At 74.5% G+C, this 56,654-nt stretch carries 54 protein-coding genes and 1 tRNA gene (1 of these 55 only partly in view); 15 read left to right on the top strand and 40 right to left on the bottom strand.

All coding sequences use genetic code 11. The annotated features are described in order from the left end of the window. Window positions 1-138 precede the first annotated feature (138 nt). Window positions 139-576 (top strand): pilus assembly protein TadG-related protein, encoded by a 438-nt coding sequence (locus O2W53_RS10100; protein WP_269162915.1) that lies wholly within the window; start codon window positions 139-141, stop codon window positions 574-576. 47 nt (window positions 577-623) lie between these two features. Here O2W53_RS10100 and O2W53_RS10095 read toward each other — a convergent pair. Beyond that, window positions 624-705 (bottom strand) — tRNA-Tyr (locus O2W53_RS10095). An 89-nt stretch (window positions 706-794) separates the two neighbouring features. On the opposite strand from O2W53_RS10095, the gene O2W53_RS10090 reads away from it, so the two are divergent. Continuing rightward, window positions 795-1,286 (top strand): YajQ family cyclic di-GMP-binding protein, encoded by a 492-nt coding sequence (locus O2W53_RS10090; protein WP_036333198.1) that lies wholly within the window; start codon window positions 795-797, stop codon window positions 1,284-1,286. Window positions 1,287-1,325: 39 nt separating this feature from the next. On the opposite strand, the gene htpX is transcribed toward O2W53_RS10090, so the two are convergent. Continuing rightward, on the bottom strand, window positions 1,326-2,189 hold the full coding sequence (gene htpX, locus O2W53_RS10085; RefSeq protein ID WP_036333197.1) for a zinc metalloprotease HtpX: 864 nt from the start codon (window positions 2,187-2,189) through the stop codon (window positions 1,326-1,328). A gap of 226 nt (window positions 2,190-2,415) precedes the next feature. Between htpX and O2W53_RS10080 the strand changes: the two genes are divergently transcribed. Continuing rightward, window positions 2,416-4,386: a 2-oxoacid:acceptor oxidoreductase subunit alpha gene (locus tag O2W53_RS10080; RefSeq protein WP_269162914.1), complete on the top strand. Its 1,971-nt coding sequence runs from the start codon at window positions 2,416-2,418 to the stop codon at window positions 4,384-4,386. Continuing rightward, window positions 4,383-5,507 (top strand): 2-oxoacid:ferredoxin oxidoreductase subunit beta, encoded by a 1,125-nt coding sequence (locus tag O2W53_RS10075; RefSeq protein WP_269162913.1) that lies wholly within the window; start codon window positions 4,383-4,385, stop codon window positions 5,505-5,507. The genes O2W53_RS10080 and O2W53_RS10075 overlap by 4 nt, the downstream gene beginning before the upstream one ends. A 62-nt stretch (window positions 5,508-5,569) precedes the next feature. Here the strand turns inward: O2W53_RS10075 and pdxR are convergent, their stop codons facing one another. Next, complete coding sequence (gene pdxR, locus O2W53_RS10070) at window positions 5,570-6,892, bottom strand: MocR-like pyridoxine biosynthesis transcription factor PdxR (RefSeq protein ID WP_269162912.1); 1,323 nt, start codon at window positions 6,890-6,892, stop codon at window positions 5,570-5,572. 126 nt (window positions 6,893-7,018) lie between these two features. Here pdxR and O2W53_RS10065 point away from each other — a divergent pair, with 126 nt between their 5' ends. Further along, the gene (locus O2W53_RS10065) at window positions 7,019-7,705 is read left to right on the top strand and encodes a pyridoxamine 5'-phosphate oxidase family protein (protein WP_269162911.1); all 687 of its coding nucleotides are present in this window, start codon (window positions 7,019-7,021) and stop codon (window positions 7,703-7,705) included. Here the strand turns inward: O2W53_RS10065 and O2W53_RS10060 are convergent. From O2W53_RS10060 to O2W53_RS09975, 18 genes are all read right to left on the bottom strand, one after another. After that, window positions 7,689-8,867: a PQQ-dependent sugar dehydrogenase gene (locus O2W53_RS10060; protein ID WP_269162910.1), complete on the bottom strand. Its 1,179-nt coding sequence runs from the start codon at window positions 8,865-8,867 to the stop codon at window positions 7,689-7,691. The two genes, O2W53_RS10065 and O2W53_RS10060, sit on opposite strands and share 17 nt — an antisense overlap. Before the next feature lie 34 nt (window positions 8,868-8,901). Then, complete coding sequence (locus tag O2W53_RS10055; RefSeq protein ID WP_269162909.1) at window positions 8,902-9,978, bottom strand: polyprenyl synthetase family protein; 1,077 nt, start codon at window positions 9,976-9,978, stop codon at window positions 8,902-8,904. Window positions 9,979-10,051: 73 nt separating this feature from the next. After that, window positions 10,052-11,596: an NADH-quinone oxidoreductase subunit NuoN gene (gene nuoN / locus O2W53_RS10050; RefSeq protein WP_269162908.1), complete on the bottom strand. Its 1,545-nt coding sequence runs from the start codon at window positions 11,594-11,596 to the stop codon at window positions 10,052-10,054. After that, window positions 11,596-13,305: an NADH-quinone oxidoreductase subunit M gene (locus O2W53_RS10045; RefSeq protein ID WP_269162907.1), complete on the bottom strand. Its 1,710-nt coding sequence runs from the start codon at window positions 13,303-13,305 to the stop codon at window positions 11,596-11,598. Before O2W53_RS10045 ends, nuoN begins: the two co-directional genes overlap by 1 nt. 40 nt (window positions 13,306-13,345) lie before the next feature. After that, window positions 13,346-15,262, bottom strand: coding sequence for an NADH-quinone oxidoreductase subunit L (nuoL, locus tag O2W53_RS10040; protein WP_269162906.1), 1,917 nt, complete (start codon window positions 15,260-15,262; stop codon window positions 13,346-13,348). 19 nt (window positions 15,263-15,281) lie between these two features. Beyond that, window positions 15,282-15,581: an NADH-quinone oxidoreductase subunit NuoK gene (gene nuoK, locus O2W53_RS10035; protein WP_036333187.1), complete on the bottom strand. Its 300-nt coding sequence runs from the start codon at window positions 15,579-15,581 to the stop codon at window positions 15,282-15,284. Next, window positions 15,578-16,468, bottom strand: coding sequence for an NADH-quinone oxidoreductase subunit J (locus O2W53_RS10030; protein WP_269162905.1), 891 nt, complete (start codon window positions 16,466-16,468; stop codon window positions 15,578-15,580). Before O2W53_RS10030 ends, nuoK begins: the two co-directional genes overlap by 4 nt. Next, window positions 16,465-17,133, bottom strand: a complete 669-nt coding sequence (nuoI, locus tag O2W53_RS10025) for an NADH-quinone oxidoreductase subunit NuoI (RefSeq protein WP_269162904.1) — start codon at window positions 17,131-17,133, stop codon at window positions 16,465-16,467. Before nuoI ends, O2W53_RS10030 begins: the two co-directional genes overlap by 4 nt. Beyond that, window positions 17,126-18,565 carry an NADH-quinone oxidoreductase subunit NuoH gene (gene nuoH / locus O2W53_RS10020; protein ID WP_269162903.1) on the bottom strand — a complete coding sequence of 480 codons (1,440 nt, stop codon included), beginning with the start codon at window positions 18,563-18,565 and terminating at the stop codon, window positions 17,126-17,128. Before nuoH ends, nuoI begins: the two co-directional genes overlap by 8 nt. Then, window positions 18,562-21,081 (bottom strand): NADH-quinone oxidoreductase subunit G, encoded by a 2,520-nt coding sequence (locus O2W53_RS10015; protein WP_269162902.1) that lies wholly within the window; start codon window positions 21,079-21,081, stop codon window positions 18,562-18,564. The genes nuoH and O2W53_RS10015 overlap by 4 nt, the downstream gene beginning before the upstream one ends. Further along, window positions 21,081-22,406 (bottom strand): NADH-quinone oxidoreductase subunit NuoF, encoded by a 1,326-nt coding sequence (nuoF, locus tag O2W53_RS10010; RefSeq protein WP_269162901.1) that lies wholly within the window; start codon window positions 22,404-22,406, stop codon window positions 21,081-21,083. Before nuoF ends, O2W53_RS10015 begins: the two co-directional genes overlap by 1 nt. A 1-nt stretch (window position 22,407) precedes the next feature. Then, on the bottom strand, window positions 22,408-23,412 hold the full coding sequence (nuoE, locus tag O2W53_RS10005) for an NADH-quinone oxidoreductase subunit NuoE (RefSeq protein ID WP_269162900.1): 1,005 nt from the start codon (window positions 23,410-23,412) through the stop codon (window positions 22,408-22,410). Between the two features lie 79 nt (window positions 23,413-23,491). Continuing rightward, the gene (locus O2W53_RS10000; RefSeq protein ID WP_269162899.1) at window positions 23,492-24,814 is read right to left on the bottom strand and encodes an NADH-quinone oxidoreductase subunit D; all 1,323 of its coding nucleotides are present in this window, start codon (window positions 24,812-24,814) and stop codon (window positions 23,492-23,494) included. Continuing rightward, window positions 24,811-25,530 (bottom strand): NADH-quinone oxidoreductase subunit C, encoded by a 720-nt coding sequence (locus tag O2W53_RS09995; RefSeq protein ID WP_269162898.1) that lies wholly within the window; start codon window positions 25,528-25,530, stop codon window positions 24,811-24,813. The genes O2W53_RS10000 and O2W53_RS09995 overlap by 4 nt, the downstream gene beginning before the upstream one ends. After that, window positions 25,527-26,195 (bottom strand): NuoB/complex I 20 kDa subunit family protein, encoded by a 669-nt coding sequence (locus O2W53_RS09990; protein WP_036333175.1) that lies wholly within the window; start codon window positions 26,193-26,195, stop codon window positions 25,527-25,529. Before O2W53_RS09990 ends, O2W53_RS09995 begins: the two co-directional genes overlap by 4 nt. 36 nt (window positions 26,196-26,231) lie before the next feature. After that, the gene (locus O2W53_RS09985; protein ID WP_081975124.1) at window positions 26,232-26,594 is read right to left on the bottom strand and encodes an NADH-quinone oxidoreductase subunit A; all 363 of its coding nucleotides are present in this window, start codon (window positions 26,592-26,594) and stop codon (window positions 26,232-26,234) included. Between the two features lie 233 nt (window positions 26,595-26,827). Then, a complete protein-coding gene (locus O2W53_RS09980; RefSeq protein ID WP_269162897.1) occupies window positions 26,828-27,040 on the bottom strand; it encodes a hypothetical protein in 213 nt (70 codons plus the stop codon). Between the two features lie 154 nt (window positions 27,041-27,194). Then, entirely contained in the window at window positions 27,195-27,557 is a 363-nt protein-coding gene (locus O2W53_RS09975) for a hypothetical protein (protein ID WP_269162896.1), read from the bottom strand. 135 nt (window positions 27,558-27,692) lie between these two features. On the opposite strand from O2W53_RS09975, the gene O2W53_RS09970 reads away from it, so the two are divergent. Continuing rightward, on the top strand, window positions 27,693-28,571 hold the full coding sequence (locus tag O2W53_RS09970; RefSeq protein WP_269162895.1) for an aminoglycoside phosphotransferase family protein: 879 nt from the start codon (window positions 27,693-27,695) through the stop codon (window positions 28,569-28,571). On the opposite strand, the gene O2W53_RS09965 is transcribed toward O2W53_RS09970, so the two are convergent. Then, the gene (locus O2W53_RS09965; protein ID WP_269162894.1) at window positions 28,568-29,284 is read right to left on the bottom strand and encodes a demethylmenaquinone methyltransferase; all 717 of its coding nucleotides are present in this window, start codon (window positions 29,282-29,284) and stop codon (window positions 28,568-28,570) included. The genes O2W53_RS09970 and O2W53_RS09965 overlap by 4 nt on opposite strands. 38 nt (window positions 29,285-29,322) lie before the next feature. Here O2W53_RS09965 and O2W53_RS09960 point away from each other — a divergent pair, with 38 nt between their 5' ends. Together O2W53_RS09960 and O2W53_RS09955 are read left to right on the top strand one after the other, a co-directional pair. Further along, complete coding sequence (locus O2W53_RS09960; RefSeq protein WP_269162893.1) at window positions 29,323-30,597, top strand: isochorismate synthase; 1,275 nt, start codon at window positions 29,323-29,325, stop codon at window positions 30,595-30,597. A gap of 114 nt (window positions 30,598-30,711) precedes the next feature. After that, window positions 30,712-33,426, top strand: coding sequence for a putative bifunctional diguanylate cyclase/phosphodiesterase (locus O2W53_RS09955; protein ID WP_269162892.1), 2,715 nt, complete (start codon window positions 30,712-30,714; stop codon window positions 33,424-33,426). A gap of 12 nt (window positions 33,427-33,438) precedes the next feature. On the opposite strand, the gene menD is transcribed toward O2W53_RS09955, so the two are convergent. Then, window positions 33,439-35,184 (bottom strand): 2-succinyl-5-enolpyruvyl-6-hydroxy-3-cyclohexene-1-carboxylic-acid synthase, encoded by a 1,746-nt coding sequence (menD, locus tag O2W53_RS09950; RefSeq protein WP_269162891.1) that lies wholly within the window; start codon window positions 35,182-35,184, stop codon window positions 33,439-33,441. Continuing rightward, entirely contained in the window at window positions 35,181-36,143 is a 963-nt protein-coding gene (locus O2W53_RS09945; RefSeq protein WP_269162890.1) for an o-succinylbenzoate synthase, read from the bottom strand. The genes menD and O2W53_RS09945 overlap by 4 nt, the downstream gene beginning before the upstream one ends. Window positions 36,144-36,269: 126 nt before the next feature. Between O2W53_RS09945 and O2W53_RS09940 the strand changes: the two genes are divergently transcribed. From O2W53_RS09940 to O2W53_RS09925, 4 genes are read left to right on the top strand one after another with little or no spacing between them, the layout of a single operon-like run. After that, complete coding sequence (locus O2W53_RS09940) at window positions 36,270-36,971, top strand: CDP-alcohol phosphatidyltransferase family protein (RefSeq protein WP_269162889.1); 702 nt, start codon at window positions 36,270-36,272, stop codon at window positions 36,969-36,971. Further along, the gene (locus O2W53_RS09935; protein ID WP_269162888.1) at window positions 36,964-37,521 is read left to right on the top strand and encodes a hypothetical protein; all 558 of its coding nucleotides are present in this window, start codon (window positions 36,964-36,966) and stop codon (window positions 37,519-37,521) included. Before O2W53_RS09940 ends, O2W53_RS09935 begins: the two co-directional genes overlap by 8 nt. Before the next feature lie 27 nt (window positions 37,522-37,548). Then, complete coding sequence (gene menE, locus O2W53_RS09930; protein WP_269162887.1) at window positions 37,549-38,709, top strand: o-succinylbenzoate--CoA ligase; 1,161 nt, start codon at window positions 37,549-37,551, stop codon at window positions 38,707-38,709. After that, a complete protein-coding gene (locus tag O2W53_RS09925) occupies window positions 38,709-39,578 on the top strand; it encodes a 1,4-dihydroxy-2-naphthoate polyprenyltransferase (RefSeq protein WP_269162886.1) in 870 nt (289 codons plus the stop codon). Before menE ends, O2W53_RS09925 begins: the two co-directional genes overlap by 1 nt. Window positions 39,579-39,612: 34 nt before the next feature. Here O2W53_RS09925 and O2W53_RS09920 read toward each other — a convergent pair whose 3' ends face one another. Together O2W53_RS09920 and O2W53_RS09915 are read right to left on the bottom strand one after the other, a co-directional pair. Continuing rightward, the gene (locus O2W53_RS09920) at window positions 39,613-39,936 is read right to left on the bottom strand and encodes a DUF4229 domain-containing protein (protein WP_269162885.1); all 324 of its coding nucleotides are present in this window, start codon (window positions 39,934-39,936) and stop codon (window positions 39,613-39,615) included. After that, on the bottom strand, window positions 39,929-40,366 hold the full coding sequence (locus tag O2W53_RS09915) for an Lrp/AsnC family transcriptional regulator (protein ID WP_269179138.1): 438 nt from the start codon (window positions 40,364-40,366) through the stop codon (window positions 39,929-39,931). The genes O2W53_RS09920 and O2W53_RS09915 overlap by 8 nt, the downstream gene beginning before the upstream one ends. Window positions 40,367-40,496: 130 nt before the next feature. Here O2W53_RS09915 and O2W53_RS09910 point away from each other — a divergent pair, with 130 nt between their 5' ends. Beyond that, the gene (locus tag O2W53_RS09910) at window positions 40,497-40,739 is read left to right on the top strand and encodes a hypothetical protein (RefSeq protein ID WP_036333158.1); all 243 of its coding nucleotides are present in this window, start codon (window positions 40,497-40,499) and stop codon (window positions 40,737-40,739) included. Between the two features lie 88 nt (window positions 40,740-40,827). Here O2W53_RS09910 and O2W53_RS09905 read toward each other — a convergent pair whose 3' ends face one another. From O2W53_RS09905 to O2W53_RS09840, 14 genes are all read right to left on the bottom strand, one after another. Continuing rightward, window positions 40,828-41,220, bottom strand: a complete 393-nt coding sequence (locus O2W53_RS09905; RefSeq protein WP_269162883.1) for a hypothetical protein — start codon at window positions 41,218-41,220, stop codon at window positions 40,828-40,830. A 133-nt stretch (window positions 41,221-41,353) separates the two neighbouring features. After that, window positions 41,354-42,337, bottom strand: coding sequence for a c-type cytochrome biogenesis protein CcsB (gene ccsB, locus O2W53_RS09900; RefSeq protein ID WP_269162882.1), 984 nt, complete (start codon window positions 42,335-42,337; stop codon window positions 41,354-41,356). Beyond that, entirely contained in the window at window positions 42,334-43,986 is a 1,653-nt protein-coding gene (gene resB / locus O2W53_RS09895; RefSeq protein ID WP_269162881.1) for a cytochrome c biogenesis protein ResB, read from the bottom strand. The genes ccsB and resB overlap by 4 nt, the downstream gene beginning before the upstream one ends. Beyond that, on the bottom strand, window positions 43,983-44,849 hold the full coding sequence (locus O2W53_RS09890; RefSeq protein ID WP_269162880.1) for a cytochrome c biogenesis protein CcdA: 867 nt from the start codon (window positions 44,847-44,849) through the stop codon (window positions 43,983-43,985). Before O2W53_RS09890 ends, resB begins: the two co-directional genes overlap by 4 nt. Window positions 44,850-44,855: 6 nt before the next feature. Next, complete coding sequence (locus O2W53_RS09885; protein WP_269162879.1) at window positions 44,856-45,431, bottom strand: TlpA family protein disulfide reductase; 576 nt, start codon at window positions 45,429-45,431, stop codon at window positions 44,856-44,858. Beyond that, entirely contained in the window at window positions 45,424-46,059 is a 636-nt protein-coding gene (locus tag O2W53_RS09880) for a histidine phosphatase family protein (RefSeq protein WP_036333148.1), read from the bottom strand. Before O2W53_RS09880 ends, O2W53_RS09885 begins: the two co-directional genes overlap by 8 nt. Then, entirely contained in the window at window positions 46,056-47,420 is a 1,365-nt protein-coding gene (gene hemL, locus O2W53_RS09875) for a glutamate-1-semialdehyde 2,1-aminomutase (protein WP_269162878.1), read from the bottom strand. Before hemL ends, O2W53_RS09880 begins: the two co-directional genes overlap by 4 nt. A gap of 83 nt (window positions 47,421-47,503) precedes the next feature. Beyond that, on the bottom strand, window positions 47,504-48,502 hold the full coding sequence (gene hemB, locus O2W53_RS09870) for a porphobilinogen synthase (RefSeq protein WP_269162877.1): 999 nt from the start codon (window positions 48,500-48,502) through the stop codon (window positions 47,504-47,506). Next, window positions 48,499-50,058, bottom strand: a complete 1,560-nt coding sequence (locus tag O2W53_RS09865) for a uroporphyrinogen-III synthase (RefSeq protein ID WP_269162876.1) — start codon at window positions 50,056-50,058, stop codon at window positions 48,499-48,501. The genes hemB and O2W53_RS09865 overlap by 4 nt, the downstream gene beginning before the upstream one ends. A gap of 88 nt (window positions 50,059-50,146) precedes the next feature. Beyond that, entirely contained in the window at window positions 50,147-51,076 is a 930-nt protein-coding gene (gene hemC / locus O2W53_RS09860) for a hydroxymethylbilane synthase (RefSeq protein ID WP_269162875.1), read from the bottom strand. Window positions 51,077-51,081: 5 nt separating this feature from the next. Next, window positions 51,082-52,500 carry a glutamyl-tRNA reductase gene (locus O2W53_RS09855; protein ID WP_269162874.1) on the bottom strand — a complete coding sequence of 473 codons (1,419 nt, stop codon included), beginning with the start codon at window positions 52,498-52,500 and terminating at the stop codon, window positions 51,082-51,084. Beyond that, entirely contained in the window at window positions 52,497-53,186 is a 690-nt protein-coding gene (locus O2W53_RS09850) for a redox-sensing transcriptional repressor Rex (protein WP_269162873.1), read from the bottom strand. Before O2W53_RS09850 ends, O2W53_RS09855 begins: the two co-directional genes overlap by 4 nt. Window positions 53,187-53,443: 257 nt before the next feature. Beyond that, entirely contained in the window at window positions 53,444-53,704 is a 261-nt protein-coding gene (locus O2W53_RS09845) for a glutaredoxin family protein (protein WP_269162872.1), read from the bottom strand. Further along, window positions 53,697-55,352: a class I adenylate-forming enzyme family protein gene (locus O2W53_RS09840; protein ID WP_269162871.1), complete on the bottom strand. Its 1,656-nt coding sequence runs from the start codon at window positions 55,350-55,352 to the stop codon at window positions 53,697-53,699. Before O2W53_RS09840 ends, O2W53_RS09845 begins: the two co-directional genes overlap by 8 nt. A 156-nt stretch (window positions 55,353-55,508) precedes the next feature. Between O2W53_RS09840 and O2W53_RS09835 the strand changes: the two genes are divergently transcribed. Beyond that, complete coding sequence (locus tag O2W53_RS09835; protein WP_269162870.1) at window positions 55,509-56,177, top strand: sigma-70 family RNA polymerase sigma factor; 669 nt, start codon at window positions 55,509-55,511, stop codon at window positions 56,175-56,177. Window positions 56,178-56,255: 78 nt separating this feature from the next. Then, on the top strand, window positions 56,256-56,654 hold the 5' end (the start) of the coding sequence (locus O2W53_RS09830) for an HAD family hydrolase (protein ID WP_269162869.1). Its footprint extends 513 nt past the window's final position; the window shows 399 of its 912 coding nt (coding positions 1-399); its start codon is at window positions 56,256-56,258; its stop codon lies off the right edge, out of view.

Genomic DNA, 56,654 nt, shown 5'->3' with positions numbered 1-56,654 from the left:
GTCGGCTCGGCCGTCGTCCACAGGGCCGGTGGCGTCGCAGGCCGGTTGACGCGCCGTCGTCCACACCGTCCACAGGCTCCGTCCACAACCGGTGGACGACGGCGGAGGACCGTTGCGGGCGACCTCTAGGCTGCGCGCGTGCGCACCGGACCGCCCGACGTCGGCGACCCCGAGGCCGGGTCGACCCTGCCGTTCGTGCTGGTCTGCTGGCTGGTGGGGGCGCTGATGGTGTTCGGCGCGATCGCTGCCTCCGACGCCTTTCTGGAGCAGCAGGAGGTCCAGTCGGTCTGCGACGGTGCCGCGCTGGCGGCGGCGAACCAGGTCGACGAGGGCGCCGTCTACACCCGCGGGGTGGGCACCGAGCTGCCGTTGACCCGCGCGGCGGCCGAGGCGGCCGTGGCCGACCAGCTCGGGGACGCCGGCGTCGTCCTGGACTCGTGGTCGGCGGCGACCGACGGGGCCGAGGTGACCGTGCGGTGCAGCCGGTCGGTCCCGATCGCCTTCGGGTGGCTCTTCCTGGCCGGCGAGCCGCTGGAGCGCACCGCCGTGGCCAGTGCCCGGGCCCCGACCGCATGAACGAGGACGGCCCCCGACCGCGAGGTCGGGGGCCGTCGTACCAGGTGTGGCGGGTGAAGGATTCGAACCTTCGTAGGCTAAGCCGACGGATTTACAGTCCGCTCCCATTGGCCACTCGGGCAACCCGCCGTGGTGGTACTGGGAGAGCTTACAAGACGGGGGACGACGTCCTCGCCGGGTCCCCGGCGGCACGTCGTCCCCACTGAGGAGGAACCGACATGGCCGATGCGTCCTTCGACGTGGTGAGCAAGGTCGACCGGCAGGAGGTCGACAACGCCCTGAACCAGGCGGGCAAGGAGCTGTCGCAGCGGTTCGACTTCCGTGGTGTGAACGCCACCATCGCCTGGGCCGGCGAGGAGGCCGTGAGCCTGCAGGCTGACACCGAGGAGCGGGTGGCCGCAGCGCTGGAGGTGTTCAAGGAGAAGCTGGTCAAGCGGGGCATCTCGATGAAGGCGCTGGACGCCGACGAGCCACAGTCCTCGGGGAAGGTCTACAAGATCTCCGCCCGGATCCAGCAGGGCATCGCCTCGGACAAGGCCAAGGAGATCGCCAAGGCCATCCGCGACGAGGGCCCCAAGGGCGTGCAGGCGCAGATCCAGGGCGACCAGCTCCGGGTCAGCGGCAAGAAGCGCGACGACCTGCAGGCGGTCCAGCAGCTGCTGAAGAGCAAGGACTTCGAGATCGCGCTGCAGTTCGACAACTACCGCTGAGCTGAGGGAGACGGCCCCCGCGCTGCGGCGCAGGGGCCGTCAGCCCAGCTCCCGGGCCATCTGCTGCAGCCGCGCGATGCGCTCGGCCATCGGCGGGTGCGTGGCGAACATCGACGCCATCCCCTGCCCGCGGAACGGGTTGGCGATCATCAGGTGGCTCTGGGTCACCAGCCGGTCGTCCTGCGGCAGCGGTCGGGCCGCCACGCCGCGTTCGAGCTTGGACAGCGCACTGGCCAGCGCCAGCGGGTCGGAGCTGAGCCGCGCACCGGAGGCGTCGGCCTGGTACTCCCGGCTGCGGCTGACCGCCATCTGGACCAGGCCCGCGGCGACCGGGCCGAGGAAGACCAGCAGCAGGCCACCCAGCCCGCCGCCCTGGCGGTCCTCGGACCGGCCACCGAACAGCGAGGCGAACATCGCCATGTGCGCCAGGTAGGTGATCACGGTGGCCATGGCGCCGGCGACCGAGCTGATCAGGATGTCGCGGTTGTAGACGTGCGACAGCTCGTGGGCCAGCACGCCGCGCAGCTCCCGGCGGTCCAGCAGCTCCAAGATGCCCTGGGTGCAGCAGACCGCCGCGTTCCGTGGGTTGCGGCCGGTGGCGAAGGCGTTCGGCTGGTTCGTGGGGCTCACGTAGAGCCGGGGCATGGGCTGCCGGGCCTCGGTCGCCAGCTCGCGCACGATCGCGTACAGCTGCGGGGCCTGGGTCTCGGTGACCGGGAAGGCGCGCATCGCCCGCAGCGCCAGCTTGTCGGAGTTGAAGTACGCCCAGCCGTTCACGCCGAGCGCCAGCACCAGCGCGATGAGCAGCCCGCCGCGGCCGAAGAAGCTGCCGACCAGCAGGATGACCCCGGCCATCAGGCCCAGCAGCACGGCCGTCTTCAGTCCGTTGTTCCAGCGTTGCACGAGCGGTAGAACGCCGCCGGCCCGATCGCCGTTCCCCCGGCAGCTGGGGCCCGGCTGTGAGGTGAGCCCACCCTGTGTGGCTTCCCTCACGTCGGCGGCCGAGCCGGTCCCCCGGCGCGCCGCGCACGTAGCCTGGTGGGTCGGAGGTACCTCACACATGACTGGCACCAATCACGGGATCAGCGCCCCCGGAATCAGCTCTGCCGCCAACGGTGTTGCCCCTGGCATGCACCCCGCCGTGGACCCCGACATCGACGCCGCCTCCAGCTCCGCCCCCGGCGGACTGGTGAAGAGCGTCGTCGCGCTCGACCGCGTCGTCATCCGGCTCGCCGGGGACTCCGGCGACGGGATGCAGCTCACGGGTGGGCGCTTCACCAGCGAGACGGCCTCGTTCGGCAACGACCTCTCGACGCTGCCGAACTTCCCCGCCGAGATCCGGGCGCCGACGGGCACCCTCCCCGGGGTCAGCAGCTTCCAGCTGCACTTCGCCGACCACGACATCATGACCCCGGGCGACGCCCCGGACGTGCTGGTCGTGATGAACCCGGCGGCGCTGAAGGCGAACCTCGTGGACCTCCCCGGCGGTGGCCTGCTGATCGCCGACTCCGACGAGTTCACCCCGCGGAACCTGGCCAAGGTGGGCTACGCCAGCAACCCGCTCGAGGACGGCTCGCTGGAGAAGTGGCAGCTGGTGAGCGTGCCGCTGACCTCGATGACCACCGATGCGCTCGCGGACTCCGGCCTGGGCAAGAAGGAGGCCGAGCGCAGCAAGAACATGTTCACCCTCGGCCTGCTGTCCTGGATGTACCACCGGCCCACCGAGGGCACGATCCGGTTCCTGGAGCGGCAGTTCCGCCGCAAGCCGCAGATCGCCGCGGCCAACATCGCCGCCTTCCGCGCCGGGTTCAACTACGGCGAGACGACGGAGGCCTTCGCGGTCTCCTACGAGGTCAAGCCGGCTCCGATGGACCCGGGCAAGTACCGGCACATCTCCGGCAACCAGGCGCTCTCCTACGGCCTGGTCGCCGCGGGGCAGCGCTCGGGCCTGCCGGTGTTCCTCGGGGCCTACCCGATCACCCCGGCCAGCGACATCCTGCACGAGCTGTCGAAGCACAAGGCCTACGGCGTGCGCACCTTCCAGGCCGAGGACGAGATCGCCGGCATCGGCGCGGCCCTGGGCGCCTCCTTCGGTGGGGCGCTCGGTGTGACGACGACGTCCGGTCCGGGTGTGGCGCTCAAGGCCGAGACCATCGGCCTGGCCGTGATGACCGAGCTGCCGCTGCTCATCGTCGACGTGCAGCGCGGCGGGCCCTCGACCGGCCTGCCCACCAAGACCGAGCAGTCGGACCTGCTGCAGGCCCTCTACGGCCGCAACGGCGAGGCCCCGGTGCCGGTCATCGCGCCCCGCTCCCCCGGCGACTGCTTCGACGCCACGCTGGAGGCCGCGCGGATCGCGCTGACCTACCGGACGCCGGTGATCCTGCTGTCCGACGGCTACCTGGCCAACGGCGCCGAGCCGTGGTCGATCCCGGCCGCCGACGAGCTCCCCGACCTGCGCACCGAGTTCGCCACCGAGCCCAACGGCGAGGACGGCGAGTTCCTCCCCTACCTGCGTGACCCGGAGACCCTGGCCCGACCGTGGGCGGTCCCCGGGACCGCGGGGCTGCAGCACCGGATCGGTGGGCTGGAGAAGGCCGACAAGACCGGCAACATCTCCTACGACGCAGACAACCACGACTTCATGGTCCGCACCCGGCAGGCCAAGATCGACGGCATCGCTGCCTCGATCCCGGCGACCGAGGTCGACGACCCCGACGGGAATGCCCAGGTCGCGGTCATCGGTTGGGGCTCCACGTACGGGCCGATCGGCGCGGCCTGCCGTCGGATCCGCGCCTCCGGCCGTTCGATCGCCCAGGTGCACCTGCGCCACCTCAACCCGCTGCCGGCGGACCTGGGCGAGATCCTCGCCCGGTACGACCGGGTGGTCTGCCCCGAGATGAACCTCGGTCAGCTGGCCATGGTCCTGCGGGCCAAGTACCTGGTCGACGTGCACAGCCACACCCAGGTGCGCGGGCTGCCGTTCCGCGCCGCCGAACTGGCTGCCGTGTTCCAGGACGTCATCGACGGGACCACCGGGACGGTCGCCACCCTCGACACCGGCTCCGACACCCCTGCACAGACGGGAGCGGCACTGTGACCGCCATCGAGTCCACCAACGCCCACGTGCACGACCTCGGCATGCCCGCCGCAGGTCCGGACGTCACCACGATCTCCGGCGCCATCGACGCCTCGGTCGCGGCGAACGGCCCGAAGCAGACGACGCTGAAGGCCAAGGACCTCAAGACCGACCAGGAGGTGCGCTGGTGCCCGGGGTGCGGTGACTACGTCATCCTCAACGCGGTCCAGAGCTTCCTGCCCAGTCTCGGCATCGCCCGCGAGGACATGGTCATCGTGTCCGGCATCGGGTGCTCCTCCCGGTTCCCGTACTACATGAACACCTACGGGATGCACTCGATCCACGGCCGGGCCCCGGCCATCGCGACCGGTCTGGCTGCCTCCCGCCCCGACCTGTCGGTCTGGGTCGTCACCGGGGACGGCGATGCGCTGTCCATCGGTGGCAACCACCTGATCCACACCCTGCGCCGCAACGTGAACCTGACGATCCTGCTGTTCAACAACCGGATCTACGGGCTCACCAAGGGCCAGTACTCGCCGACGTCGGAGGTCGGGAAGGTCACCAAGTCCACCCCGATGGGCTCGATCGACGCCCCGTTCAACCCGGTGTCGCTCGCGCTGGGCGCGGACGCCACCTTCGTCGGCCGGGCGATGGACTCCGACCGCAAGGGCCTCACCGACGTGCTGCGCCAGGCCGCGGAGCACCAGGGCACGTCGCTGGTGGAGATCTACCAGAACTGCAACATCTTCAACGACGGTGCGTTCGAGCTGCTCAAGGACCCGGCCACCGGCCCGATGTGGACCATCCCGCTGGTGCACGGCGAGCCGCTGGTCTTCGGCCCGGGGGGCGCCTCCTGCGTCGTCCGCGACGACTTCGGCGGCCTGCGGATCGCCGAGACCAACCAGGTCGACGCGAGCCAGATCGTGGTCCACGACGCGCACCGCGAGGACCCGTCGTACGCCTTCGCGCTGTCCCGGCTGTCCAGCCAGGACCTGCGCTACAGCCCGATGGGCGTCTTCCGGTCGGTGGCCAAGCCCACGTACGACCGGATGATGGCCGACCAGCTCGAGGACGCCGCGGCGCAGGAGCCCGCCGACCTCGACGCCCTGCTGGCCGGCGGCGACAGCTGGACCGTCAGCTGACCCGAGTCGAACGCTGAACGCCGGTGGCCTGAGGACCTCTCCGATCCTCAGGCCACCGGCGTTCATGCCTCGCCGAGCAGCTCGGTGAGCACCGCCAGGGCCCCGGCGAGCTCGGCCCTGGTGGGGTGGGCGAACCCGAGCACCAGTCCGGCCCGGTCCCCGTCGGCGCCGGTCAGGTGGTGCCGACCCAGCCCGTCCAGGGCCACCCCGCGGGCCGCGGCCGCCGCGATGACCGCCGCCTCCACCACGGGGTCGGGCAGCGGCACCAGCACGTGTGCTCCGGCGGGGTCTCCGTCCGCCAGGCAGCCGGCCGCGGTCACCGCCGCGAGCACCTCCGCCCGGCGGCCGGCGAGCTCGCGGCGCAGCCGACGCAGGTGCCGGGCGAGGTCGCCGGAGTCGGCCAGCGCGGCGAGGACCCGCTGACCGGCCCGAGCCGGGCGGGTGCCCGTCCTGGTGCGCCGGGCGAGCAGCTCGGCGCGCAGGCCCGGTGGCGCCACCACCCAGCCGGCACCCAGGGTCGGGCTCACGATCTTGCTGGTGGTGCCGAGGTGGACGACGACGTCCGGCCCCAGGGCACCGAGCAGCGGCAGCGGCGCGACGTCGTAGCGCAGCTCGCCGTCGTAGTCGTCCTCCAGCACCCACCAGCCCTCGGTGCGGGCGCGGGCGACGAGGTCCAGCCGGCGGGCTGCCGACATCCGCAGGCCGAGCGGGTACTGGTGGGCCGGGGTGCAGTAGACGGCGGCCAACCCGGCCGGCACCGCGGAGACGACCAGTCCGTCGCGGTCGACGGGGACGGGCACCGGCTGGACACCGGCGTCGACCAGCGCACCGACGACCCGCTGGTACCCCGGGTCCTCCACCCCGACCCGGCTGCCCGGGGGCAGGACGCGGGCGACCTCGGCCACGGCGGCCGAGGTGCCGGACGTGGCCAGCACGTCGGCCGCGGTGGCCGACAACCCCCGGTGGCGCAGCAGGTGCTCGGCGACGGCGGCGCGGAAGGCCGGGTCCCCGGCCGACTCGGTGGTGGCATCGGGCGCGCTGTCCCCAGCGGCGCGCCAGGCACGCCGCCAGGCCGCCTGGTCGAGCACCTCGAGACAGGGTGACCCGGCCCGCAGGTCGACGAGCGCGGGACCCGCCGGCGGCGCGACCCGGCCGGCGCGGGCCGGTGCCGGTGGGGCCAGCACCGAGCCGACCACGAACGTGCCCACCCCGCGGCGCCCGGCAGCCCACCCCTCGGCGAGCAGCTGGTCGTAGGCGGCAGCGGTGACCGTCCGGCTGACCCGCAACGCCGTGGCCAGCTCGCGGGTGGACGGCAGTCGGTCACCGGGGCGCAGCGCACCGGCCACGGCGGCCTCCCGCAGCCCGTCGGCCAGCTGCGCCGACAACGGCCTCGCGACCGACCGGTCGAGGACGACGGGCGGGACGTCGATCAGCGGACACCTCCGGTGGCCTGGCAGGAAAGCGGCGGAATGGCCCTTGGAGGATGCCACTGCGTGCTGCACGTTGGGGCCATGGACGTCGCAGCCCCGCTCTCCCCCACCCCCCGCAGCACCATCCGCCGGGGGGCACGCCGAGCCCGCACCGACCGCGCGGAGCTGTACGCCGTGCTGGACGCCGGGCTCGTCGGGCACCTGGGCGTCGTGCTCGACGGCGCGCCGGTGGTGCTGCCCACCGGGTACGGCCGGGTCGACGACACCCTCTACCTGCACGGCTCCACCGGGGCGGCCACGCTGCGCGCCGCCGCGGACGGCCAGCCGGTGGCCTTCACCGTCACCCACCTCGACGGCGTCGTCTACGCGCGCTCCTCCTTCCACCACTCGATGAACTACCGCTGCGCCGTCGTGCACGGCACCGCGCAGCTGGTCACCGACCCCGCCGAGCGGCTGCGCGCGCTGGCGGCGCTGACCGACCAGCTGGCCCCAGGCTCCTGGACGGCGACCCGGCAGCCGGACCGCCGGGAACTGGCCGCCACCGCCGTCCTGTCGCTGGACCTCACCGAGGCGAGCCTGAAGGTGCGCTCCGGCCCACCCGGGGACGACGAGCGCGATCTCGCGGGCGATGCCGGCCCGTCCCCGGTGTGGGCTGGGGTGCTGCCTCTGCGCACCGTGCTCGGCGAGCCGGTGCCCGACCCGCTGCTCCGGGCCGGCGTCCCGGTGCCGGCGCGGGTGCGGGACCGGTCGCTCAGCTCGCCGGGGTGACCCGGAGCACCTGGTCCTCGCCGCCGCCGTTGTCCGTGGTCACGTACAGCGCGCCGTCCTGCCCCTGCTCGGGCGTGCGGATGCGGCCGTGGGCGTCCTCGAGCTCGGGCAGCCGGAAGGACTCGACGAGCTCGCCGTCGTCGGTCAGCCGGAGCGCGAGGACGCCGGTGTCCTTCTGCACGCCGATGAGCAGCAGCCCGTCGTAGTCGCCCCAGGCCTCGCCGTCGAGGAACGTCGCCCCGGACGGCGCGATGGTCGGCTCGCCGGAGGACCAGACCGCGGGCACGGCGCCGGGGGCGGTCATCGGCACGCTCTCGTCGTAGACGCCCGCCCCGACCGGGTCCCAGCCGAAGTCGGCGCCCGGCTGGAGCAGGTTCACCTCGTCGTCCCGGTCGGGCCCGTGCTCCACCGAGTACACCTGGCCGGAGTCGGGGTGCACGGCCAGGCCCTGCACGTTGCGGTGCCCGTACGTCCAGATCCGGTCAGCGGCGTCGGCGTCGTCGGTGAACGGGTTGTCCGGCAGAGCCTCACCGGTCTGCGGGTCGATCCGGAGGACCTTGCCGGCGAGTGAACCGAGGTCCTGCGGGTTGGTCCCGAGGGCGTTGTCACCCGTCCCGACGAAGAGCGCGCCGTCGGGGCCGAACTCGACCCGGCACCCGCCGTGCCGGCCGCTGTCGGCGTTGACCGGGATGCCGCCCAGCAGTGGGTCGGCGACCCGGGTGGCGGCGGTCCACCCCTCGTCCACGGTCCAGGCGAGCACCTGGATCTCGGGTCCGTCGGCGGCCCGCACGCCCTGGCAGGTGTAAAAGCGCCGGTTGTCGGCGAAGGCGGGGTCGAGGGCGAGGCCCATCAGGCCGGTCTCCCCTTCGGCGAACAGGTCGCCGAAGTCCGCGTCCAGCGGGCGCGCCTCGCCGTCGGGCAGCACCGCGGTCAGGCCACCGGCGCGCTCGTCGACCAGCAGGGTGCCGTCCGGCGCCTGGGCGACGTCCCAGGGGTGGTCGAGCCCGTCGAGCACCACCTCGACGTCCAGCGCGGGGGCACCGGTGGGTGCGGACACCGGTGCAGGGGCGGCGGCACCGGTGTCGGCAGCGCCGGAGTCGGTGGCACCGCAGGCGACGAGCAGCAGGAGCGGTGGCAGGGCCACCCAGGGACGGCGGGTCATCCTCCCCAGGATGCCCCGGATCAGGCCGTGCGGCTCAGCTGGTGCGGGTCACCACGTACGTGCACAGCCCGGACAGGGCCTCCCGCACCGGGCCGTCGGGCACCGCCGTCAACCGGTTGCGGGCCCGGTCGGCGTACTCGCCGAGCACCGCGGTGGCCCGGGCGAGCGAGGCCGAGCTGCGCAGCAGGGCGAGCGCCTCGGCGTGCTCGGTGTCGTCGACGACCGGGCCGGCCACCAGCTCGCGGAGCCGGGCCTCGGCCGGGTCGTCACCGGCCAGGGCGAACAGCACCGGCAGGGTGGCGATCCCCTCGCGCAGGTCGGTTCCGGGCCGCTTCCCGGACACCCCGGCCTCGCTGACGATGTCGATCAGGTCGTCGGAGAGCTGGAAGGCCACCCCGACCTCCTCGCCGAACGCGGTCAGCGCGGTGACCAGCTCCGGGGCGGCGCCGGCGAACGAGGCACCGAAGCGGGCGGAGGTGGCGACCAGGGACCCGGTCTTGTCGGCCAGCACCCCGAGGTGGTGGCCGACGGCGTCCTCGCCCGGCTGGGCGCCGACGGTCTCCCGCAACTGGCCGGTGACCAGCCGCTCGAACGTCCGGGCCTGCACCCGGACGGCCTCCGGGCCGAGGTCGGCCAGCAGGTCCGACGCCCGGGCGAAGAGGAAGTCGCCGGTCAGGATGGCGACGCTGTTGGTCCAGCGGCTGTTCGCGCTCGGGGCGCCCCGGCGGACGGAGGCCTCGTCCATCACGTCGTCGTGGTACAGCGTGGCCAGGTGGGTCAGCTCGCAGACGACGGCCGCGTCGACCACCTCGGGGGCCTCCGCGTCGCCGAGCTGGGCGGCGAGCAGGGCCAGCAGCGGCCGGAACCGCTTGCCGCCGGCGGCCATCAGGTGACCGGCGGCCTCGTTCACGAACGCGTGCTCGCTGGCGACCGAGGAGGCCAGCCGGGCCTCCACCCGCGCCAGCCCGTCGGACAGGGCCTCACCGAGCTCACCATCGGGCAGCCAGGGGCCGATCGTCGAGGCCGGGCTGGCGGGCCGGTGCCACGACTGGCCCTCCCGCTGGGGGTCGAGTCCGCCGCCCTGGGGGCTGGTGGTGCCGGCTCCGGTCATCAACCGACGAAGATAGCCGTCGCGCACGGCCACCGGCGCACCGGCCTGCCGCCACCCGCGGCGTCGGAGCCGGTCAGCCGACGAACACCGCGGCCGACTCGGCCAGCTCGAGCACCGCGCCGGGCAGGACGCCGAGCACCAGCGTCGCGGCCGCGGTGACCGCGAGCACGATCGTCGTCGGCAGGCCGGGGACCCCGACGGTGGGGCCGTCGGGCGCGGGGTCGGAGAAGTACATGAGCACGACGACCCGCAGGTAGAAGAACGCCGCGATCGCACTGGCGACCAGCGCGGTGACGACCAGCGGCCAGGCCCCGACCTCGATCGCGGCCCGGAAGACGGCGAACTTGCCGGTGAACCCGCTGGTGAGCGGGATCCCGGCGAGGGCCAGCAGGAAGAAGGTCATCAGGGCGGCCACCAGCGGGGAGCGCTGAGCCAGACCGGCCCACTGGGAGAGGTGGGTGGCCTCGCCGTCGCCGTCCCGGACCAGGGTGAGCAGCCCGAACGCGCCGAGCGTGGTGAGGCCGTAGGTGACCAGGTAGAACATGGTCGCGGCCAACCCGTAGCCGGTGCCGTCCGGGCCGAGGCCGATGACCCCGGTGAGCAGGAAACCGGCGTGGGCGATCGAGGAGTAGGCCAGCATCCGCTTGACGTCGGTCTGGGTGAGCCCGAGCACCGCGCCGACCACCATGGAGGCGATCGCGAGGGCGTAGACCAGCGGGCGCCAGGTCCAGTCGGCGGTGCCGAAGGCCACGTAGAGCAGCCGCAGCACCGCCCCGAAGGCGGCGACCTTGGTGGCCGCGGCCATGAAGGCGGTCACCGCGGTGGGGGCGCCCTGGTAGACGTCGGGGGTCCAGCTGTGGAAGGGCGCGACGCTGGCCTTGAACATCAGCCCGACCACGAGCAGGCCCAGCCCGATCACCATGAGGGCGCTGCCGCCCTCGGTCACCACGGCCACCCGCACGTCGGACAGCCGCACGCTGCCGGTCGCGCCGTAGACGAGGGCGAGCCCGTACAGGAAGAACGCCGAGGCGAACGCGCCGAGCAGGAAGTACTTGACGGCCGCCTCCTGGGACAGCAACCGCCGGCGGCGGGCGAGCCCGGACAGCAGGTACAGCGGCAGGCTGAGCACCTCGAGCGCCACGAACATGAGCAGCAGGTCGTTGGCGGCGGTGAACAGCATCATGCCGCCGATGGCGAAGGTCGCCAGCGGGTAGACCTCGGTCTGCACCCGCTCGGAGGTGGCCAGCTCACGGTCCCGGACGCTGCCGGCCGGGACCGCGGCGGCGGCGACGAACGCCGAGCGGGCCGGGTCCAGGGCGCGCTCGCTGAACAGCAGGACCGACAGCGCGCCCAGGAGGGCGATCGTCCCCTGCAGGAACAGGGCCGGCCCGTCGACGGCCAGCGCCCCGGCGGCGGTGACCTCCTCGGTGCCGGCCAGCAGCAGCGTGGCGACGAAGGCCCCGACGGTGCCGATCAGGGCGATCGTCACCTGCACGGAATGGCGCACGGACCGGGGCACGAACGCCTCGACCAGGACGCCGACGCACGCGGCACCGAAGACGAACAGCAGCGGTGCGAGCGCTGCGTAGGACAGGTCCGGTGCCTCGATGGCGCCCATCAGTCGGTCCCCCCGGTCCCGGTGCTGCCCGGTGCAGCCGGCGTGCTGCCCCCGGGGTCGACGCCGATGTCGCTCATGGTCGCCTCGACCGCCGGGCTGACCAGGTCGATCAGCGGCTGCGGGTACACCCCGAGCACCAGGATCAGGGCGACCAGCGGCGTGACGACGGCGATCTCCCGCCCGGACAGGTCACGGACCGCGAGCACCCGGGACCGCGCCGGCGCCTCCAGCACCGCGGTCGCCCCGCCGGCGCCGCGCTCGGGGACCGCGGTGGCGCCGTCCCCAGCGCCGTGACCAGCAGCACCGTGATCGGCGACGTCGTCATCGGCAGCGCCGTCCTCGTCGACCAGGAGCACGCCGCGCGGCGGCCCGTGCATGACCCGCTGGTACATCAGCAGCACGTAGAGGGCGGCCAGCACGATCCCCACGGTGGCGATGATCGTGAACACCGGACGGGTCGGGAACGCCCCGATCAGCACCAGGAACTCGCTGACGAAGCTGTTGGTGCCCGGCAGCGCGAGGGAGGCCAGCCCGGCGAGCAGGAAGACCCCGGCCAGCAGCGGCGCCTTGGCCGCCAGACCGCCGTAGTCGCGGATCTGCCGGGAGCCGCCGCGGGCGATGACCATGCCGACGACGATGAACAGCAGGCCGGTGGCGATGCCGTGGTTGACCATGTAGAGCACCGCGCCGGTGGCCGCCTCGGTGGTGAAGGCGAAGATGCCCAACGCGATGAAGCCGAAGTGGGCGATCGAGGTGTAGGACACCAGCCGCTTCATGTCGCTCTGCCCGACGGCCAGCAGCGCGGCGTAGATGATCCCGGCCACGGCGAGCACCAGCACCCAGGGGGCCAGGTCGCGGGAGGCGTCGGGGAACAGCGGCAGGCAGTAGCGCAGGAAGCCGAAGGTGCCGACCTTGTCCAGCACGCCGACCAGCAGCACGGCGCCGCCGATGGGCGCCTCGGCGCCGGAGTCGGGCAGCCAGGTGTGGAAGGGCACCAGCGGCGCCTTGATGGCGAAGGCGAGGAAGAACCCGGCGAACAGCAGCTTCTGCACGTTCGGGTCGATCTCCAGCTGGCGCAGCGCGTCGAAGGCGAAGGTGCCCTCCCCGAGCTGGGAGTTGCTGACCACGTACAGCCCGATCACCGAGGCGAGCATGACCAGCCCGCCGAGCAGGCTGTACAGGAAGAACTTGACCGCGGCGTACTGCCGGTTCGGGCCGCCGAAGCTGCCGATCAGGAAGTACATCGGCACGAGCATCGCCTCGAAGAAGACGTAGAACAGGAAGACGTCGGTGGCGGCGAAGACCCCGACCATCAGCGACTCGAGCAGCAGCAGCCACGCCCAGAAGGCGGTCATCGACCGCGCCGGGCGGCCCGGCCGGGCCACCGGGGTGTCCCGCCACGAGGCGCCCACGACGACCGGCACCAGCACGCCGATCAGCAGCAGCATCGACAGTGCGATGCCGTCGACGCCGAGGGCGAAGTCGACCCCGAAGTCGGGGATCCAGGCCACCGAGGTGGTCAGCTGGAACCGCTCACCGCCGGGGTCGAAGGCGACGGTGGTCAGCACGGCGAGCAGCAGCACCAGCAGGCTCACCGCCAGGGCGAGCTGGCGGGCCAGGGCCTCCCGGGCGGCCGGCAGCGCCGCGACGACCGCCGCACCGACCGCCGGGACGACGATCATCAGGACCAGCCAGGGGACGTCGGTCACGGCCGGGCCGCCTCTCCGCGGGTGGGGGTGTTCGGGGTGGTCATGCCGTCACCGCGACCAGCGCGCCGGCGACCAGCACCGCGCCGCCGAGGATGCCGAGGGCGTAGCTGCGGACGAACCCGGTCTGCGCCCGGCCCAGCCGGGCCGAGCCGCCGCCCAGGGCGGCGGCCGCGCCGTTGACCGCGCCGTCCACCCCGCGGGCGTCCAGCCAGACCAGCGCGCGGGTGAGCCACACCCCGGGGCGCATGACGAGCGACTCGTTGACCGTGTCGGCGTACAGCCCACGGCGCGCGGCGGTGACCACCGGCGAGACGCGGGCCGGCGCCGTCGTCGGCACCTCGCGGCGGCCGACGAACAGCCAGGCCGTGAGCGCCCCGAGGGCGACGACCACGGTGACGACGATGCTGACCACCAGCGGCGACACCAGGTGCGCGGCCTCCTCCGGCTCGCCGAACACCGGCTCCAGCCAGCCACTGAGCGGGAAGGCGGCCACCAGCAGGAAGCCCGCCGCGACCGACCCGAAGGCCAGCAGCACCATCGGCGCCGTCATCGACGCCGGGGCCTCGTGCGGGTGCACGCCCTCCTCCCAGCGCGGGCGGCCGAAGAAGGTCATCAGCATCAGCCGGGTCATGTAGAAGGCGGTGAGCCCGGCACCGAGGACGGCGACCCCGCCGAGCACCCAGCCCGACCAGCCGCCGCGGTCCAGCGCCACCTCGATGATCGCGTCCTTGGTCCACCAGCCGGACAGGAACGGGAAGCCGATCAGCGCCAGGTAGCCCAGCCCGAAGGTGACGAAGGTGACCGGCAGCTTCCTGGCCAGGCCGCCGAAGCGGCGCATGTCGACGGAGTCGTCCATCGCGTGCATCACCGAGCCGGCGCCGAGGAACAGCCCGGCCTTGAAGAAGCCGTGCGCCAGCAGGTGGGCGATGGCGGCCGCGTAGCCGACCGGCCCGAGCCCCACGGCCAGGAACATGTAGCCGATCTGGCTGACCGTGGAGTAGGCCAGCACCTTCTTGATGTCGTCGTGGGCGCAGCCGGCGATGGCCCCGATCAGCAGGGTGACCGCGCCGACGGCCAGGACGACGGTGCGGGCGGTGGGCGTGGCGTCGTAGAGCGGGGCGCTGCGGGCGATCAGGTAGACCCCGGCGGTCACCATCGTGGCCGCGTGGATGAGCGCCGAGACCGGCGTCGGGCCCTCCATCGCGTCGGGCAGCCAGGCCTGCAGCGGGAACTGGCCGGACTTGCCGCAGGCGCCGAGCAGCAGGAGCAGCCCGATCGCGGTGACGGTGCCGCCGGCGAGCAGCCCGACCGAGCCGAAGACGCCGGCGTAGGACGTCGTCCCGAGCTGGGCGAACATCAGGAAGATCGCCAGCGCCAGGCCGACGTCCCCGACCCGGTTCATCAGGAAGGCCTTCTTGGCCGCCGTGGCGGCCGCCGGGCGGGTGTGCCAGAAGGCGATGAGCAGGTAGGACGCCAGGCCGACGCCCTCCCAGCCGACGTAGAGGGCCACGTAGCTGTTGCCCAGGACCAGCAGCAGCATCGCCGCGACGAACAGGTTGAGGTAGGCGAAGAACCGGCGGCGGCCGGGGTCGTGCGCCATGTAGCCGATCGAGTAGACGTGGATCAGCGCACCGACCCCGGTGATCAGCAGGGCGAAGACCGCCGAGAGCGGGTCGAACAGCAGCCCGGCGGTGACGTCGAGGTTGCCGGTGTCGATGAAGGTGAACAGGTCCAGGCTCACCGTGCGGCCGGCGCGTTCGGTCAGCGCGAGGGTGCAGGCCAGCGCGACGGCGAACGCCGCGACCACGGTGCCGGTCGCCAGCAGGTGCCCCCAGCGGTCGGTACGCCGCCCACCCAGCAGCAACAGCGCAGCACCGGCCAGCGGCAGCACGATCACCAGCCACGCGACGGACAACAGCCCGTCGACCGGGACCGACGCAGGCACGACCTCGTTCACCCCTGGGCTCCCGTTCCGCTCAGTACTTCAGCAGGTTGACGTCGTCGACCGAGGCCGAGCGGCGGGTGCGGTAGATCGACATGATGATGGCCAGGCCGATGACCACCTCCGCGGCGGCGACGACCATCACGAACAGGGCGATGACCTGCCCCTCGACCGTCCCGGTGCTCCGGGCGAAGGTGATCAGCGTGAGGTTCACCGAGTTGAGCATCAGCTCGATGCACATGAACACGACGATCGCGTTGCGCCGGACCAGGACGCCGACCGCGCCGATGGTGAACAGGATCGCGGCCAGCACCAGGTAGTTCGTGATGGTCATCGGGGCGCGCTCTCTCCGCTGCCGGGGACCGGGCCGGTGGTGCCGCCGCCGATCGTGCCGAGCGCCGCGTCGGTGCCCCCGGCGTGCGGCAGCCCCTCCCGCTCGATCCCGACGCTGCCGGTGCGCGGCATCTCGGCGACCCGCACGGGCTCGACCCCGGTCGCGAAGCTGCTCGGCGCGAGACCGCCGTCGGGCAGCCGGCCGGGCGCGGCGATGGAGTTGGCCCGCGCGTAGACGCCGGGCCCGGGCAGCGTCTGCGGCCGGTCGGTGAGGAACCGGGCGCGGGAGCGCTCCTTCTGGCTGCGCAGGACGCCGGGCTCCCGTTCGGCGTGGGTGAGCATCAGCGCACCCACCGCGGCCACGATGAGCAGCGCACCGGTGACCTCGAAGGCCAGCACGAAGCGCCCGTAGAGCACGGCGGCGATCGCCTCGACGTTGCCGGCAGCCGGCCCGCCCTCGGTGCCCTGCACCGCCGTCAGACCGATCACCGGCAGGTCCTCGGCGCCCCGCGCGACACCGGCACCCACCAGCCCGGCGAAGCCGATGCCCAGGACGATCGCCGCCACCCGCTGCCCACGCAGCGTCTCGACCACCGAGTCCGACGTCTCCCGGCCGACCAGCATGAGCACGAACAGGAACAGGATCATGATCGCGCCGGTGTAGACGATGATCTGCGCCGCACCGAGGAACGGCGCCTCCTGGACGACGTAGAACACGCCCAGGCTGAGCATGGTGGCGACCAGCCACAGCGCGGAGTGGACGGCGTTGCGGGACAGGACCATCCCCAGCGCACCGGCCAGGGCGACCGGGGCCAGCACCCAGAAGACGATGGTCTCCCCGGTGCCGATGACCACCCCGGTGTCCGCAGCGGCGGCCAGCACGCTCATGCCCGCTCCCCGACCACCGGCTCGGCGGCCGACCCGGGCTGCGGCGCCCGCACGTAGTAGTCCTGCTCGCTCTCGCCCAGCCGCATCGGGTGCGGCGGCTGCTCCATCCCGGGCAGCAGCGGGGCCATCAGCTGCTCCTTGGTGTAGATCAGCGCCTGGCGGTCGTCGTCGGCGAGCTCGAAGTCGTTGCTCATCGTCAGCGACCGGGTGGGGCAGGCCTCGATGCACAGCCCGCAGAAGATGCAGCGCAGGTAGTTGATCTGGTAGACGGCGCCGTAGCGCTCACCCGGGGAGAAGCGGGCGTCCTCGGTGTTGTCCCCGCCCTCGACGTAGATGGCGTCGGCCGGGCAGGCCCAGGCGCAGAGCTCGCAGCCCACGCACTTCTCCAGGCCGTCGGGGTGCCGGTTGAGCACGTGCCGGCCGTGGTAGCGCGGCTTGGTCTGCTTCGGGACCTCCGGGTACTCCTCGGTGGTCACCTTCTTGAACATCGTGGCGAAGGTGACCCCGAACCCCTGGGCGGGCCCGGGCAGCCAGCTGGACCGCTTGCCGGGGGCCGTGCTGGACGGCGCCGCGGAGGACTGGCGGGCGATGGCCGTGCCCTCCCGCCGGGCCGGGCTGGCGCCGGACGTCGGCTCGGTGGGGGGCGGCGGGGTGGGCTCAGACATCGTCGGTCTCCTCAGGCGTGGTCGAGCTGCTGCGCCGGCCGGTGCCGACCACGGTCCCGGCGCTGACGGACTCCCGGCTGCGCAGCCGCGGGGAGGGTGGGACGACCAGGTCCATCGGGGGCACCGGGAACCCGCCGGCAGCCCGGTCCCGGCCCCGGGCGTCCAGCACCTGCGGCTCGGCCGGTGCCGGCCCGCCGGCGGCGGCCTCGCGGGCGGCGACCCGGGTGTCCCGGTTGCGCATCCGGGAGGCCAGCAGCAGCCCACCCAGCAGCACCAGCGCGATCGGCACCCCGACGAAGACCGCCATCTCGCCGGCGTCCACGTCGGTCTCCCGGGCGACGGCGCGCAGCGTCGCGACGACGAGGATCCAGACCAGGCCGACCGGGACGAGCACCTTCCAGCCGAAGCTCATGAACTGGTCGTAGCGGAGCCGGGGCAGCGTGCCGCGCAACCAGACGAAGACGAACAGCGCGACGACGACCTTGGCGAAGAACCACAGCAGCGGCCACCAGCCGGTGTTGGCGCCGTCCCAGATCGAGATCGGCCAGGGCGCCCGCCAGCCGCCGAGGAAGAGCGTGGCGGCCAGCGCGGAGACGGTGACGATGTTGATGTACTCGGCCAGGAAGAACAGGGCGAACTTCAGCGACGAGTACTCGGTGTGGAAGCCGCCGACCAGCTCGCTCTCGGCCTCGGGGAGGTCGAAGGGCGCCCGGTTGGTCTCGCCCACCACGGCGATGGCGTAGATGACGAAGGACACCGGCAGCAGGACGGCGAACCAGCTGGGTCCGGTGAACTCGAGGCCGAAGAGGGACAGCTCGGTGCCGTCGGCCTGGGCGGCGACGATCTCCGAGGTCGACATCGAGCCGGCGTAGAGGAACACCGCGACGATCGACAGGCCCATCGCGATCTCGTAGCTGATCATCTGGGCCGCGCTGCGCAGCGAGCCGAGCAGCGGGTAGGTCGACCCGGAGGCCCAGCCGCCGAGCACGATGCCGTAGACGCCCATCGCCGAGCAGGCGAGCACGATGAGCACCCCGATCGGGGAGTCGACGAGCTGCAACGGCGTGCGCTCGCCGAAGATGCTGACCGTCGGGCCGAGCGGGATGACCGAGAACGCCAGGAAGGCCGGGATGGTGGCGATGACCGGCGCCAGGAAGTACACCGGCTTGTCGGCCAGCGCCGGCATGATGTCCTCCTTGAACGCCAGCTTCAAGCCGTCGGCGAGGCTCTGCAGGTAGCCGCGTGGCCCGACCCGGTTGGGGCCGATCCGCTGCTGCATCCGGGCGACGACCTTGCGCTCGAAGACGATGGCGAACAGCGTCATCAGCACCAGCACCCCGAAGATGCCGACGATCTTGATGAGCACGATCCACCAGACGTCGTTCCCGAAGTCCACCAGCGTCGGCTGGTCGGCGGCGGCGAAGACGGTCACTCCTGGGCTCCCCGCAGGCTCGAGACGGACGTCGCGCCGGCCGGGGTGGGCGGCGGACCCGCCAGCCGGACGACGGAGCCGGGGCCGGCGCCGAGCTGGGTGCGGACCTCGCTGCCCGGCGAGCGCATCGGCAGCCAGACCACCCCGTCGGGCATCTCGACCAGCTGCACCGGCAGCGTGACCGCCCCGGCCGGGCCGGTGACGGTGAGCGGGTCGCCGTCGGCCAGGCCGAGACGGCGGGCGGCGTCCTTGCCCAGCCGGGCGACCGGGGGCCGGGCGGTGCCGGCCAGCGCCGGCTCCTCCCGCTGCAGCGTCCCGACGTCGACCAGCTGCCGCCAGGAGGCGAGCACCGCCTCGTCGTCGGCCAGCTCCGGCAACGGTGCCGGGGCGACGTCGGCTCCGGTGCCGGCGGGTGCCTGCGCGGCGCCGCCGAGGGCGGTCAGCTGGGCGCGGACCTCGGTCACCGAGCCCACCCGCAGGTCGACGCCCAGGTGCTCGGCCAGGCCCTGCAGCACGCGGCCGTCGGTGAGCTGACCGGTGCCGTGCAGGGTCGCGTCGAAGGGACGGACCCGTCCCTCCCAGTCCAGGTAGCTGCCGGCCTTCTCCGGGGCGGCGGCGACCGGCAGGACGACGTCGGCATGCGCGGTGACCGCGGTCGGGAACAGCTCCAGGCTGACCACGAACCGGGCCGCCTGCAGCGCCCGCTCGGCCAGCACCGGGTCGGGCAGGTCGGCGGGGTCGACGCCCCCGACGAGCAGCCCGGACAGGGCGCCGTCCCGGGCGGCGGTGAGGATGCCGGTGAGGTCGCGTCCCGGCGTCGCCGGGACGTCGGCTCCCCAGCGCTGGGCGACGGCGGCCCGGTCGGCGGCGCTGGCCACGGTGCGGCCGCCGGGGAGCAGGGTCGGCAGCGCGCCCACCTCGACCGCGCCCCGCTCCCCCGCCCGGCGCGGCACCCAGCCGATCCGGGCGCCGGTCTCGGCGGCGAGGGCGCTGACCGCGGAGAAGCCGCCGGGCAGCTCGGCCAGCCGCTCCCCGGCCAGGATGACCGCGCCCGGGCGGAACAGCGCGACGGCCGCGTCGGCCAGCACGCCGTCCACCGGGTTGGCGGCCAGGTCGCGGAGCAGCTGGGCCTCCTGGCCCGGGACCGTCGGCAACACGGTGGCCTGCAGCTTCTCTGCGGCCCGGGTGCCGAAGGGGGCCACGTCGAACACCTGCAGGCCCGCCGTCCGGACCGTCCGGCGCAGCCGCAGGAAGACGATCGGCGACTCCTCCTCCGGCTCGAAGCCGACCAGCAGCACGGTCGGTGCGGTGCTCAGGTCGTCGTAGCTGACCGCGCCGGCCCCGGGGGCGGTGCCCGCGACGTGCGTGGCCAGGAAGTCCAGCTCCTCGGCGGAGTGCGCGCGGGCCCGGGCGTCGACGTCGTTGGTGCCCAGCGCCACCCGGGCGAAGGCGGCGTAGGCGTAGGCGTCCTCGACGGTCAGCCGGCCACCGGGCAGCACCCCGACCCCGCCGGCCGCGCGCGCCGCCCGCAGCCCCTCGGCCGCGGCGGCCCAGGCCTCCGGCCACGAGGCCGGCTGCAGCTCACCGTCCCGGCGGACCAGCGGCGTCATCAGCCGCTCGTTGCTGCTGGCGTAGCGGAAGGCGTACCGGCCCTTGTCGCAGTTCCACTCCTGGTTGACCGCCGGGTCCTCCCCGGCCAGCCGCCGGGTCACCGTGCCGCGCCGGTAGTCGGTGCGCTGGGCGCAGCCGCTGGCGCAGTGCTCGCAGACGCTCGGCTCGCTGCGCAGGTCGAACGGGCGGGCGCGGAACCGGTAGGTGGCGCTGGTCAGCGCGCCGACCGGGCAGATCTGCGTGGTGTTGCCGGAGAAGTAGGACTCGAACGGCTCGTCCTCGTAGATCGCCACCTGCTCCAGCGCGCCGCGCTCGAACAGCTCGATGAACGGGTCGCCGGCCACCTGCTGGCTGAACCGGGTGCAGCGGGCGCAGAGCACGCAGCGCTCGCGGTCCAGCAGCACCTGCGAGCTGATCGGCAGCGGCTTGGGGAAGGTGCGCTTGGTCTCGACGAACCGGGACTCGGCGCGCCCGTTGCTCATCGCCTGGTTCTGCAGCGGGCACTCCCCGCCCTTGTCGCAGACCGGGCAGTCCAGCGGGTGGTTGACCAGCAGCAGCTCCATCGTGCCCTGCTGGGCCTTGTCCGCGACCGGGCTGGTGAGCTGGGTCTGCACCACCATGTCCGGGGCCACCGGGGTGGTGCAGGAGGCGACCGGCTTGCGCTGCCCCTCGACCTCCACCAGGCACTGCCGGCAGGCGCCGATCGGGTCCAGCAGCGGGTGGTCGCAGAACCGCGGGATCTGCACGCCGATCTGCTCGGCGGCCCGGATGATCAGCGTGCCCTTCGGCACGGCGACCGGGAAGCCGTCGATGGTGCAGTGCACGGCGTCCGGTGGGGTGTGCGGGCCGGGCGCGCCAGGCGGCACCGCCGGTGCGGGCTCGGGGGTGGTCGGGGTGAGGGTCATCAGGCTGCTCCAACCGGCTCGAGCCGCAGCGAACGACCGAGGCGGGCCTGCTCCTCGGCCGGCAGCAGCGCGACGTAGTCGTCCTTGAAGTACTTCAGCGAGCTGGCGATGCAGCTGGTCGCACCGTCGCCGAGGGCGCAGAACGAGCGGCCCAGGATGTTGTCGCAGGTGTCGGTGAGCAGGTCGAGGTCGGCGGCCCGGCCCTGCCCGTGCACCAGCCGCTCCAGGATCTGGACCAGCCAGTAGGTGCCCTCCCGGCAAGGAGTGCACTTGCCGCAGCTCTCGTGCGCGTAGAACTCGGTGAACCGCAGGGTCGCCTCGACGATCGAGTCGGTCTCGTCGAACACCATCAGCGCGGTGGTGCCCAGCATCGAGCCGGCCGCGGCGACCGAGTCGAAGTCCAGCGGCACGTCGAGGTGCTCGGCGGTGAAGTAGGGCGTCGAGGAGCCCCCCGGCGTCCAGAACTTCAGCTCGTGACCGGGCCGGACGCCGCCGGCCATGGCCAGCAGCTCGCGCATCGTCGTCCCCATCGGGGCCTCGTACTGGCCCGGGTGCACCACCCGGCCGGACAGCGAGTAGATCTTCGGGCCGGGCGACTTCTCCGGGCCCATGCTCTTGAACCACTCGGCGCCGCCGCGGACCACGTACGGCACGCTGGCCAGCGTCTCCACGTTGTTGATCACCGTCGGCGAGCCGTAGAGGCCGGCGACGGCGGGGAACGGCGGCTTGAGCCGGGGCTGCCCGCGGTAGCCCTCCAGGGAGTCCAGCAGCGCGGTCTCCTCGCCGCAGATGTAGGCCCCGGCGCCGGCGTGCACCACCAACTCGAGGTCGTAGCCCGTGCCCAGCACGTCGCTGCCGAGGTAGCCGGCGGCGTAGGCCTCCTGCACGGCGGCCATCAGCCGGCGATGGGCGTGCACCGCCTCGCCACGGACGTAGATGACGGCGAAGTGCGAGCGGATCGCGTACGCGGTGATGATCACGCCCTCCACCAGGGAGTGCGGGTCGGCCATCATCAGCGGGAGGTCCTTGCAGGTGCCCGGCTCGCCCTCGTCGGCGTTGACCACCAGGTACTTGGGCGCCGCGGCCGGGCCGGTGGGCTCCTCCCCCGGCTTGGGCTGGGGGATGAAGGACCACTTCATCCCGGTGGGGAAACCGGCGCCGCCGCGACCGCGCAGGCCGGAGTCCTTGACCAGCGCGACGACGTCGTCCGGCGCCATCTCCAGGGCCGAGCGGAGCGCGCGGTAGCCGTCGAGGCGTTCGTAGGTGTCCAGCGTCCAGGAGCGGGGCGCGTCGAAGCGGGCGGTGAGGACGGGGGTCAGCGGCATCTCAGGTCTCCCGCTCGATCGAGCTGTTCTGCCCGGCGCCCGAGCTGGTGGGCGGGGTGTCGGTGCCCTCGCGGCCGCGCTCGGCCGGCTGGCGGCCGGCGGGCTCGGGGGTGTCCGGGTGGTGCTGCGCCGCCCCGGCCCGCTCGGCCGGGGTGTCAGCGGAGGCGACGGCGGTGTCGGCGGCCTGCTCGGACGCCGTCTCGCCCGGCCCGCCCGCGGGCTCGACGTCCGGCTCGGGCGCCTGCTCGGGCTGGGCGTCGCCCATCGGCGGCGCGGACTCGCCGCGCTCGGCGGCCAGCCGCACCCCGATCAGCGTCGGCCCACCGGCCGACGGGGCATCGATCGCCGCCCGCTCGGCCTCGAGGTCGGCGTGCTGGGAGAAGCCGGCCAGCTGGCGGGAGACGCCGCGGAAGTCGGTCAGCGGCGCCCCGCGGGTGGGTGGCGGCTTCTCCCCCATCCGCAGCGCGGTGACCAGCGCGCGGGCCGACTCGACGTCCTGCTGGTCGTAGAACTCGTAGTCGACGGTGACCACCGGCGCGTAGTCGCAGGCGGCCAGGCACTCCGCGTGCTCCAGGGTGACCGAGCCGTCGGCGGCGGTCTGGTCGTGGCCCACGCCGAGGTCGGCGGAGATCGCGTCGTAGATCCGCTGCCCGCCGAGGACGGCGCAGAGCGTGTTGGTGCAGACGCTGACCAGGTGCTCACCGGTCGGGTGCCGCTTGTACATCGTGTAGAACGTCGCGACCGCGCCCACCTCGGCCTTGGTCAGCCCGAGCAGCCGGGCGCAGAACCCCACGCCCTCGGGCGAGACGTAGCCCTGGACCGACTGGACGAGATGCAGCATCGGCAGCAGAGCCGACCGCTCCTGCGGGTAGCGGGCCATCAGCTCGCGGGCCTCGGCCTCGGTCTGCTCGGTCAGCGGCGGCAGATCCGGGGCGGCCGGCTCGACCGGGCTGGAGTCCAGCCCGGTGACCGCCGTCCCCTCGTAGGAGCCGGGCAGTGCGCTCACGTCAACTCCTCGCTGACGCTCGTCGCCGCCGCTCGCGCGGTGCGGCTCTGCTCATGGGATGAACTCGCAAGCTCGTTCATCAGCGGTCGACGCCTCCCATCACGGGGTCGATCGAGGCGATCGCGGCGATGACGTCGGCGATCATGCCGCCCTCGCTCATCGCCGCGGTGGCCTGCAGGTTGACGAAGCTGGGGTCCCGGACGTGCACCCGGAACGGGCGGGTGCCGCCGTCGCTGACCACGTGGTAGCCGAGCTCGCCTCGGGGCGACTCGATGGCCGTGTAGACCTGGCCGGCCGGCACCCGGAAGCCCTCGGTGACCAGCTTGAAGTGGTGGATCAGGGCCTCCATCGACTGGCCCATGATGTGCCGGACGTGGTCCAGGGAGTTGCCCATCCCGTCGGCGCCCAGGGACAGCTGCGCCGGCCAGGCGATCTTCTTGTCCTCGACCATCACCGGCCCGGGCTCCAGCCGGTCCAGCGCCTGGCCGATGATCTTGATCGACTCGGTGATCTCGCCCATCCGCACCAGGTAGCGGCCCCACGCGTCGCAGGTGTCCGCCGTCGGCACCTCGAAGTCGTAAGTCTCGTAGCCCAGGTACGGCTCGACCTTGCGCATGTCCCAGGGCAGCCCGGCCGCACGGAGGACCGGTCCGGTGACGCCGAGGGCCACGCAGCCGGTGAGGTCGAGGTAGCCGGTGTCCTTGAGCCGGCGCTGCCAGATCGGCTGGCCGGTGAGCAGCCGGTGGGTGCCGGCGACCCGCTCGGGGAGGACGGCGAGCAACTCCCGCACGGACTCGACGGCGCCCTCCGGGAGGTCCTGCGCCAGCCCGCCGGGGCGGACGTAGGCGTGGTTCATCCGCAGCCCGGTGATCTCCTCGAGCACGTCCAGCACCAGCTCCCGCTCCCGGAAGCCGTTCGTCATCCCGGTGAGCGCGCCCATCTCCATGCCGAAGGTGGCCAGTGCGACCAGGTGCGAGGCGATCCGGTTGAGCTCCATGACCAGCACCCGGATGGTCTGCGCCCGCGGCGGCGCCTCGATGCCGAGCAGCTTCTCCACGGCCAGGCAGTAGCCGGTCTCGTTGAACAGCGGGGCCAGGTAGTCCATCCGCGTGACCAGGGTCGTGCCCTGGGTCCAGGTGCGGTACTCCGTCGTCTTCTCGATGCCGGTGTGCAGGTAGCCGATGACGACGCGGGCCTGGGTGACCGTCTCGCCCTCGAGGTCGAGGACCAGGCGGAGCACCCCGTGGGTCGAGGGGTGCTGCGGGCCCATGTTGACCACGAGCCGCTCGTCGCCCTGGGTGTCGGCGCCGAAGGTCTGGTCCCAGTCGCCGCCGGTGACCGTGTAGACCCGGCCCTCGGTGGTCTGCCGGGAGCCGGCGTAGGGGTCCTGGGTGGTGGTCATCGGTAGCTCCGGCGCTCGTCGGGGGGCGGGATCTGCGCGCCCTTGTACTCGACCGGGACGCCGCCGAGCGGGTAGTCCTTGCGCTGGGGGTGGCCCTCCCAGTCGTCGGGCATGAGGATCCGGGTCAGCGCCGGGTGGCCGTCGAAGACGACGCCGAACATGTCCCAGGCCTCGCGCTCGTGCCAGTCCGCGGTCGGGTAGACGGAGGTGACCGAGGGGACGTGCGGGTCCTCGGCGGTGACCGCCACCTCCAGCCGGATCCGCCGGCGGTAGGTCATCGAGGTCAGGTGGTAGACGACGTGCAGCCGCGGCCGCTCCGGCGTCGCAGCCGGGCCGCCGCTGTCGGCGTAGTCGACGCCGGAGACGCTGCTGCACAGCTCGAAGCGCAGCGCCTCGTCGTCCCGCAGCGCCCGGACCAGGGTGAGCAGGTGCTCGCGGGCGACGAAGTACGTGATCTCGCCCCGGTCGACCAGGACCCGGTGGACGGCGGCGGCGTAGGTGGCCTCACCGACCGCGTCGATCAGCGCGTCGGTGACCTCGTCGAACCAGCCGCCGTAGGGCCGGTCGGTGGAGTGCAGCGCGACGGCCCCGCCGGGCTCGACCCGGACCAGGCCACCGAAGCCGGAGGTGTCGCCGCTGCCGGTGACGCCGAAGGCGCCCTTGCGGAACCCCCCGCCGGGCTCGGTCGCCGCGTCGAAGCCGGCCTCGTCGCTCATCGGTCCGCTCCGGGCAGGACGACGGCGTTGCCTCCGCGCTGCTCGATGGCGAACTGACCGGTGCGGCCCTCGGCGGCGGCCTGCTCGTAGGCGCGCCGCGCCGCCGGGTCGGCCCGGACACTGGAGGGCATCGCGAGGTGCAGCTCCGGCGCCGTCCCGTTGGCCCGGGCCTCGGCCTGCTCCCGGGCACGCTTGGCGCCCAGCGGCTGGTGCTGGATCTTGTGGTGCAGCTTGAGGATGGCGTCGGTGAGCATCTCCGGCCGCGGCGGGCAGCCGGGCAGGTACATGTCCACCGGGACGATGTGGTCGACGCCCTGCACGATCGCGTAGTTGTTGAACATGCCGCCGGAGCTGGCGCAGACGCCCATGGCGAGCACGTAGCGCGGCTCGGGCATCTGGTCGTAGATCTGCCGGAGGACCGGGGCCATCTTCTGGCTGACCCGCCCCGCGACGATCATCAGGTCGGCTTGGCGGGGGGAGGCGCGGAAGACCTCCATGCCGAAGCGGGCCAGGTCGTAGCGGCCGGCGCCGGAGGCCATCATCTCGATCGCACAGCAGGCCAGGCCGAAGGTGGCCGGCCACAGCGAGGACTTGCGGGTCCAGTTGACCAGCTTCTCCACGCTGGTCAGCAGGACGCCACTGGGGAGCTTCTCCTCCAGGCCCATGTCAGCGACCTCCGTCCGTGCTCGGTCCGGTGCGGGTCAGTCCCATTCCAGCCCCCCGCGGCGCCACTCGTAGACGAAGGCGATGAAGACGGTGCCGATGAAGACGGCCATCGCGGTGAGGCCCCACAGGCCCAGCGCGTCGTTGGCGACCGCCCATGGGTAGAGGAAGACGATCTCGATGTCGAAGACGATGAACAACATCGCGGTCAGGAAGTACTTGACCGGGATCCGCCCGCCGGTGAGCGGCTGGTCGACCGGCTCGATGCCGCACTCGTAGGCCTGCACCTTCGCGCTGTTGTAGCGGCGCGGGCCGATGAACGGGGCCGCGGTGACCGAGAAGAGCGCGAAGCCCGCGGCGAGCACGAAGAGCCCGACCAGGGGCACGTAGTTCGACAGCATCAGCCACCCCCGACCGGGGGCGTGCACGTCTTCGGGCGGGACACTGCGACGACCTCCCCGTGCTCGCGGACAGCGGACCGACGACCGTGAACTGGTTCACCGCCTGCTTGTGAACAAGTTCACAAGGTCGAGTGGTCAGAGCCTATGCCGAGGGGTGTCGGAACACCAGGACCCCCGGTGATCGAGTTCACACCGGGGGTCCTGACAGGCCGCGCAGAGCGCGGATCGTGGGGTCACAGCGGCCCGGGGGCCGACGTGCGCGGCGGCGCGGTGGGGTCGGTGGGGCCCGGTCCCGGGACCGGCGCCGGGGCCGGCGGGGAGATCGGGTCGGTCGGGGAGATCGGGTCGGTCGGGTCCGGTCCCGGGACGGGATCCGGGGCCGGCGGGGAGATCGGGTCGGTCAACGACGGGGACGGCAGGGGCGCGGGGGTGGGCGGGATAGTCATGCCCGGAGCCTGCTCCTCCCGGGGCGGCCGGGGAACACCGTCCGCTCCGGGCGCAACGCCTCGCCGTCCGGCCCGGGCGACGCTCGCCGAGTGACGATCTGTGCACGTCTGGTCCGGGCACCACACGTCGACATCTCGACACTCGGCGTCCGGGTCAGCGTGTCGTGGAGGCGTCCGGCCGTCTGTCGACCCACGAGATCATGGCGGCGACCAGCAGCAGGAGCGCGGGCACCAGGAGGTACAGCCCACCACTCAGCAACGTGACCAGCCCCCACGCGACGGACACCAGCCCGAGCGCAGCGACGACCGCAGGGGCCAGCACCGTCCCGCGGACGCGCTCGACCCGCAGGGCGAGAGCCGCGCAGGCCGCAGGTGGGCCGAAGACGACGAAGAAGACGCCCGACCCGCTGATCTCCCACACCAGGGGGCCCTGCCAGGCCGCGAGGCCGAGGACGACCACGAGCGCAACGACGACCAGTGCCCGGGCTCCCGGGGACGGGGCGGCTCGGCGGACCACCTAATCACCTCCTCGATCGCGGTTGCGGCTCGACCGTCGCCCGCTGCACGTCATCCAACCCGCCCCGCACCGCCACCACGCCGCGTCCAGACCGCCGGAGGTGAGCCGATGACCCCAGCAGGGCAGGGTGCTCCCGTGACCACCCCGCGCATCGACGTCCCGCTCGTGCGCCGGCTGGTCGCGACCCAGTTCCCGGAGTGGGCCGGCCTGCCGGTCGTGCCGGTGGAGCCGGGCGGCTGGGACAACCGCACGTTCCGGCTCGGTGCGGAGCTGCTCGTCCGGCTGCCCAGCGCGGCGGCCTACGCCGTCCAGGTGGCCAAGGAGCAGGAGTGGCTCCCCCGCCTGGCGCCGCAGCTGCCGCTGCCGGTCCCCGTGCCGCTCGGCCAGGGCTCCCCCGGCGCGGGCTACCCGTGGCCGTGGTCGGTGTACCGCTGGCTGGACGGCACCGATGCGTCCGGGACGCCGGTCGACGACCTCAGCACGTTCGCCACCGACCTGGCCGGGTTCCTGACCGCCCTCCAGCAGGTGGACACGGCCGGCGGGCCACCGGCCGGACCGCACAGCTGGTTCCGCGGCGCCCCGCTCACCCACTACGCCGGCGAGACCCACGCAGCGATCGAGGCACTGGGCGGGTCGATCGACGGCGCCGCGGCCACCGCCGTCTGGGCGGCTGCCGCATCGACCTCCTGGGACCGGCCGCCGCGGTGGTTCCACGGCGACGTCGCGGCCGGCAACCTGCTGGTGCGGGACGGCCGGCTGGCCGCCGTCCTGGACTTCGGCACCTGCGGGGTGGGGGACCCGGCGTGCGACCTCGTCATCGCCTGGACGCTCTTCACGGACCGGAGCCGGGCGGCCTTCCGGTCCGGCCTCGACCTGGACGACGGCTCGTGGGCCCGGGCCCGCGGCTGGGCGCTGTGGAAGGCGCTCGTCGTGCGGGCCGGTCTCGCCGGGACGAACGCGGCCGAACAGCACCGCGCCGACGCCGTCCTGGCGGCCGTGCTGGCCGACGACTAGACCCGGGTGCCCCGGTGCAGCGCGACGACGCCGCCGGTCAGGTCGCGCCACGCGACGTCGGCCCAGCCGGCGCCCTGCAGCCACCGCGCCAGCTCCGGCTGCGGCGGCCACGCCCGGATGGACTCGGCCAGGTAGACGTAAGCCTCCGGGTTGCTGCTGACCGCCCGCGCGATCACCGGCAGCGCCCGCATCAGGTACTCGGTGTAGACGGTCCGGAACGGCGCGAGCGTGGGGCTGGAGAACTCGCAGACCACCAGCGTGCCGCCGGGCCTGGTCACCCGGGAGAACTCGCGGAGCGCCGCCTGTGGGTCGGCCACGTTGCGCAGCCCGAAGGAGATGACGACGCCGTCGACGCTCTCGTCGGCCAGCGGCAGCGCCATCGCGTCCCCGGCCACCTTCGGCACCGGCCGGGACGCCCCGGCGCGCAGCATGCCCTGGGAGAAGTCGCAGGCGATCGCGTGCACTCCCCCGGCGGCGAGCTCGACGGTGGAGACCGCCGTCCCGGCCGCGACGTCGAGCACGGTCGCACCCGGCCGCGCACCCAGCGCCTCGCGGGTGGCCCGGCGCCAGCCGGCGTCCAGCCCGGCGGAGAGCACCGTGTTGGTCACGTCGTACCGGCCGGCGACCCGGTCGAACATCGCCGCGACCTCCGCCGGCCGCTTGTCCAGCCCGGCTCGCGTCCCCGCCGTCCCCGCCCGTTCCCCGGTCGCCACGACGGCGACGCTACCTGCGCCTCTCCTACCCTGGAGCGGTGACCACGGCAGCCGCACGCACCGCGACCAGCGCGGCAGCGGTCACCACCACCCCACTGGGCGCCCGGCGCACGCCGCTGCTGACCCTGCTCCCCCGCGACGGCGCGCTGGCCTGGGTGCGCCGCGGCGAGGGCCTGATCGGGTGGGGCGAGGCGGCCCGGCTGGAGGTGTCCGGCCCCGGTGCGCTCACCGAGGCCGCCGACTGGTGGGCCCAGCGCTGCGCCGGCACCGAGGTCCACGACCCGGTCGGCGTCCCCGGTTCCGGGCCGGTCCTCTTCGCCTCCGTGGCCTTCGACCCGGCGGTGGGGACGTCGGTCTTCGTCGTCCCCGAGGTGGTCGTGGGCCGCCGCGACGGGTGCACCTGGGTGACCGTCACCGGCGACGCGGACGACGAGGACCTCGCCGTCGTCGAGACCTCACCGCAGCACGCGGCCACCTCGATCGGCCGGCTCGCCTACGCCGACGGCGCCCTGGACCCGATGGCCTGGTGCGGTGCCGTCACCGCCGCGGTCGCCCGGATCGACGCCGGCGAGCTGGACAAGGTGGTGCTGGCCCGCGACCTGCTGGTCAGCGCCGACCGGCCGCTGGACCCCCGCCGGCTGCTGCTCCGCCTGGCCGAGCGGTTCCCGGACACCTGGACGTTCGCCGTCGACGGCCTGCTCGGGGCCACCCCCGAGTTGCTGCTGCGCCGGACCGGCCGCGAGCTGGACGCCCGGGTGCTGGCCGGTACCGCCCCGCGGGGCGCCGGCGCGGAGGACGACCGGCTGGCGGCGGGCCTGCAGACCTCGGTCAAGGACCACGCCGAGCACGCCTACGCCGTCGACTCCCTCGCCGACGCGCTCCGGCCGTTCGTCGACGAGCTCGTCGTCCCCGAGCAGCCCAGCGTGCTGACCCTGCCCAACGTCCGGCACCTGGCCAGCGACGTCCGCGGCCGCCAGCGGGACGACGACGCGACCGGGCTGCTGGAGCTGGTGGGCGCCGTGCACCCCACCGCCGCGGTCGGCGGCAGCCCGACCGCCACCGCTGCCCGCGTGATCGCCGAGCTCGAGGGGATGGACCGCGGCCGCTACGCCGGGCCCGTCGGCTGGCTGGACGCCCGCGGCGACGGGGAGTTCGGGCTGGCGCTGCGCTGCGCGCAGCTGACCGGGGCCGACGGCGGGCGGCAGGCCCGGTTGTTCGCCGGTTGTGGCATCGTCGCCGGCTCCGACCCGATCGCCGAGCTGGCCGAGACCCAGGCGAAGCTGGCCGCCTTCCAGGCCGCGCTCGAGGACTGAGCCCCTCCCCCCGAGGAGGGACCCCGCCGCGCGAGTGCCCTCCCTCAGGTCAAGACGGCACGCCCACGTTCCGAGACTGTTCGGTACAGGACACCGACAGGGGGACGACGGGACATGGACGGCAGGACGGCGAACGGCCGCGACCGCAGGGTCGCTGTCGCCTGGCTGTCGCTGGCCGCTGCCCTCGTCGTCCTGGTCGGGTCCACCGGCGGCGAGACCGTGTCCTCGGTCGTCTCCCTGGTCGTCAGCATCACCGCCGCGGTCGCCGCATGGCTGGGCGTCCAGCGGTGCCGCCCGGGGCCGGCGGCCCGGTGGGTCGCGGTCGCCGTCTCGTTCAACGCCCTCGGCGACCTGCTCTGGCAGCTGCAGGCGTGGCTGGCCGACTCCCCGCCGGACGTCTCGGTGGCCGACGCCGCCTACCTGGCCTCCTACTGCGCCCTCGGGGCCGCCCTGCTGGTCTACGCCGGGGACGGCGACCCTCACCCACGGGCGCGGTTCCACGCCCTGCTCGACGGCGCGGCCGTGCTGGTGGTCGCCCTGCTGGTGGTCTGGCAGAGCTCCGTGCACTCGACGCTGACCGACGCCGACCTGCCGCTGGGCACCCGGGTCATCTGGGCGGCCTACCCGCTGCTGGACGCGGTGGTCATCGGCCTGGTCGTACGCGGCATGGTCGTGCAGTCGCGGGTCAGGCTGCCGACGCTGCTGCTCGGCCTCGGCTCCACCGCCTGGCTCGCCTCCGACCTGGCCTGGCTGTTGCTGGCCGCCCCGGACACGGTCAGCGGCTGGCTGGACGCCGGCTGGCTGATCGGTGCGGCCGCGTTCGCCGCGCTGCCCTGGACGGACCGCTCGGGCCTCCCGACCGGCCCGACGGTGACGCCCGCCACGGCTGGGACCGGACGCTGGCGGATGACCCTGGCCTTCCTGCCGCTGCTGGTTCCTGGCGCCTTCGAGCTCCGGGCCTGGCTGGCCGGTGAGGACATCGACCCCTTGCCCGGCCTGCTGGCCACCTCCACGCTGACCGTGCTGATGATCGTGCGCGCCCAGCGGCTGCTCGCCGACCAGAGCCGCGCCCGGGCCGAGGTCCACTCCCTGGCCCGGCGGTACGAGGCGCTGGCGATGACCTCCTCCGACGCGGTGGCCGTCGTCGACCGCGACGGGCGGCTGACCTCGGACTCCCGGTCACTGGCCGAGCTGCTCGGGCGCCCCGGGGGCGCCGGGCGGTCGCTGCCGCAGTTGCTCAGCGGCATCGGCATCGACCCCGCCGACGTGCTGACGGCCCTGGACCGCGCCCGGCTGGTGCCCGGTGAGCCGGTGGAGCTGGACCTGCGCGGGGACCACCCGACCGGGGGCACGGTGTGGCTGGGCGGTCGCGCCGTCGACCTGCGGCACGACCCCGACGTCGGCGGCATCGCCGTCAGCGTCTACGACATCACCCCCCGCAAGCTCGCCGAGCAGGAACTGGCCCACCAGGCCTTCCACGACGGGCTCACCGGGCTGGCCAACCGGTCGCTCTTCCTGGACCACGCCGAGCAGGCGCTGCGCCGGGCCGGCCGCACCGGCAGCCCGCCGATCGTGCTCTGCCTGGACCTGGACGGCTTCAAGGACGTCAACGACAGCCTCGGCCACCTGGCCGGGGACGACCTGCTCCGCACGGTCGCCGAGCGGCTGCAGGGCGTCGTCCGGGCGGCGGACACGGTGGCCCGGCTGGGCGGCGACGAGTTCGCCGTCCTCATCGACGACACCCGGGGCGGCCTGCCGGCCGCCGCCTCGCTGGCCGAGCGGCTGCTGCAGGTCCTCGACGAGCCGGTGCTGCTGCACGGCCACCGGGTGACCGTGGCCGCCAGCATCGGGATCGTCGCCGCCGAGCCCGACGCGACCCCGCTGTCGCTGTTCCGCGACGCCGACATCGCGATGTACCAGGCCAAGGCCGCCGGCCGTGCCCAGTGGGTGGTGTTCGACCCGGGCATGCGCACCGCGGCGCTGGAGCGGATCGAGCTGGAGCGGGAGCTGGGCGGGGCACTGGCCGCCGGCCAGCTGCGGCTGGTCTACCAGCCGGTCGTCGACCTGCAGACCGAGCGGGTGGTCGGCTTCGAGGCGCTGCTCCGCTGGCAGCACCCCACCCTCGGCGCGATCAGTCCGGACCGGTTCGTCCCGATCGCGGAGGACTCCGGGCACATCCTGCCGATCGGCCGCTGGGTGCTGGCCGAGGCCACCGCCACCGCCGCCCGCTGGCAGCGCGCCCACCCCCGGAGCACGCCGCTGTCCATGGCGGTCAACGTCTCCGCGCGGCAGCTGGCCGGCGGCACCCTGGTCGACCACGTCGCCGAGGCGCTGACCTCCAGCGGGATCACGCCGTCCTCGCTGGTCCTGGAGGTCACCGAGACGGCGCTGGTCACCGACCCGGACGCGGTGGCCGAACGGCTCCTGGAGCTGCGCGCGCTGGGCACCCGGCTGGCCCTGGACGACTTCGGCACCGGCTACTCCTCGCTAAGCTACCTGCGCCAGTTCGACGTCGACGTGCTCAAGATCGACCGCTCGTTCGTGAACCTGCTCGACGGCTCGGCCGACGACGCGGCGATCGTGCACGGGCTGGTCCAGTTGGGCCGCACGCTGCGGCTGGAGGTCGTCGCCGAGGGCGTGGAGACCGAGGTCCAGCGCGACCGGCTGCGCGCGGAGCGCTGCGACCTGGCCCAGGGCTGGCTGTTCGCCAAGCCACTGGAGGTCGACGAGGCCGAGCTGCTGCTGCTCGCCGAGGCGTCCACGGCACCGGCGCTGCCCCGGCCGCGGCCGGCGACCAGCCCCGGCGACCTGCCCGTCGCCCAGGCCTGAGCCGGCGACAGCTCAGCCGAGGGCGGTGACGGCGGCCGCGCGCAGCCGCGTGGCCAGAGCCGCCTCGGCAGCCGCGTCGGTGCGGACGACGACCACCCGCGGCCCGCCCGCCCCCAGCGCGGCGACCAGCTGGGTGGGGTCGCTGACCGCGGTCGCCGCCCAGCCGAGCGAGCGGGCCACCGCCACCAGGTCCCGGCCGTGCGGGGTGCCGAACACCCGCCGGTAGCTGGCCGCGTACTGCGGCTGCCCCGGCTCCAGCTGGGCGAAGATGCCGCCCCCGTCGTTGTCCGGGACGACGACGGTCAGGTCCGGCCGCGGCTCACCGGCCCCGGGCAGCAGCCCGGTCAGGTCGTGCAGGAACGTGAGGTCGCCCATCAGCGCGAACGCCGGCCCGCCCCCGGCCCCCTGGTGCGCCAGCGCAGCCCCGACCGCCGTGGAGATCGTGCCGTCGATGCCGGCCACCCCCCGGTTGGCCAGCACGGTCACCCCGGGCCGCGGCACGGCCAGCCGGTCGACGTCGCGCACCGGCGTCGAGGAGCCCAGCACCAGCAGCGCGCCGGCCGGCAGCAGGGCCACCAGGTCCCGGGCCAGTCGGGCCGCGGTCAGCCCACGCCCGGGGACGTCGTCCAGCTCTGCGTCGACCGCCGCCCCGACCAGCCGGGCGGCCTCGGCCCACTGACCTGCCCACTCCCCGCCGCCCCGCGGCCCGGGGTCGCGCAGCGCCAGGCCCGGGTCGAGCTGGGCGCTACCGACGACGCTGCTGCCCCGGCCCGGGTCGGCCCAGCGCGGCGTCGGCCCGTAGGTCTCCACGGTCACCGCCGGGTCGCCCAGCAGGGCGTTGACCGGCCGGGAGAGCGTGGGCCGGCCGACGACGACCACCCGGTCGGGCCGGTGTGCGGCCAGCCAGTCGGCGGCCCCCAGCAGCAGGGCCGGCCCGCGCACCGCCCCGCTCGCCCCCCAGGCCCCGCTGCTGGGCTCGGCCAGCACCGGCCAGCCGCGCTGGTCGGCGACGACGGCAGCGGCCCGACCGACCGCGGAGGGCGCGTCCCCGGCGACGAGCAGGGTGCGACCTCCGCCGGCCGGCTCGCCGCCGGTCAGCGGCGCGCTCCGCGTCCCGTCACCGGCCGAGGTGGTCCACGCAGCGCCGTCGGGGCGCCCGGCGAGGTCACCCGAGAGCGGCGCCGGTCGCTCCCCGCCGTCGTCGGGCATGAGCGGCTCACGGAGGGACAGGTTCAGGTGCACCGGGCCGGGGTCGCCGGACAGCGCACCCCGGGCGACGAGCAGCGCCTTGGCGACGACCGACCGCCAGTACCTGTTCTGTGCTGCCTCGCGACCCGGTTCGGGCACCCCGACGTCCAGTGCCCAGCGCACCGCACCGCCGTAGAGGCCGACCTGGTCGATCGTCTGGTTGGCGCCGGTGGCGCGCAGCTCCGGCGGGCGGTCCGCGGTCAGCGCCAGCACGGGCACCCCGCTCTCGTGCGCCTCCAGCACCGCCGCGTGCAGGTGGGCGGTCGCCGTCCCGGAGGTGGTGAGCACCGGCACCGGCCGCCCGGCGGCCTTCGCCAGCCCGAGCGCGAGGAACGCCGCCGTCCGCTCGTCGATCCGCACGTGCAGCCGCAGCCGGCCCGCCATCTCCGCGTCGGCCAGCGCCAGGGCGACCGGCGCGGAGCGGGAGCCGGGGGCGACCACCGCGTCGGTGACGCCGCCGCGGACCAGTTCGTCGACGAGCACCCGGGCGAAGGCGGTGGCCGGGTTCACCGGGCCGTCACCGCGGCCAGCCGGGCGCGCCAGCGCTGCTCGACCGCCGGGTCGGCCGCGGTCTCGGCGAGCCGGTCGGGCTCCGGGCGGCGCACCGGCAGCGCACCGTCGACCGGCAGCAGCGGGTCACCGGTGACGTCGTCGGTGAACAGCGCGACGGTGGCCAAGCCGCAGGCGAACGGCAGCTCCGGCAGCGCGGCGGCCAGCGCGACGCCGGCGGCGATCCCGACCGAGCTCTCCAGCGCCGAGGAGACCACGCACGGCAGCCCGTGCGCCTCGGCGACCGCCAGCGCCGCCCGCACCCCGCCCAGCGGCTGCACCTTCAGCACCACCACGTCGGCCGCCTCGCGCAGGTCGACCTCGCGGGGGTCGGCGGCGCGGCGGACCACCTCGTCGGCGGCCACCCGGACCTCGACCCGCCGGCGCACCGCCGCCAGCTCACCGATCGTGGCGCAGGGCTGCTCGGCGTACTCCAGGCCCACCCGGTCCAGCTCGCGCAACCGCGCGACCGCGGTGTCGACGTCCCAGGCGGCGTTGGCGTCCACCCGGATCGCCCCGGCCGGGCCGAGCGCGTCGCGCACCGCCTCGACCCGGGCCAGGTCGTCGGCGGCGGACTGGCCGGGCTCGGCGACCTTCACCTTCGCGGTGCGGCACCCCGACGCCGTCACGATGGCGTGTGCCCGGTCCGGCTCCACGGCCGGCACCGTGACGTTGACCGGCACGCTGTCCCGCAGCGGGTCGGGCCAGCCGAGGACGGCGGCCTCGTGCGCCGCGGCCCACCAGCGGCGGCTCTCGGTGACGTCGTAGTCCCAGAACGGGGAGAACTCGCCCCAGCCGGCCGGGCCGTGCACCAGCACCCCGTCGCGGACGTCGATGCCGCGGAACCGGGTGCGCATCGGCACCGACCAGACGTGCACCGCCAGGGCCGCCGCTGCGGCGTCGGGAGGGGCGGTGACCACGGCCGACAGCGTAGGCGGGCGGCCGGGACACCCGGCCGTGGTCCTGGTGCACAGACCAACCGACCCCTAGCGTGCACTCCGCAGCGCCGCCGTGATCACGGCGCGCCCGAGACCCGGAGGTCCCCCGTGGCCCACTCGACGGCTCCAGGGACCGTCACCGCCGACCGCACCCCGCGCCGTCCCGGGCTGCCGGTGCGGTGCGGCGTGCGCGGCTGCGCCTGCGAGGACCCCCGCCAGCTGCGCAACGCCGCGAACCTGGTCACCGTCATCCGCACGCTGGCGTCGCTGGCGCTGGTGACCACCGCCGCCGTCCAGCACTCGTGGCCGTGGCTGCTCGCCGCCTACCTGACCTACTGGATCGGCGACTCCGCCGACGGCAACGTCGCCCGGTGGCGGGACCAGGAGACCCGCTTCGGTGCGGTGTTCGACGTGGTCTGCGACCGGATCAACTGCATCAGCTGCGCCCTGGTGCTGCTGATGTTCATCGACGCACCGTGGCCGGTGGCGGTCTTCCTCTTCCAGTTCGTCGTGGTCGACCTGCCGCTGACCCTGCTGCCGATGCGCTGGCCGGTGCTCTCGCCCAACTACTTCTTCCTCGTCGACCGGCTGGCCTGGACGTTGAACTGGCATGTGGTCGCCAAGGTCACCAACACCACCCTGCTGGTGCTGCTGCTGGTGTTCGTGCCCGACCAGCGGGTGGCCCTGGTCGCCGCCTCGGTGGTGCTGGTGATCAAGGTCTGGTCGCTGGGCCGGGTGCTGCGGCTGCCCCGGCCGACCGACCCGGTGCACGTCCGGCAGCCGACCCCGGGCGCCGCCGCCCGTGCCTGACGCCGGCGCGATCGGGCTGATCGCCCTCGGCCTGGTGGTCGGCGCGGTCTCCGCGGTCACCCCGTTCCTGCCGGTGGAGGCCTACGTGATCGGCCTGGCGGTGACCCACTCCCCCACCGTGGCCGTCGCCGGCGCCGTCGCCGCGGCGATCGGCCAGACCGCGGGCAAGGTACTGCTGTTCTCCGCGGCCCGGGGCGCGACCAGCTCACGCTGGCTGGAGCGGCTGCGGGAGCGCGGGGCGGCGGAGGCGGCCGCCATCGCCGCCGCCGAGGCGGCTGGGGAGCCACCCCCGGGCGGGCCGGTGAAGCGGGCGCTCCGGCCGGTGGGCCGCTGGCTGGGCCGGGTCAACGCCCGCGGCGTCGCGCTGCTGTCCGGCCGCTGGGGTCCGGGGGTGGTGCTGCTCAGCGGCTCGGTGGGCATCCCGCCGCTGCTGGCGATCGCCTTCTACGCCGGGACGTCGAAGATGAGCCTGCGGGCGTTCGTGGTGACCTGCCTGATCGGCCGCGCCATCCGGTTCGTCGTCCTGGCGCTGGTGCCCGACCTGTTCTGAGTGCGGGCCGCCGTAGCCTGACTCCTCGTGCACCGGCAGCTGACCCTCGTGGCCGCGCCGCCGCCGGAGGCGGCCGCGGCGGTGCTGTCCACCGTCTGGCCGGCGCTCCTCCGCAGCCTGGACGGCGACGGGCCGCTGGCCGTGCTGCCCGCCGGCACCGGGCCCGCCGACGCCGCGCGTGCGGTGCTCCGGCCCGACGAGCCGCTGGAGCCGGGCACCGACCTGGTCGTGGTGACCTCCGGGTCGACCGGCGTCGGCAAGGGCGTGCTGCTCTCCGCGGCGGCGCTCCGGGCCTCGGCGGCCGCCACCGCCGACCGGCTGGGCGGCCCCGGCAGCTGGCTGCTCGCCCTGCCGACCTCGGCGATCGGCGGGCTGCAGGTGCTGGTCCGCACCGCGCTGGCCGGCCGGGAGCCCGTCGTCCTGAGCCGGGGCGAGTCGCTGGCCACCGCCGCGGCCCGGCTGCCGGCCGGCGACCGCCGCCACGTCGCACTGGTGCCCACCCAGCTGCGCCGGTACCTGGCCGACGAGCCGGCCGCGCTGGCCTCCTTCGACGGCGTGCTGATCGGCGGCGCCGCCACCGACCCCGCCCTGCTCGCCGCCGCCCGCCGCGCCGGGGTGCAGGTGCGCACCGCCTACGGCATGAGCGAGACCGCCAGCGGCTGCGTCTACGACGGCGTGCCGCTGGCGGGGGTCTCCGTGCGGGTGGCCGACGGGATCGAGCTGGCCGGCCCGGTGCTGGCGCACGGCTACCGGCTCGACCCGGCCGGGACGGCGGCCGCCTTCCGCGACGGCTGGTTCCGCACCCGGGACGCCGGCTCACTGGACGACGCCGGCCGGCTCACCGTGCACGGCCGGCTGGACGACGTGGTGATCAGCGGCGGGGTCAACGTCTCCCCGCAGGCGGTCGAGGCGGTGCTGCGCGAGCACCCGTCGGTCACCGACGCCGTCGTCACCGGGCTCCCCGACCCCGAGTGGGGGCGGCGGGTCGTCGCCGCCGTCGTCGCCGCCCCCGGCACCACCCCGGACCTGGCTGAGCTGCGCCCCTGGGTCACCACCCGGCTCGGCGCGGCCTCCGCCCCCCGCGAGCTGACGGTCGTCGACGCCGTGCCCACCCTGCACACCGGCAAGCCCGACCGCCGGGCCGTCGCACGCACGCTGTTCACACGCACGCCGAGAGGAACCGACTGATGGCCACCCCCGCCCAGTGGCTGGCAGGCGCCCGACCCCGCACGCTACCCGCCGCGCTCGCCCCGGTGCTCGTCGGCTCCGGCGCCGCGGCCGCGCTCGACGGCTTCCGGCTGGTGCCCGCGCTGCTCGCCCTGGCCGTCGCGCTCGCGCTGCAGGTGGCGGTCAACTACGCCAACGACTACTCCGACGGGAAGCGCGGCACCGACGCCGACCGGGTCGGCCCGATGCGGCTGGTCGGCTCCGGCGCGGCCACCCCGCACCAGGTGCTGGTCGCCGCGCTGGCGTCCTTCGCGGTGGCGGCGGTGGCCGGCCTGGCGCTCGCAGCGGTGTCCAGCTGGTGGCTGGTCGCCGTCGGCGCGGTGAGCATCCTGGCGGCCTGGACCTACACCGGCGGCCCGATCCCCTACGGCTACCGGGCGCTGGGCGAGGTCTTCGTCTTCGTCTTCTTCGGCCTGGTCGCCGTGGTCGGGACGACGTTCGCCCAGACCGAGACGCTGGACGGGCTGGCGTTCGCCGCCGCGGTGCCGATCGGGCTGCTCTCGACGGCGCTCCTGGTCGTCAACAACCTCCGCGACGTGCACGGGGACGCCGCCGTCGGCAAGCGGACGCTGGCGGTGCTGCTCGGCGAGGCCCGCACCCGGCTCTTCTACACCGGGCTGCTGGTCGTCGCCTTCGCCGTGATCGCCGGGATCGGCGTGGTCCGGCCCTGGGCGCTGCTCGGTCTGCTCGCCGCCCCGCTGGCGGTGCCGCCGGTGCGCACGGTGCTGGGCGGCGGCCGCGGGCCGGCGCTGATCGGCGCGCTCAAGGCCACCGGTCAGCTCACCCTGGTCACCGGCGTCCTCTTCGGCCTCGGCCTCGCCCTCAGCTGACGCCCCACCTCGAGCGGCCCCCGCAGCGGGGCCGTCAGGCGTCGTCGGCGGCGGTGCCGCGGAGCTCGGCGCGCAGCCGCTCCTTGCGCTCGTTGCGTGCCACCAGGGCACCGGTCAGCTGCTCGCGCACCCGGCCCAGCGCCAGGTAGGACACCGGCATCGCCAGCAGCACCCCGAACAGGAAGCCGGGGGTGCCGGGCAGCCCGAGCACCCACAGCAGCCCGATCAGCGCGGCGGCGATCGCCAGCCGCCCGAGGGTGTAGATCGCCAGCCACTTCGCGACACCACCCTGGCTCGGCGCCCCGCCGTCGGTGCCCCCGGGCACGGAGGCCCCGGCTGCCCTCATCTGCTCAGCCACGACGGCCCTCCCACTTGGTCGACAGCACCACGGTCGTCCGGGTGCGTGCGACGCCCCGGACCCTGTTCAACGCACTGATGGTGTCCTCCAGTGCCCGGATGTCGGGAACCCGCACCTTGAGCACGTACCCCTCGCTGCCGGCGACCCGCCAGCAGTCCTCCACCGACGACAGCTCCGCCAGTGCCTCTTCCAGGCCGGTGTCGTCGACCTGGTCGCTCTCGATCACCCCGACCAGGGCGGTGACACCGAGCCCGACCGAGGCCGGGTCGACCAGCGCCTGGTAGCCGGTGATCACACCGGCGGCCTCCAGCTTGCCGACCCGCTCGTGCACCGAGGGGGCCGAGAGCCCGACCTGCCGGGCGAGCTCGGCGTAACTGGCCCGGCCGTTGGCCCGCAACAGGCTGATCAACTGCTCGTCGACCGCGTCGATGTCGCCCTCCGGCTCCTCGGGTGCGCGCCCGGCGGACCGCCGGCGCAGGGCCCGCCCCGGTCGGGCAGGAGATCACCGGGTCCGAGTATCGCCGCGGTCGTACATTGGTGGCGATGAGGGGGGTGGCCTGATGGTCTTCCTGGTGATGTTGGTGATCGCGGTGGCCGTGGTCGTGCTCGTGATGCGCGCCGCGTCGGCGCAGGACGGTGGCCGAGGAGGGTCGGGCGGCATCGGTCGCCCGGAGCGTCCGCCGCGTGGGCCCCGCCCACCGCGAGCGCAGCGGCCGACCCGGCCGGTGGCCCCGGACGACGACCCGGAGTTCCTGCGTGAGCTGGAGCGGCGGGCCCGTCGGGACGACGGCAGCCTGAACTGAGACCCGCGGGCCCACTGGCCCGCTCCCGGACGCACCACGAGCCGTCAGCCCTGCGGGGCTGGCGGCTCGCTGCGCCTGGACGTCCTTCTCAGGCGGCGTTGCTGCCGGACGGCGCGGGAGAGGCGGCCGGGCTGACGCCGAGCCACCGGCGCCAGCCGAACCGCCGCCCGGCAGGTCGTCCGTCCCCGGCCGCCGGGGCCACGGGAGTCGCGGGAGTCGCGGCCTCCGTGGTGGCGGACTCCGTCGTGTCGGCCGCGGGGTGCGTGGCGTCGTCGCGGTCCGGCCAGCCGAGGCCGGAGCCCTCGCCAGGCTCGCCGGGCCAGCCGAGGCCGCCGTCCGACTGGCTGTCGACCTGCTGACGGTCGGGGAGGCCGGGCGCGTGCCGGGGCGGGCCCGGCTCCACCGACGTCGTCCGCAGCCGCAGCGCGTCCGCGACGATCGGGTCGACGCGGGCACCGTTCCCCGCCGAGTGCCTACCCACGGTGGACCCGGCCGCGCTCAGTCATGCGGTCAGGATGCACGGTCCAGCCCCCGGAGCGCACCTCTCCGGGTACCACGCGGTCCCTGTCCACCCGATCGTGACGGTGGGTGGCCGCCTCGGAGCGCCCGAGGCGTCAGACGCCGCCGTAGCTGTGCAGGCCGGTCGACACCAGGTTGACGAACAGCAGGTTGAAGATCATCACCACGAGGCCGACGATGTTGATCCACGCCGAGGGGCGGCCCCGCCAACCGGCCGTGGTGCGGGCGTGCAGGTAGGCCGCGTAGACGATCCAGGCGATGAACGCCCAGGTCTCTTTCGGGTCCCAGCCCCAGAACCGGCCCCAGGCGCTCTCCGCCCAGATCGCGCCGGCGATGACCGCGAAGGTCCAGATGGGGAAGCCGAAGACGGCGGTGCGGTGGGCCGTGCGGTCCAGCGCCGCCGCCGTGGGCAGCCGGTCCAGCAGGGAGGGGGCAGCAGGAGCGCCCGTGGAGGCACCGGCGGTCACCGTCGCGTCCCGCCGGGTGCGCACCAGGTAGAGCGCGCTGGCGATGCCGCTGACGAAGAAGATGCCAAACCCGATGGTGGCGGTGCTCACGTGGATCGCCAGCCAGCTGGACCGCAGGGCGGCCACCAGCGGGCCGGCCTCGGCGTACAGGAACAGCCCGATCAGCACCATCGACAGCACCACGGGCGCCAGCAGGAAGACGCCGATGTGCCGCAGCGACGGCGCCCGCACGGCGAGCACCAGGTAGGCCACGACGGCGACCAGGACCACCGCGGTGGCGAACTCGTACATGTTGCCCCAGGGCAACCGGTCGGTGGCCATGCCCCGGGTCACCAGCACCCCGGCGTGGGTCACCGCGCCGAGCCCGGTCAGCACCATCGCGACCAGGCCCAGCCGGCGGGCCCGAGCCGGCTCGACCGGCTCGCCGGCGGCCCGGACGTCGACCGGCGGCTGGGCGGGGACGCCACCGGCGGCGACCAGCTGCTCGCTGCGCCCGCGGACGGAGCGGCCGAAGGCCAGCTCGGCGCAGAAGGCGACCACGGCCAGGGAGTACAGGCCGACGCTGATCGAGAACAGGGTGTCGGACAGTGCGGCCAACGACTCGTCGATCACGACGGCGGTGCCTCCTCATCGGGTGCCGGCCCGTGTCCACGGGCCGCTGGGGTGCTCGCCGGGGCGTCGGCGCGGGCGGCCAGGGCTGCCTGCACGTCCTCGGTGAGCGAGGTGAAGCGGGGACCGGTGTCAGCGCTGCCGCGGGTCAGCGAGCCGATCGACAGCACGGTACCCCCGCCGTCCGGTGCGGGGCCGGAGCGGGCGAACACCCGCTCCCGGCGCACCAGCAGCATGCCCAGCAGGCCCACCAGGACGGCGATCGACGCCCCGAGCACCCACACCTGGCCGGGGTCGTGCGAGACCTGCAGGGCCGCGAACTCCTTCAGGCCGCTGAAGGTGACCACGGTGCCGTCGGGCAGGGTGGTCGACTCTCCGATGGCGAGGTTGGTCCGGGCCACCCGGTTCAGCAGACCCCGGTCGATCTGCTCCCGGTCCAGCGCGTAGACCGACTGCGGCAGGCCGGAGTCCAGCCCCAGGTAGCCGGTGTAGACGTCGATGCCGACCTGCGGGTCCAGCGGCTGCGGGTCGATCGAGGTGAGGACGCCGGCCTGCAGCACACCGGTCGGGGCGAGGAAGCCCTCGATCGCCAGCTGCTCGGTCGAGCCGGCACCCAGGTCGGGCACCTTGAGCACGCCCTGGCTGAGCATCGTCCCCAGGTCGGCGGGGAGGAACGGCGCGGAGAGGTCGGTGAACGTCTGGCCGTCCGGCCGGGTGATGCTGAAGACGGGGCTGAAACCGTGCCCGGTGACGTAGACCCGGTCGCCGCCCACCCGCAGCGGGTCGTTGACCCCGATGGTGGTGCCCACTGGATCGGCGCCGTCCAGCTCCCAGCTGATGTCCGCGGTGTACGAGGCCGCGGTGAGGTTCTCCTCGTACTCGGCCTGGAAGTCGTCGAGGTCCACGCACAGCCGCGAGAGGTCCTCACCGTCGACCAGCGGCCCGGACCGGTGGGTGTCGTACTGCTGGAACGCGTTGCAGAAGCCCTGGCCCTCAGTCACCAGGATGCTGCCCTCGTAGCCCCAGAGCTTCCCGCCGGCCAGGCCGAGCAGCAGCGCCAGCAGCGAGAGGTGGAACAGCACGTTGCCGGTCTCCCGGAGGTAGCCCTTCTCCGCGGAGACCTCCGGACCGGACCGGCCCTCCCGGCGGACGACGCGGAAGCGGCGGACCCGCAGCTCCTCCTCCACCACGTCCAGCGCGGCCGGGCCGGCCAGCGAGGTGGTCAGCGCCGCCGACTCCGGCAGCCGCTGCAGGTGCCGGGGTGCCGTCGGCGGCGGGGTGAACAGGGAGCGGCCGTGCTCGATCGCCCGGGGCACGACGCAGCCGATCAGCGAGATGAACAGCAGCAGGTAGATCGCCGCGAACCAGGGCGAGCTGAAGACGTCGAACAGGTAGAGCCGGTCCAGCCAGGGTCCGAGCGTGGGGTACTCGGCCAGGTAGCCGGCCACGTCGCTCTGCGACAGCGACCGCTGCGGCAGCAGCGAACCCGGGATCGCCGCGACGGCCAGCAGGAACAGCAGGATCAGCGCCGTGCGCATCGCGGTGAGCTGCCGCCACCAGCGCAGCAGCCGGCCCGCCACCCGGCGGCCGGGCGAGGGCGGGGACGGCGGGCTGGCCGGTGCGGCCGGCCGCGGCGGAGCGGTTGCGGTCACAGCGGCGCCGACTCGGCCAGACCGGTGGCGGCCAACCAGCCGCGCAGCCAGATCATCAGCTCGGTCCACGCCCCGGTGACCAGCATCAGCCCGACGCCGATCAGCACGATCCCACCGATCCGGGTGACCGTGCGGGCGTTGCGGCGCAGGAACGACATGGTCCCCACGGCCCAGCGGGCGCCCAGCGCCACGAGCACGAACGGCACGCCCAGCCCCAGGCAGTAGGCCAGCCCCAGGAACGCGCCCCGCCCCACGGTCGCCTCGCTGAAGGCCAGGCTCTGCACGGCCTGCAGGGTCGGGCCCAGGCACGGGGTCCAGCCCAGGCCGAAGACCACGCCCAGCAGCGGGGCGCCGGCCAGGCCGACGGCGGGGCGGGCGGAGATCCGGGCGGTGCGCTGCAGGAACGGCAGCCAGCCGAGGAAGCCCAGCCCGACCACGATGGTGACCAGGCCCATCACCCGGGTGATCACGTCGTTGTACTCGAGCAGCAGCCGGCCCAGCCCGCCGACGGCGCTGCTGATCGCCACGAAGACCACCGTGAAGCCGAGCACGAACAACACCGAGCCCAGCACCATCCGGCCGCGCGAGGCCCGCTCGTCGACCGGCCCGACGGCGGTGGCCACCGAGGCGCCGCCGGCGAGGGGCTGGCCCCCCGACACGGCACCGGCCGACGCGGGGACCGGCGCCGGGACCGGAGCCGCCGTCCGCGGGGCGCTGCCCACCAGGCCGGTGACGTAGGAGAGGTAGCCGGGGACCAGCGGCAGCACGCAGGGCGAGGCGAAGCTGATCAGCCCGGCCAGTGCCGCCACCGCGGCGGCGACCAGCAGCGGCCCGTCGCCGATCAGCTCCCTGATGGCCTCCACCACGGCTCAGGCCTCCCCGGTCAGCTGGGTGATCACGGTGCGCAGGTCGTCCTGGCGCACAGCACCGGTGTACACCGCTGCGACGCGACCTTCACGGTCCAGCACGATCGTCGAGGGGATGGCGGCGGCCGGGTAGTCGCGGAAGGCCAGCGCCACCTCACCGCGGGGGTCGAACAGCGAGGGGAAGGTGATCCCCTTGCTCTCCAGGAAGGCGTTGGCCAGCTGTTCGGTGTCCTTGACGTTCAGGCCGAGGAACTGGACGCCGTCGTCCCGGACCTCGGTGTAGACCTCCTGGAACTCGGGGCTCTCCACCCGGCAGGGCGCGCACCACGAGCCCCAGAAGTTGAGCACCGCGACGTCCCCGGCCAGCTCGCCGGAGTCGAACTCCCCGCCGTCGAGCAGCGTGCCGGAGAAGCCCGGGGCGCTGGCCCGCTCCCCCTCGGGGATGACCTCGCCGGACGGCGTGCCCGCCACGAAGCGGAACTCACCACCGTTGGTCACGTCCACGGGGTCGTCGCCGGTGCTGCAGCCCGCGGTGAGCACCGCGGCCACCGCCAGCGCCGCCGCCAGTCGGCTACGCACCGGGCACCGCATCGGGGTCGGTGGCCCCGGCCGGCTCGGCGTACTCCAGCCGCACCAGCCGATCGCCGTCGTAGGTGAGCGAGGTGACGCTGGCCAACCCGCACTCCCGCCGTCGCGGGTCGTGCAGGTAGCGACGGCCCTCCAGGTGCAGCCGCACCGTCCAGACGGGGAGCTGGTGGCTCACGCAGACGGCGGCGTGCCCGCGGGCGGCGTCCCGGGCCGTGTCGATCGCACCGAGCATCCGCGCGGCGATCTCCCGGTACGGCTCGCCCCACGACGGCGTCCACGGGTTGCGCAGCCGCCACCAGTTGCCCGGGTGCCGCATCGCCCCGTCACCGACGCCGAAGGTCTTGCCCTCGAAGGAGTTGCCGGCCTCGATCAGCCGCTCGTCCGTGGCGATCTCCAGCCCCAGCGTGTCGGCGATCGGGCGCGCGGTCTGCTGCGCGCGCTCCAGCGGGCTGGCCACCAGGTGGGTGACGTCGCGGTCGGCGAACCAGGCGGCCGCGGTGCGGGCCATGCCCTCGCCGGCCTCGCTCAGCCGGTAGCCGGGCAGCCGGCCGTAGAGCACGCCGGCGGGGTTGTGCACCTCGCCGTGCCGCATCAGGTGGACGACGGTCGTCTCGCTCACGGCTGCAGCTCCAGGGTGTCCTTGGCCTCGGGCGAGGCGGGGCCGCCGGCGGCGGCCGCGGCGGCCGACGCGGCGGCGGGCAGTGCGGCCAGCACGTGGTCGAGCGCCTCGTCGTCCAGGGCGGCGCTGACGAACCACGCCTCGAACGCCGAGGGCGGCAGGTAGACACCGCGGGCGAGCATGGCGTGGAAGAAGGCGGTGTGTGCGGCGACGTCCTGGGTCCGGGCGTCGTCGTAGTCGCGCACCTGGCGCTCGTCCGGGACGAAGAACACCGAGAACATCGAGCCGGCCTGCTGCACCCGGTGCGGCACCCCGGCGGCGAAGAGGGCCGCGCTGGCGGCGCCCCGCAGCAGAGCGGCGACGGAGTCGCAGCGCTCGTACACCTCGTCGGTGCACAGCCGCAGCGTGGTCAGCCCGGCCGCCACCGCGACCGGGTTCCCGGCCAGGGTTCCCGCCTGGTAGACCGGCCCGGACGGGGCCAGCTGGTCCATCACGTCGGCGCGGCCACCGAACGCCGCGGCCGGCATGCCACCGCCCATGACCTTGCCGAAGGTGAACAGGTCGGCGTCCACCGGGTCCAGGCCGTACCAACCGGCGCCGGAGACCCGGAACCCGGTCATCACCTCGTCGACCAGCAGCAGCGCCCCGTGCGCGGCGGTGATCCGGCGCAGGTGGCCGTTGAACCCGTCCAGCGGCGGGACGACACCCATGTTGCCGGCGGCGGCCTCGGTGACCACGCAGGCGATCTGGTCGCCACGCTCGGCGAAGACGGCCTCGACCGCCGCGACGTCGTTGTAGGGCAGCACGATCGTGTCGGCCGCCGCGCCCGTGGTCACGCCCGGGGTGTCGGGCAGGCCGAGGGTGGCGACGCCGGAACCGGCCGAGGCCAGCAGGGCGTCGACGTGCCCGTGGTAGCAGCCGGCGAACTTCACCACCAGCGGCCGGCCGGTGTACCCGCGGGCCAGCCGCACCGCGGAGAGGACCGCCTCGGTGCCGGAGTTGACCAGCCGCACCCGCTCGACCGGGGCCACCCGGGAGACGATCTCCTCCGCCAGCTCGGCCTCCGCGGCGGTGGGGGTGCCGAAGGTGAACCCGTTGCGGGCCGCGGCCGTGACGGCGGCGACGACCTCCGGGTGGGCGTGCCCCAGGATCATCGGGCCCCAGGAGGCCACCAGGTCCACGTAGCGGCGGCCGTCGACGTCGGTCAGCCACGGACCCGAGCCCGAGGCCATGAACCGCGGGGTGCCCCCGACGGCCCGGAACGCGCGCACCGGGGAGTTCACCCCGCCGGGCGTCACCCGACCCGCCCGCTCGAACAGCTCTGCCGACACCGGGGCCTCGTACGGGTAGGGCTCAGTCACGGTCCCACTCTCCCAGGCGCTCCGGTGTCCGCGCCGCTCGCGGGGTGGACGGTGAGCAGCGCCACGCTCAGCTCACGACCGGGTCAGCGCAACCAGCGGGCGGCCTCGACCGCCCAGTAGGTCAGCACCGAACCCGCACCGGCGCGCCGGATCGAGGTCAGCGTCTCCAGGACAGCCCGCTCGCGGTCGACCCAGCCGTTGGCGGCGGCCGCCTCGACCATCGCGTACTCGCCGCTGACCTGGTAGGCGGCCACCGGGACGTCGACGGCGTCGGCCACCCGGGCGATGATGTCCAGGTAGGGCCCGGCCGGCTTGACCATCACCGCATCCGCGCCCTCGGCGATGTCCTGCGCCACCTCGCGCAGCGCCTCGTCGGTGTTCGGCGGGTCCATCTGGTAGGTCGAGCGGTCACCGAACTGCGGCGCACCCTCGGCCGCCTCGCGGAAGGGCCCGTAGAACCCGGAGGCGTACTTGGCGGCGTAGGCCAGGATCGGCGTCTCGGTGTACGCGGCGCTGTCCAGCCCGGCGCGGATCGCCGCGACCTGGCCGTCCATCATCCCGCTCGGGGCGATCACGTGCGCCCCGGCCTGGGCCTGGGCGATCGCGACGGCGGCGTACCGGTCGAGCGTCGGGTCGTTGTCGACGACGCCCGCCGGGGTGACCACGCCGCAGTGCCCGTGGTCGGTGTACTCGCACAGGCACAGGTCGGCCATCAGGACGAGCTCGTCGCCGAGGTCGGCCCGCAGCTGCTGCAGCGCCGCGTTGACCACGCCGTCGGCGGCGTCGGCCTGGGAGCCCACCGCGTCCTTGTCCGCCGGGATGCCGAACAGCATCAGCCCGCTGATCCCGGCCTCGGCCGCCTCGGTGGCGGCCTTCCGCAGCGACTCGGGGCTGTGCTGGACGACGCCGGGCATGGAGCTGATCGGCACCGGCTCGGCGATGCCCTCCTTGACGAACACCGGCAGCACCAGGTCGGCCGGGGACAGCCGGGTCTGCGCCGTCCACCGGCGCATGGCCGGGGTCGAGCGCAGCCGACGACCCCGGGCGAACCCGGGGTTCGTGCCGCCCTGGCCGGAGGTCACTTGGACTCCCCGGCCTCCGCCTCGGCCCGGCGGGCCTGGGCGAACTCGGCGAGCGCGTCGACCAGCGGGCCGACGGCCGCGGTCTCCGGCTGCACGTCCACCCGCAGGCCGAACTCGGTGGCGCTGGCCGCGGTGGCCGGGCCGATCACCGAGACGACGGTGCGGGCGTGCGGCTTGCCCGCGATGCCGACCAGGTTGCGCACGGTCGAGGACGAGGTGAAGCAGACGGCGTCGAAGCCGCCGCCCTTGATCGCCTCGCGCACCGCCGCCGGCGGCGGCGCCGCCCGCACGGTGCGGTAGGCGGTGACGTCGTCGATCTCCCAGCCGCGCTCCTTGAGCCCGGCCGCGAGGGTCTCGGTGGCGATGTCGGCCCGGGGCAGCAGCACCCGGTCGATCGGGTCGAAGACGTCGTCGTACGGCGGGAAGTCGGCCAGCAGGCCCTCGCTGGACTGGTCGCCGCTGGGCACCAGCTCGGGCACGATGCCGAACTCGCGCACCGCGTCGGCGGTCTGCTGCCCGACGCAGGCGACCTTGACCCCGGCGAAGGCGCGGGCGTCCAGGCCGAGCTCGGCGAACTTCTCGCGGACGGCGCGCACCGCGTTGGTCGAGGTGAAGACGATCCAGCCGTAGCGGCCGGTGACCAGGCCCTTGACCGCGCGGTCCATCTGCGCGGGGCTGCGGGGCGGCTCGACGGCGATCGTCGGCACCTCCACCGGCACGGCCCCGTAGGCGCGCAGCCGCTCGCTCATGTCGCCGGCCTGCTCCTTGGTGCGCGGCACCAGCACCCGCCAGCCGAACAGCGGGCGGCTCTCCCACCAGGAGAGCTTGGCGCGCTTGTCGACCACGGCGCCGACGGTGACCACGACCGGCCCGGCCAGGCTGTCCAGCCCGGCGGACTTCTCGGCGACGGCGGCGAGCTTGGCGGCGACGCTCTTCTGCGCCGTCCCGGTGCCCTGGGTGGTGACGACGACCGGGGTGTTGCCGGACAGGCCGCCGTCGAGGAGGCCGGCCGCGGCGGTGGCCACCTGGTCGGCGTCAGCCTGCAGCACCAGCGGGCTGCCGGTGCCGGTCGCGGCGGCGGCGAGCGCCGCCAGGTCGACCTGGGCGTCCAGGGTGCGCAGGTCGGCCTGGACCGAGCTGGCACCCAGCGGGACACCGGCGTAGGCGGGCACGGCGGTGCCGATCGCGACGCCGGGGACGACGTCGAACGCGACGCTGGTGCGGGTGACCGCCAGCGCCTCCTTGACCACGGCGTCGCTGGTGAACGGGTCACCGGCGATCAGCCGGACGACGACGCTGCCGTTCTTGGCCGCGGCCACCGCGGACTTGGCCACCTCGGCCGGCTCGCCGCTGACCGTGGTCAGCTCGAGGTCCGGGTGGGCCTCCAGCAGCGCCTCGCGGACGGCGGCGGAGACCTCGGGGTCGGCCAGCACCGTGTCGGCGCCGGCGATCGCGGCGCTGGCCCGGACGGTCAGCAGCTCCGGGTCACCGGGCCCGGCGCCCACGAAGACCACCGTGCCCTTGCCGTTGCCGTTCTGCTTGCGTGAGCGCGTCATCGCGTGCTCCTGTTCCTGCCCCGGGAGGGGGTCGCTGCGGGTGGTACGGGACGGATGGGGCGGGGGGCGTGGCCCCCGCGGGGGGCGGTCACCGGCTGGCTGCCATCAGCGCAGCCGCGCCGCGGTCCAGCAGCTCGGCGGCCAGCTCGCGCCCCAGGGACTCGGCCGCGACGGCCGGCCCGGTGATCGAGCTCCGGACGCCGTCGCTGCCGTCGAGGGCGGTGACCGACGCGCGCAGGTAGAGCTCCGCGGCGCCGTCCTCGTCCTCGGCGAGCTCGGCGTGTGCGGCCACCGGGGCGCTGCACCCGGCCTCCAGCGCGGCGAGCACCGCACGCTCGGCCGCCACGCACGCCCGGGCCGTGGGGTCGTCGAGCACGGCGAGCAGCTCACGCACGCGGGTGTCGTCGGCGCGGCACTCGACGGCGAGGGCACCCTGCGCCGGGGCGGGGAGCACCTGGATCGGGTCGAGCACCTCGGTCACCGCCGACAGCCGGTCCAACCGGGCCAGACCGGCCCGGGCCAGGACGACGGCGTCCAGGTCCCCGGAGGTGACCCGGCCCATCCGGGTGTCGACGTTGCCGCGGATCGGCACGATCTCCAGGCCGAGGCCCAGGGCGCGCAGCTGGGCCACCCGGCGGGGGGCACCGGTGCCGATCCGGGAGCCGGCGGGCAGCTCCCCGAGGCTGAGGCCGTCACGGGCGACGAGCACGTCGCGGGGGTCCTGCCGCGGCGGGACGGCGGCCACGGTCAGGCCGGGGCTCGGCGAGGTCGGCAGGTCCTTGAAGCTGTGCACGGCGAGGTCGACGGTGCCCTGCTGCAGGGCGTCGCGCAGGGCCGTGACGAAGACCCCGGTGCCGCCGAGCTGGTTGATCGCCTCGGTGGACCGGTCGCCGTAGGTGCTGATGTGCACCAGCTCGACCGGCACGCCGGTGGCCGCGGTGAGCGCGTCGGCGACGTGCTGGGACTGGGTGAGCGCCAGCTGGCTCGCCCGGGTGCCCAGCCGCAGCGGCGACTCCACGCCGGTCACGCGGCGCCGCCGGTGCGCCCGTCGCGGGTGGCGTCGATCCGCGGGTCCAGCGCCGACAGCGGGGTGCCGGCCGGCAGCTCGGGGTCGACGGTGACCGCGTCGGAGAGGCTGGTGCGCTCCCCGTCGGTGACACCGGACAGCCCCAGTCCGAACAGCGCACGCAGCGCGTCGGCGTAGTCGGTGCCGCCGGGGGCACCGGCCAGCTCCTTCACCCGGACGGTGGGCTCGTGCAGCAGCTTGTCGACCACCCGGCGGACGGTGCGGGCGATCTCGCTGCGCGCCTTGGCGTCCAGGTCGGGCAGGCGCGTGGACAGCCGGAGCAGCTCGGCGTCGACCACCTCGGCGGCCTGGCTGCGCAGCGCCGAGACGGTCGGGGCCACCGCGGCGGCCTGCCGCTCGGCGCGCAGCAGCGAGGTCTCCAGCTCGACCAGGGCGTGCGCGGCGGCGATGTCGTCGGCGGCGACGGAGCCGGCGACCGGCTGGCCGGGGTGCGCGGCGCGCTCCCCCTGCAGCATCGCCAGGTCCACGACGTGCACGCCGGGCAGGCCGCCGACCGAGGCGTCGACGTCGCGCGGGAGCGCGAGGTCGACGATCACCAGCGGCCGCCCGGCCCGCCCGAGGAGGGCCTCCTCGACCAGGTCGGTTCCGATCACGGTGCCGGTGGCGCCGGTGCAGGTGACCAGGACGTCGGCCGCAGCGAGCTCGTCGGGCAGCTGCTCGAGGTCGGCCTGCCGGCCGCCGATCGACTCGGCCAGGCGGGCGGCGCTGGCCGGCGTCCGGCTGCTGACGGTGACCGCCGCGCCCCGCCGGGCCAGGGTGGTCGCGGCCAGGGCGCCCATCGAACCGGCACCAACCACCAGCACCGGGCGGTCGGCGAGCTCACCGAGGGTCTCCGACACCCGGTCCAGGGCGACCGAGACCAGGGAGGCCCCGGCCCGGTCGATGCCGGTCTCGGCGTGCACGCGCTTGCCCACGCGCAGCGCCCGCTGGGCGATCGGGTGCAGCTCGCGCCCGACCGTGCCCTCCTCCTGGGCGAGGGCGTAGGCGGCGCGCAGCTGCCCGAGCACCTGGGTCTCACCGACGACCATCGAGTCCAGGCCCGCGGCGACGGTGCACAGGTGCCCGATCGCCTGGTCCTCGTAGTAGACGGTGACGTACGGGGAGAGCTCCTCCACCGTCGCGCCGGCGTGCCGGGCGAGCACCCGGCTGACGTCGGTGATCCCGCCGTGGAAGCGGTCGACCTCGGCGAACACCTCGATCCGGTTGCAGGTGGCCAGCACGATGGCCTCGGAGACGTGGTCGCTCTCGACCAGCTCGTGCAGGGTCTTGACCTTGTCGTCGCCGGTCATGCTCACCTGCTCGAGCAGGGCCACCGGCGCCGTCTGGTGGCTGATGCCGACCGCGAGCAGGCTCATCGGGCGACCCCCTGGGCGGCCCGCAGCGGGGCCAGCAGCGGCGGCGTCCCGTCGCGCTGCTGGTCCAGGAAGGCCAGCACCTGCAGCTCCACGGACAGGTCGACCTTGCGGACGTCGACACCCGCAGGGACCGTCAACGCCACCGGCGCGAAGTTCAAGATGCTCCTCACCCCGACCGAGACGAGTCGGTCGCAGACCGACTGGGCCACCTCGGCCGGTGTCGTGATGACGCCGATCGTCGCGTGGGTCTCGGCAACGACGGCCTCCAGCTCCTGGACCGGGCGGACCTGGAGGCCGCCGACCCGGTGCCCGACCGTCGCGGGATCGGTGTCCAGCAGGCCGACGAACTCGAAGCCCCGGCTGGCGAACCCGGCGTAGTCGGCCAGCGCAGACCCCAGCCGGCCGATCCCGATGAGCACACAGGGCCGGGAGCGCTCCCCACCGAGGGCGTCGGTGAGCCGGTCCCGCAGGCCCGAGACCGAGTAGCCGACCCCGCGGACGCCACAGGGACCGAGGTAGGACAGGTCCTTGCGCAGACCGGCGGGGTTCACCCCGGCCGCCGAGGCGAGCTCCCCGGAAGAGACGTGACTGCGACCGCCGTCGGCGAGACCGGCCAGCACCCTCAGGTACACGGCCAACCGGGCAACGGTGGCCTCCGGGATGATCCGGGGCCGCGACTGGGGCACGGGCAGACTCCACAGCGATCCGAACGCACTCCCGGACGGGCCGGGGACGATCGGGGGGACTCAGACAGGTCAGGGAGACGGGCACGTCGGCACCCGGCAAACGCCACGGTAACCGCTTGTGAACGCCTGAACAAAGTCGCCGAGACCGTCCGTGCAGGTCGCAGCCGTCCGCTGTGGTGAGGACCACGCCTCAGGAACCCCCGTACGGGTACCCCCAGCATCTCACCGGCCGCCCGCGCCGTCCCATCCGGGGCGGGTCAGTGCGGCGCGGGGATGCCCAGGTCGCGGCGGAGCCGCGGGACGTCGACGGTGAAGTGGCTGTGCTCCCGGCCGTCCAGCAGGACCACCGGCACCCGGTCGCCGTACTCGATCCGCAGCTCCGGGTCAGAGTCGACGTCGACCAGCGAGACGCCCAGGCCGGCCTCCCCGGCGATCCGGGTCAGCGTCTCCGCGGCGATGACGCACAGGTGACAGCCCTCGCGGCTCAGCAGCTGCAGCCGGGGCGCCGGCTCAGTCATCGGAGGCCTCCGCGGCCGACTGCTCGGCGTCCACCGCGGCCGCGGCCCGCTCCAGCCCCAGCTCGCGGAGCCGGGCCCGGCTGACCTTGCCGGCCAGGGAGTGCGGCAGCTCGGGGACGAAGTGGACGGCCACCGGGACCTTGAACCGAGCCAGCGACCGGCCGGCGTGCTCGCGCAGCTGCGCCTCCGTCACCTCCGCGCCGGGGGTGCGGACGACGACGGCGTGCACCGCCTCGCCGCTGCGCTGGTCCGGCACGCCGATCACCGCGCTCTCGGCCACCCCGGGGTGCTCGCCCAGCACCCGCTCCACCTCGCCCGGGTAGACGTTGAAGCCGCTGACCAGCACCAGGTCCCGGCGCCGGTCGACCAGCTTGAGGTCGCCCTGGGCGTCGCGGTAGGCGATGTCGCCGGTGAGCAGCCAGCCGTCGGCGTCCGGGCCGTCGGCCCCGTCGGGCCAGTAGCCGCCGAACAGGTTGGGGCCGCGCACGCAGATCTCCCCGGTCTCCCCGTCGGCGTCCTCGTCGCCGAACGGGTCGCCCCAGACGTCGGCACGCACCCGGCTGCCCGGGTCCGGCCCGGCGGTCGGCCCGCCCGCGGTGTCCCGCAGCACCAGCTCCACACCGGGCAGCGGACCGCCGATGCACTCCGGCTTCGCCCGCCCGGTGGCCAGCGTGCTGGCCAGCACCGGGGCGGCCTCGGTCAGCCCGTAGCCCTCCCAGACCGTCACCGCGGCGCGGGTGCGCATGGCCTCGAAGAGCGCACCGGGCATCGGCGCGGCACCGCAGCTCGCCGTGCGCACGGCGGCGAACCCGCGGCGGAGCACGGCGTCACTGCCCGCCGCGTCGGCCACCGCCAGCCACGCGGCGTACATCGGCGGGGCACCCGGCACCGCCGACACCTCCTCGGCGGCCATCAGCGCCAGGGACCCCGCCGGGTCGAACTCGTCCAGCAGCACCGCACAGGCACCGGTGGCCGCGACCAGGCCCCAGCCGCTGTTGAAGCCGTAGACGTGGAACAGCGGCAGGGTCAGCAGCACCCGGTCGCCGGTGCGCACCGGCGGCGGCTGGAGCGCCAGGCACTGCTGCTGGTTGGCCAGCAGCGCGGCGTGGGTGAGCATCGCGCCGCGGGGCCGCCCGGTGGTGCCGCTGGTGTAGGCCAGCAGGGCCAGCGCGTCCGGGTCGTCCGGATCGGCCGGCGGCGGACCGTCGGCTGCCGGGGGACCGACGCACACCGGGACGCCGCCCAGCTCCGACCGCTCCCCCGCCACCACGAGCAGCCGGGCACCGGAGTCGGCGAGCAGGTGGGAGACCTCCGGGTCGGTGTAGGCGGTGTTGACCGGGACGACGACCAGCCCGGCCCGCAGCGCACCCATCACCGCGATCACCCAGTCCACGCCGTTGGGCAGCTGCACCGCCACCCGGTCACCGGCGTCCAGTCCGCGCTCGAGGTACCCCGCGGCCGCCCGGTCGGTCAGGGCGTCGACCTCCGACCAGGTCAGCCGGCGTTCGCCGTGGAGCAGCGCCGGCGCGTCGCCGTGGCCCGCGGCCGCGCGGCGGACGAGTGCGGAGAAGGAGCGCACCGCACCGTCCTGCTCGTGGCCCTCCTGCAGGTGTCCGGCCTGCTCGTGCGGTTCTCGTTCGACCGGCACGACGGACCTCCGCGGGGACAGCAGCCGTCTCGGACGGCGGGGACGTGGACGCAGCGGCACGATGTTGTCACCATGGGCGGCGGACCGCACCGTCCGTGGCTGCGTGGCGCCCGAGCAGCTCAGCTCGGCAGGGATGTGAGGAGGTCCGACAGCGGCATGACCCGCCTCCCCTCCGTCGCGTCCCCGGCCGTCACGTCTCCCGCCGTCGCGTCCCCGACGCCATCGCCGGTCGTCCCCCGGCCGCGCCGGGGTGGCGATCCGACCCCGGCCGAGGCCGAGGTCTGGGCGCTCGTGGGCCGGGCGCAGGCCGGTGACGCGGACGGGTTCGGGCAGCTCTACGACCGGTACGCCGACGTCGTCCACCGTTACGTGTCCCGCCGGGTCGCCGACCAGGCCACGGCGGAGGACCTCACCAGCGAGACGTTCGCGCGCGCCCTGCGCCGGATCGACTCACTCACCTTCCAGGGGCCGGACGTCGGAGCCTGGCTGATCAGCATCGCCCGCAACATCGCGCTGGACCACGTGAAGAGCGGCCGGCACCGGCTGGAGGTCCTCACCGCCGACATGCGGGACGCGGACCGGGCGACCGACGGCCCCGAGGACGCCGTGCTGCAGCGGTTGGCGAACGTGGACCTGCTGGCCGGCGTCCGGCTGCTGTCCGCCGACCAGCGGCAGTGCGTGGTGCTGCGCTTCTTCCAGGGGCTGTCGGTGGCCGAGACGGCCACGGCCATGGGCCGCAAGGACGGCGCGGTGAAGGCGCTGCAGCACCGGGCGGTGCGCCGACTGGCCGCACTGCTGCCCGACGGACCGGCCACGGGAGGGTGACCCGGCGATAGGGTCGCGGTGACGGTCAGCGAGGTGGCGGTCGACGACGTCGGCGCGACACCGGGGAGGTGGTGCGGGATGGCCGGAGTGCCCTTCCGGGGCCGGAGGGCGCGCACCCCGGTCGAGCTGGAGGACGACGAGGCCCGCGCGCTCGTCGCCGGCGCCGCCTCGGCCGCCGCGGCGGAGACCGAGGCCACCGCCCCCGCGCCCGATCGCACGGCAGCGGCGTTCTTCGACGTCGACAACACGATGATGATGGGCGCCTCGCTCTTCTGGTTCGCCCGCGGCCTGGCCGCCCGCAAGTACTTCACCAGCCGCGACGTCGCCTCGTTCGTCTGGCAGCAGGCCAAGTTCCGGGTCGCCGGGAGCGAGAGCGCGACCGACATGCACACCGTCCGGGACAACGCCCTGGCGTTCGTCGCCGGCCGCGAGGTGCAGGAGATCGTCGACGCCAGCGAGGAGATCTACGACGAGCTG

The sequence above is a fragment of the Modestobacter sp. VKM Ac-2978 genome (genome assembly GCF_026968025.1).
Taxonomy (GTDB): Bacteria; Actinomycetota; Actinomycetes; order Mycobacteriales; family Geodermatophilaceae; genus Modestobacter.
This window is presented reverse-complemented; position numbering and strand designations above follow the sequence as displayed.

Excerpts from the sequence above, each read along its gene's own strand:
- O2W53_RS09995 (WP_269162898.1), bottom strand. The coding sequence starts at position 25,530 with ATGAGCGACGAGGCCGGCTTCGACGCGGCGACCGAGCCCGGCGGGGGG.
- O2W53_RS09855 (WP_269162874.1), bottom strand. The coding sequence starts at position 52,500 with ATGAGCCTGCTCGCGGTCGGCATCAGCCACCAGACGGCGCCGGTGGCC.
- O2W53_RS10000 (WP_269162899.1), bottom strand. The coding sequence starts at position 24,814 with ATGACCACCACCCAGGACCCCTACGCCGGCTCCCGGCAGACCACCGAG.
- O2W53_RS09845 (WP_269162872.1), bottom strand. The coding sequence starts at position 53,704 with ATGACTGAGCCGGCGCCCCGGCTGCAGCTGCTGAGCCGCGAGGGCTGT.
- O2W53_RS09910 (WP_036333158.1), top strand. The coding sequence starts at position 40,497 with ATGGTCTTCCTGGTGATGTTGGTGATCGCGGTGGCCGTGGTCGTGCTC.
- O2W53_RS09865 (WP_269162876.1), bottom strand. The coding sequence starts at position 50,058 with ATGACGCGCTCACGCAAGCAGAACGGCAACGGCAAGGGCACGGTGGTC.
- nuoI (WP_269162904.1), bottom strand. The coding sequence starts at position 17,133 with ATGTCTGAGCCCACCCCGCCGCCCCCCACCGAGCCGACGTCCGGCGCC.
- nuoF (WP_269162901.1), bottom strand. The coding sequence starts at position 22,406 with ATGCCGCTGACCCCCGTCCTCACCGCCCGCTTCGACGCGCCCCGCTCC.
- O2W53_RS09925 (WP_269162886.1), top strand. The coding sequence starts at position 38,709 with ATGGCCACCCCCGCCCAGTGGCTGGCAGGCGCCCGACCCCGCACGCTA.
- O2W53_RS10065 (WP_269162911.1), top strand. The coding sequence starts at position 7,019 with ATGGACGTCGCAGCCCCGCTCTCCCCCACCCCCCGCAGCACCATCCGC.
- O2W53_RS10055 (WP_269162909.1), bottom strand. The coding sequence starts at position 9,978 with ATGACCGGAGCCGGCACCACCAGCCCCCAGGGCGGCGGACTCGACCCC.
- O2W53_RS10030 (WP_269162905.1), bottom strand. The coding sequence starts at position 16,468 with ATGAGCGTGCTGGCCGCCGCTGCGGACACCGGGGTGGTCATCGGCACC.
- O2W53_RS10080 (WP_269162914.1), top strand. The coding sequence starts at position 2,416 with ATGCACCCCGCCGTGGACCCCGACATCGACGCCGCCTCCAGCTCCGCC.
- O2W53_RS09980 (WP_269162897.1), bottom strand. The coding sequence starts at position 27,040 with ATGACTATCCCGCCCACCCCCGCGCCCCTGCCGTCCCCGTCGTTGACC.
- O2W53_RS09985 (WP_081975124.1), bottom strand. The coding sequence starts at position 26,594 with ATGCTGTCGAACTACGTGCCCCTGGTCGGGCTCTTCGTGCTCGCCGCG.
- O2W53_RS09835 (WP_269162870.1), top strand. The coding sequence starts at position 55,509 with ATGACCCGCCTCCCCTCCGTCGCGTCCCCGGCCGTCACGTCTCCCGCC.
- O2W53_RS10060 (WP_269162910.1), bottom strand. The coding sequence starts at position 8,867 with ATGACCCGCCGTCCCTGGGTGGCCCTGCCACCGCTCCTGCTGCTCGTC.
- O2W53_RS10090 (WP_036333198.1), top strand. The coding sequence starts at position 795 with ATGGCCGATGCGTCCTTCGACGTGGTGAGCAAGGTCGACCGGCAGGAG.
- nuoK (WP_036333187.1), bottom strand. The coding sequence starts at position 15,581 with ATGACCATCACGAACTACCTGGTGCTGGCCGCGATCCTGTTCACCATC.
- nuoN (WP_269162908.1), bottom strand. The coding sequence starts at position 11,596 with ATGGGCGCCATCGAGGCACCGGACCTGTCCTACGCAGCGCTCGCACCG.
- O2W53_RS09955 (WP_269162892.1), top strand. The coding sequence starts at position 30,712 with ATGGACGGCAGGACGGCGAACGGCCGCGACCGCAGGGTCGCTGTCGCC.
- O2W53_RS09990 (WP_036333175.1), bottom strand. The coding sequence starts at position 26,195 with ATGGGCCTGGAGGAGAAGCTCCCCAGTGGCGTCCTGCTGACCAGCGTG.
- O2W53_RS10015 (WP_269162902.1), bottom strand. The coding sequence starts at position 21,081 with ATGACCCTCACCCCGACCACCCCCGAGCCCGCACCGGCGGTGCCGCCT.